The 56371-nt window shown below is 71.7% G+C and carries 44 protein-coding genes and 4 pseudogenes; 22 read left to right on the top strand and 26 right to left on the bottom strand.

The window, feature by feature from the left end:
* The first annotated feature begins 212 nt into the window (after positions 1–212).
* Positions 213–1976 (top strand): FAD-dependent oxidoreductase, encoded by a 1764-nt coding sequence (locus ACFU5F_RS30140; protein WP_383893905.1) that lies wholly within the window; start codon positions 213–215, stop codon positions 1974–1976.
* Positions 1977–2005: 29 nt separating this feature from the next.
* On the opposite strand, the gene ACFU5F_RS30135 is transcribed toward ACFU5F_RS30140, so the two are convergent.
* Both ACFU5F_RS30135 and ACFU5F_RS30130 read right to left on the bottom strand, forming a co-directional pair.
* Positions 2006–2707 carry a response regulator gene (locus tag ACFU5F_RS30135; protein WP_383893902.1) on the bottom strand — a complete coding sequence of 234 codons (702 nt, stop codon included), beginning with the start codon at positions 2705–2707 and terminating at the stop codon, positions 2006–2008.
* Positions 2704–4014 (bottom strand): sensor histidine kinase, encoded by a 1311-nt coding sequence (locus ACFU5F_RS30130; RefSeq protein WP_383893899.1) that lies wholly within the window; start codon positions 4012–4014, stop codon positions 2704–2706. Before ACFU5F_RS30130 ends, ACFU5F_RS30135 begins: the two co-directional genes overlap by 4 nt.
* 213 nt (positions 4015–4227) lie before the next feature.
* On the opposite strand from ACFU5F_RS30130, the gene ACFU5F_RS30125 reads away from it, so the two are divergent.
* Positions 4228–5529, top strand: coding sequence for an alpha/beta hydrolase family protein (locus ACFU5F_RS30125; protein ID WP_383893896.1), 1302 nt, complete (start codon positions 4228–4230; stop codon positions 5527–5529).
* 750 nt (positions 5530–6279) lie between these two features.
* Here the strand turns inward: ACFU5F_RS30125 and ACFU5F_RS30120 are convergent.
* The 5 genes and pseudogenes from ACFU5F_RS30120 to ACFU5F_RS30100 form a co-directional block, all read right to left on the bottom strand.
* The gene (locus tag ACFU5F_RS30120) at positions 6280–6456 is read right to left on the bottom strand and encodes a hypothetical protein (RefSeq protein WP_383893893.1); all 177 of its coding nucleotides are present in this window, start codon (positions 6454–6456) and stop codon (positions 6280–6282) included.
* A gap of 203 nt (positions 6457–6659) precedes the next feature.
* Positions 6660–8093, bottom strand: coding sequence for a family 43 glycosylhydrolase (locus ACFU5F_RS30115; protein ID WP_383893890.1), 1434 nt, complete (start codon positions 8091–8093; stop codon positions 6660–6662).
* Positions 8075–9073 (bottom strand): arabinan endo-1,5-alpha-L-arabinosidase, encoded by a 999-nt coding sequence (locus ACFU5F_RS30110; protein ID WP_383893887.1) that lies wholly within the window; start codon positions 9071–9073, stop codon positions 8075–8077. The genes ACFU5F_RS30115 and ACFU5F_RS30110 overlap by 19 nt, the downstream gene beginning before the upstream one ends.
* Positions 9074–9577: 504 nt before the next feature.
* Positions 9578–10032 (bottom strand): annotated as a pseudogene (locus ACFU5F_RS30105) (carbohydrate ABC transporter permease); the annotation flags it as partial.
* Between the two features lie 330 nt (positions 10033–10362).
* Positions 10363–10785, bottom strand: a complete 423-nt coding sequence (locus tag ACFU5F_RS30100; RefSeq protein ID WP_383893883.1) for a secondary thiamine-phosphate synthase enzyme YjbQ — start codon at positions 10783–10785, stop codon at positions 10363–10365.
* A 122-nt stretch (positions 10786–10907) separates the two neighbouring features.
* Between ACFU5F_RS30100 and ACFU5F_RS30095 the strand changes: the two are divergent.
* Positions 10908–11986, top strand: a pseudogene (locus tag ACFU5F_RS30095) (NAD(P)-binding domain-containing protein).
* Positions 11987–12010: 24 nt separating this feature from the next.
* Here the strand turns inward: ACFU5F_RS30095 and mltG are convergent.
* Together mltG and ACFU5F_RS30085 are read right to left on the bottom strand one after the other, a co-directional pair.
* Positions 12011–12892, bottom strand: coding sequence for an endolytic transglycosylase MltG (mltG, locus tag ACFU5F_RS30090; RefSeq protein ID WP_383893880.1), 882 nt, complete (start codon positions 12890–12892; stop codon positions 12011–12013).
* Between the two features lie 53 nt (positions 12893–12945).
* Positions 12946–14952: an ABC transporter ATP-binding protein gene (locus ACFU5F_RS30085; protein ID WP_383893877.1), complete on the bottom strand. Its 2007-nt coding sequence runs from the start codon at positions 14950–14952 to the stop codon at positions 12946–12948.
* Between the two features lie 112 nt (positions 14953–15064).
* Here ACFU5F_RS30085 and ACFU5F_RS30080 point away from each other — a divergent pair, with 112 nt between their 5' ends.
* The gene (locus ACFU5F_RS30080; protein ID WP_383893874.1) at positions 15065–15520 is read left to right on the top strand and encodes a MarR family winged helix-turn-helix transcriptional regulator; all 456 of its coding nucleotides are present in this window, start codon (positions 15065–15067) and stop codon (positions 15518–15520) included.
* Positions 15521–15674: 154 nt separating this feature from the next.
* Here the strand turns inward: ACFU5F_RS30080 and ACFU5F_RS30075 are convergent, their stop codons facing one another.
* The 3 genes and pseudogenes from ACFU5F_RS30075 to ACFU5F_RS30065 form a co-directional block, all read right to left on the bottom strand.
* Positions 15675–17156, bottom strand: a complete 1482-nt coding sequence (locus ACFU5F_RS30075; RefSeq protein WP_383893872.1) for a cation:dicarboxylate symporter family transporter — start codon at positions 17154–17156, stop codon at positions 15675–15677.
* A gap of 144 nt (positions 17157–17300) precedes the next feature.
* Positions 17301–17612 (bottom strand): annotated as a pseudogene (locus ACFU5F_RS30070) (peptide-N4-asparagine amidase); the annotation flags it as partial.
* 259 nt (positions 17613–17871) lie between these two features.
* Positions 17872–18564 carry a hypothetical protein gene (locus ACFU5F_RS30065; protein WP_383893911.1) on the bottom strand — a complete coding sequence of 231 codons (693 nt, stop codon included), beginning with the start codon at positions 18562–18564 and terminating at the stop codon, positions 17872–17874.
* A 445-nt stretch (positions 18565–19009) separates the two neighbouring features.
* On the opposite strand from ACFU5F_RS30065, the gene ACFU5F_RS30060 reads away from it, so the two are divergent.
* The 3 genes from ACFU5F_RS30060 to ACFU5F_RS30050 all read left to right on the top strand — a co-directional run bounded on the left by ACFU5F_RS30060 (position 19010) and on the right by ACFU5F_RS30050 (position 23499).
* Positions 19010–20878 (top strand): ABC transporter transmembrane domain-containing protein, encoded by a 1869-nt coding sequence (locus ACFU5F_RS30060; protein ID WP_383893869.1) that lies wholly within the window; start codon positions 19010–19012, stop codon positions 20876–20878.
* Positions 20875–22656: an ABC transporter ATP-binding protein gene (locus ACFU5F_RS30055; RefSeq protein WP_383893866.1), complete on the top strand. Its 1782-nt coding sequence runs from the start codon at positions 20875–20877 to the stop codon at positions 22654–22656. Before ACFU5F_RS30060 ends, ACFU5F_RS30055 begins: the two co-directional genes overlap by 4 nt.
* A gap of 372 nt (positions 22657–23028) precedes the next feature.
* Positions 23029–23499, top strand: coding sequence for a DUF5709 domain-containing protein (locus tag ACFU5F_RS30050; protein ID WP_383893863.1), 471 nt, complete (start codon positions 23029–23031; stop codon positions 23497–23499).
* A 38-nt stretch (positions 23500–23537) separates the two neighbouring features.
* On the opposite strand, the gene ACFU5F_RS30045 is transcribed toward ACFU5F_RS30050, so the two are convergent.
* Complete coding sequence (locus ACFU5F_RS30045) at positions 23538–24332, bottom strand: metal-dependent hydrolase (protein WP_383893860.1); 795 nt, start codon at positions 24330–24332, stop codon at positions 23538–23540.
* A gap of 166 nt (positions 24333–24498) precedes the next feature.
* Here ACFU5F_RS30045 and ACFU5F_RS30040 point away from each other — a divergent pair, with 166 nt between their 5' ends.
* Both ACFU5F_RS30040 and ACFU5F_RS30035 read left to right on the top strand, forming a co-directional pair.
* On the top strand, positions 24499–27012 hold the full coding sequence (locus ACFU5F_RS30040) for a DEAD/DEAH box helicase (protein ID WP_383893857.1): 2514 nt from the start codon (positions 24499–24501) through the stop codon (positions 27010–27012).
* A 19-nt stretch (positions 27013–27031) separates the two neighbouring features.
* On the top strand, positions 27032–27907 hold the full coding sequence (locus ACFU5F_RS30035; protein WP_383893854.1) for an acyl-CoA thioesterase: 876 nt from the start codon (positions 27032–27034) through the stop codon (positions 27905–27907).
* Here the strand turns inward: ACFU5F_RS30035 and ACFU5F_RS30030 are convergent.
* The 7 genes from ACFU5F_RS30030 to ACFU5F_RS30000 all read right to left on the bottom strand — a co-directional run bounded on the left by ACFU5F_RS30030 (position 27838) and on the right by ACFU5F_RS30000 (position 34737).
* Positions 27838–28923 carry a DUF6397 family protein gene (locus tag ACFU5F_RS30030; protein WP_383893851.1) on the bottom strand — a complete coding sequence of 362 codons (1086 nt, stop codon included), beginning with the start codon at positions 28921–28923 and terminating at the stop codon, positions 27838–27840. The genes ACFU5F_RS30035 and ACFU5F_RS30030 overlap by 70 nt on opposite strands.
* A 130-nt stretch (positions 28924–29053) precedes the next feature.
* Complete coding sequence (locus ACFU5F_RS30025) at positions 29054–29467, bottom strand: roadblock/LC7 domain-containing protein (RefSeq protein WP_383893847.1); 414 nt, start codon at positions 29465–29467, stop codon at positions 29054–29056.
* Between the two features lie 225 nt (positions 29468–29692).
* On the bottom strand, positions 29693–30298 hold the full coding sequence (locus ACFU5F_RS30020; protein WP_383893844.1) for an ATP/GTP-binding protein: 606 nt from the start codon (positions 30296–30298) through the stop codon (positions 29693–29695).
* A gap of 187 nt (positions 30299–30485) precedes the next feature.
* A complete protein-coding gene (locus ACFU5F_RS30015; RefSeq protein WP_383893908.1) occupies positions 30486–30899 on the bottom strand; it encodes a DUF742 domain-containing protein in 414 nt (137 codons plus the stop codon).
* A gap of 20 nt (positions 30900–30919) precedes the next feature.
* Complete coding sequence (locus ACFU5F_RS30010) at positions 30920–31357, bottom strand: roadblock/LC7 domain-containing protein (protein ID WP_383893841.1); 438 nt, start codon at positions 31355–31357, stop codon at positions 30920–30922.
* The gene (locus ACFU5F_RS30005) at positions 31354–33906 is read right to left on the bottom strand and encodes a nitrate- and nitrite sensing domain-containing protein (protein WP_383893838.1); all 2553 of its coding nucleotides are present in this window, start codon (positions 33904–33906) and stop codon (positions 31354–31356) included. The genes ACFU5F_RS30010 and ACFU5F_RS30005 overlap by 4 nt, the downstream gene beginning before the upstream one ends.
* A gap of 54 nt (positions 33907–33960) precedes the next feature.
* A complete protein-coding gene (locus tag ACFU5F_RS30000) occupies positions 33961–34737 on the bottom strand; it encodes an MHYT domain-containing protein (RefSeq protein WP_383893835.1) in 777 nt (258 codons plus the stop codon).
* 152 nt (positions 34738–34889) lie between these two features.
* Between ACFU5F_RS30000 and ACFU5F_RS29995 the strand changes: the two genes are divergently transcribed.
* The 3 genes from ACFU5F_RS29995 to ACFU5F_RS29985 all read left to right on the top strand — a co-directional run bounded on the left by ACFU5F_RS29995 (position 34890) and on the right by ACFU5F_RS29985 (position 37064).
* Positions 34890–35489: a class I SAM-dependent methyltransferase gene (locus tag ACFU5F_RS29995; RefSeq protein WP_383893833.1), complete on the top strand. Its 600-nt coding sequence runs from the start codon at positions 34890–34892 to the stop codon at positions 35487–35489.
* Between the two features lie 269 nt (positions 35490–35758).
* Positions 35759–36055 carry a hypothetical protein gene (locus ACFU5F_RS29990; protein ID WP_383893831.1) on the top strand — a complete coding sequence of 99 codons (297 nt, stop codon included), beginning with the start codon at positions 35759–35761 and terminating at the stop codon, positions 36053–36055.
* 136 nt (positions 36056–36191) lie between these two features.
* Complete coding sequence (locus tag ACFU5F_RS29985; RefSeq protein ID WP_383893829.1) at positions 36192–37064, top strand: hypothetical protein; 873 nt, start codon at positions 36192–36194, stop codon at positions 37062–37064.
* A 51-nt stretch (positions 37065–37115) separates the two neighbouring features.
* On the opposite strand, the gene ACFU5F_RS29980 is transcribed toward ACFU5F_RS29985, so the two are convergent.
* Positions 37116–37304 carry a hypothetical protein gene (locus ACFU5F_RS29980; RefSeq protein WP_037705135.1) on the bottom strand — a complete coding sequence of 63 codons (189 nt, stop codon included), beginning with the start codon at positions 37302–37304 and terminating at the stop codon, positions 37116–37118.
* Between the two features lie 245 nt (positions 37305–37549).
* On the opposite strand from ACFU5F_RS29980, the gene ACFU5F_RS29975 reads away from it, so the two are divergent.
* Positions 37550–40411 (top strand): DEAD/DEAH box helicase, encoded by a 2862-nt coding sequence (locus ACFU5F_RS29975; RefSeq protein WP_383893826.1) that lies wholly within the window; start codon positions 37550–37552, stop codon positions 40409–40411.
* Positions 40408–41709, top strand: a complete 1302-nt coding sequence (locus tag ACFU5F_RS29970) for an SWF or SNF family helicase (protein WP_383893823.1) — start codon at positions 40408–40410, stop codon at positions 41707–41709. The genes ACFU5F_RS29975 and ACFU5F_RS29970 overlap by 4 nt, the downstream gene beginning before the upstream one ends.
* A gap of 111 nt (positions 41710–41820) precedes the next feature.
* Here the strand turns inward: ACFU5F_RS29970 and ACFU5F_RS29965 are convergent, their stop codons facing one another.
* Complete coding sequence (locus ACFU5F_RS29965) at positions 41821–42108, bottom strand: hypothetical protein (RefSeq protein ID WP_383893820.1); 288 nt, start codon at positions 42106–42108, stop codon at positions 41821–41823.
* Positions 42109–42595: 487 nt separating this feature from the next.
* Complete coding sequence (xylA, locus tag ACFU5F_RS29960) at positions 42596–43762, bottom strand: xylose isomerase (RefSeq protein WP_383893817.1); 1167 nt, start codon at positions 43760–43762, stop codon at positions 42596–42598.
* Between the two features lie 146 nt (positions 43763–43908).
* Between xylA and xylB the strand changes: the two genes are divergently transcribed.
* The 6 genes and pseudogenes from xylB to ACFU5F_RS29930 all read left to right on the top strand — a co-directional run.
* Positions 43909–45354 carry a xylulokinase gene (gene xylB, locus ACFU5F_RS29955; protein ID WP_383893814.1) on the top strand — a complete coding sequence of 482 codons (1446 nt, stop codon included), beginning with the start codon at positions 43909–43911 and terminating at the stop codon, positions 45352–45354.
* A gap of 91 nt (positions 45355–45445) precedes the next feature.
* A complete protein-coding gene (locus ACFU5F_RS29950) occupies positions 45446–46654 on the top strand; it encodes an ROK family protein (protein ID WP_383893811.1) in 1209 nt (402 codons plus the stop codon).
* Between the two features lie 221 nt (positions 46655–46875).
* Positions 46876–47475, top strand: coding sequence for an N-acetylmuramoyl-L-alanine amidase (locus ACFU5F_RS29945; RefSeq protein ID WP_383893808.1), 600 nt, complete (start codon positions 46876–46878; stop codon positions 47473–47475).
* Between the two features lie 120 nt (positions 47476–47595).
* Entirely contained in the window at positions 47596–48873 is a 1278-nt protein-coding gene (locus ACFU5F_RS29940) for a GAF domain-containing protein (protein ID WP_383893805.1), read from the top strand.
* 152 nt (positions 48874–49025) lie between these two features.
* Positions 49026–50549, top strand: coding sequence for an aldehyde dehydrogenase family protein (locus ACFU5F_RS29935; protein ID WP_383893802.1), 1524 nt, complete (start codon positions 49026–49028; stop codon positions 50547–50549).
* 1 nt (position 50550) lies between these two features.
* Positions 50551–51175 (top strand): annotated as a pseudogene (locus ACFU5F_RS29930) (integrase core domain-containing protein); the annotation flags it as partial.
* Positions 51176–52159: 984 nt separating this feature from the next.
* Here ACFU5F_RS29930 and ACFU5F_RS29925 read toward each other — a convergent pair.
* The 3 genes from ACFU5F_RS29925 to ACFU5F_RS29915 all read right to left on the bottom strand — a co-directional run bounded on the left by ACFU5F_RS29925 (position 52160) and on the right by ACFU5F_RS29915 (position 54407).
* Positions 52160–52765 carry a methyltransferase domain-containing protein gene (locus ACFU5F_RS29925; protein WP_383893799.1) on the bottom strand — a complete coding sequence of 202 codons (606 nt, stop codon included), beginning with the start codon at positions 52763–52765 and terminating at the stop codon, positions 52160–52162.
* 257 nt (positions 52766–53022) lie between these two features.
* The gene (locus ACFU5F_RS29920; RefSeq protein WP_383893796.1) at positions 53023–53679 is read right to left on the bottom strand and encodes a DUF2064 domain-containing protein; all 657 of its coding nucleotides are present in this window, start codon (positions 53677–53679) and stop codon (positions 53023–53025) included.
* On the bottom strand, positions 53676–54407 hold the full coding sequence (locus ACFU5F_RS29915) for a glycosyltransferase family 2 protein (RefSeq protein ID WP_383893793.1): 732 nt from the start codon (positions 54405–54407) through the stop codon (positions 53676–53678). Before ACFU5F_RS29915 ends, ACFU5F_RS29920 begins: the two co-directional genes overlap by 4 nt.
* A 113-nt stretch (positions 54408–54520) precedes the next feature.
* Between ACFU5F_RS29915 and ACFU5F_RS29910 the strand changes: the two genes are divergently transcribed.
* The gene (locus ACFU5F_RS29910) at positions 54521–55240 is read left to right on the top strand and encodes a response regulator transcription factor (RefSeq protein WP_383893790.1); all 720 of its coding nucleotides are present in this window, start codon (positions 54521–54523) and stop codon (positions 55238–55240) included.
* On the top strand, positions 55230–56342 hold the full coding sequence (locus tag ACFU5F_RS29905) for a sensor histidine kinase (protein WP_383893787.1): 1113 nt from the start codon (positions 55230–55232) through the stop codon (positions 56340–56342). Before ACFU5F_RS29910 ends, ACFU5F_RS29905 begins: the two co-directional genes overlap by 11 nt.
* The last annotated feature ends 29 nt before the right edge of the window (positions 56343–56371 follow it).

Raw genomic sequence — 56371 nt, 5'->3', positions numbered from 1 at the left:
CGTCTCACCGTGCACGGTGAGACGGGCACGGTGATCCGCGGGGGCTGAGAGGGGTGAGCCGGGCGGGCTGGCCCCACCCGGCGGGTGCGGGTCGCGTGATGCCGCATCAAGCCAAAGTGGTCCCGGCCGCGTCGGGCGCCTTCCGGGATCGGTGTGCCGCTCCTATCCTCGTGCGCCAACAGTTACCGACGGTAATAAGGGGTGGGGTAGCGATGGGCGGCACCACACGCAGAGGGTTCCTGGGTACGGCCGCGGCCGCCGGCGGAGGGGTCAGCCTCGGTGCTCCCGGGCGGGCCGCGGCCCAGGACGGCTCCGCCGCGCGGACCGTGGCCGTACTGGGCGGGGGCGTCGCCGGGCTCACCGCCGCGCACGAACTCGCCGAACGGGGCTTCCGGGTCACGGTCTACGAACGCAAGGCGCTCGGCGGCAAGGCCCGCAGCATGGACGTGCCCGACAGCGGCAAGGGCGGCCGCGATCCCCTGCCCGGGGAGCACGGCTTCCGCTTCATCCCCGGCATCTACCACAACCTGCCCGACACCATGCGGCGCATCCCTTTCCCCGGCAACGCCAACGGCGTCCACGACAACCTCGTCGCCCCCAAGGAGATGCTGTTCGCCCGCTCCGGCGGCCGGGAGGACATCCGGATCCCCCTCCCCTGGCCCGGCAACACCCCTGCCGAACTCACCCCCGACGACATCCGCCGCGCCCTCACCTCGTTCCTGGACACCGTCCTCCACCTGCCCCTGCACGAGGCCCTCTACTTCGCCAACCGCCTGCTGGTCTTCCTCACCAGCTGCGACGAGCGCCGCGACGACACCTGGGAGCGGACGCCCTGGTGGGATTTCGTGCGGGCCGGACGCATGTCGTACGACTACCAGCGGATCCTCGCCGTCGGCATCACCCGGAACATCGTGGCCACCAAGGCGGAGGAGGCCAGCACCCGTACGGTCGGCACCCTGTTGGAGGCCTTCGCGTTCAACCTCCTCGGGCGGGGCGCGGACGGCCCCCTGGACCGGATCCTCAACGCGCCCACCAACGAGGCCTGGATCGACCCCTGGGTGACGTATCTGCGGTCGCTCGGAGTCGAGTTCCGCATCGGCTGGACCGTACAGGACCTGACGTTGGACTCGGGCCGTGTGGCCGGCGCCGTCGTACAGGACCCCGGCGGCGTCCGCCGGACCGTCACCGCCGACCACTACATCTCGGCCATGCCGGTCGAGCACGCCCGCCGCACCTGGAACGCCGCCGTGCGCGCCGCCGACCCCCAACTGGCCACGTGTGACCGGCTGGAGACGGACTGGATGACCGGCATCCAGTTCTATCTGACGGAACGCACGCCGATCCTGCACGGCCACCTCGACCTCATCGACTCCCCGTGGTCACTGACCGCGATCGCTCAGGCTCAGCACTGGCCGGGCCACGACTTCCCCTCGGACTTCGGCGACGGCACGGTCGCGGACTGCCTGTCCGTGGACGTCTCCGAATGGGACCGGCCGGGCATCCTGTACGGGAAGACGGCCAAGCAGTGCACGCGCGCCGAGGTCGCCCGCGAGGTGTGGGCCCAGCTGAAGGCGGCCCTCAACGACAGCGGCCGCACGGTCCTGAAGGACTCCGTGCTGCACTCCTGGTTCCTGGACCCGGCCGTGGACGGACTCGGCACCCCGAGCCCGGTCAACGAGGAACAGCTGCTCATCCACCCGGTGGGGACCTTCCATCTGCGCCCGCGGTCCGCCACGAGGATCCCCAACCTGTTCCTCTCCGGCGACTACGTGTCCGTGCCCATCGACCTGGCCACCATGGAGGGCGCCAACACCTCGGCCCGCCAGGCCGTCAACGCCCTGCTGGACAGCGTCGGTTCGGCCGCCGAGCGATGCACGGTCACCCCGCTGTACCGGGCACCGGAGTTCGAGCCGCTCAAACGGCACGACCGCACCCGGTACCTGCTCCGGCTGCCGAACCTCTTCGACGTCGGCTGACGACCGCCCGCCCGAACTCTGGGCGGGACTCAGCGCAGTACGCCTGCGGCCGGCGAGGGGGTGTCGTCTCCGGTCGGGCTGACGAGCCCCGTCCGGAAGGCGGCGATGACCGCCTGGACGCGGTCACGGAGTCCGAGTTTGGCGAGAATACGGGCGACATGGGTCTTCACCGTGGCCTCCGACAGGCTGAGGTGGTCGGCGAGTTCGGCGTTGTTCAACCCCTGGGCCAGCAGCCGCAGGACTTCGCGTTCCCGGGGAGTCAGTGCGTCCAGATCGCGGTGGCTCGCGGTGGTGGGGAAGTCGTGCCGCGCGAATCGTTCGACGAGACGGCGGGTGATGGCCGGGGCCAGCAGCGCGTCACCGGATCGGACCATGCGGACGGCGGCGACGAGGTGTTCGGGTGTCGTGTCCTTGAGGAGGAACCCGGCGGCCCCCGCGGACAGGGCGGCGTAGACGTACCGGTCGAGGTCGAACGTGGTCAGAATGATCACCTGTGGTGCCGGGTCCGTTCCGGTCAGGATGCGGCGGGTGGCTTCCAGGCCGTCCAGTTCAGGCATGCGGATGTCCATCAGGACCACATCGGGTCGGGTGCGGCGGACCGCGTCGACGGCTTCGTTTCCGTCGGCCGCCTCGGCGACCACGTCGATGCCGTCGGCCGTGAGGATCATCCGGAAGCCGGTGCGGACCAGTGCCATGTCATCGGCGATCACTACACGCGGCGCGCTGGTCACGAGGCCTCCAAGGGGATCAGTGCGGTGACGCGGTAGCCGTCGGCGCGATGTGGTCCGGTGCGCAGGGTTCCCCCGTAGACGGCGAGCCGCTCGCGCAGGCCGATCAGCCCACGGCCGGCTCCGGTGGAGCCGGCCGTGGCGCTGCCGGGGGTCCGGGACGTACCCGGTGTGCCGCCCGTGTCGGTGATTTCCACCAGGAGTCGGGTGGCCGCGTAGTCGACGGTGACCGCCGCGCTCGCGCCTGCCGCATGCTTGACCGCGTTCGTCAGCGCCTCCTGCACCACCCGGTAGGCGGCGAGTTCGATCCCGGACGGCAACGGACGTCGGTGCCCCGTCACCGTCAACTCGACCGGCATCCCCGTCCTGCCCACCCGTGCGACCAACGCCGGAAGTTGCCCCAGCCCGGGCTGTGGCGCCAGATCCACCCCGCCGGCCGGGTCCGGGCCGTCGGGACCGACAGGGACATCCGTGGTGAGCAGCCCCATGACGTGCCGCAGTTCGGTCATCGCCGCCCGGCCCCCGGCCTCGACCGCGAGCAGGGCCTCGCGGGCCTGGTCGGGGTGGGCGTCCATGACGGTGCGGGCGGCACCGGCCTGGATCACCATCACGCTGACGTGGTGCGTCACCACGTCGTGCAGTTCGCGGGCGATCCTGGCCCGTTCGTGGGCGACCGCGCGGCGCAGCGCCTCGGCCTGCTCCCGTTCCAGCGCGGACAGGCGCCTGTGGCCCTCCGCCGTTCTGAGCTTCCAGGTGCGCAGGCCGTCGGCCGCCACGACGATCGGGATCATGATCAGGTACGGGGCGTACCGGTCGGGGACCGTGGGCAACGCCGAGTCCGTCCCGACCAGCAGCACCGCCACCCCCACGCTCACCAGGGCGGGAACCCGGTGGGGGCTGTAGGCGGCGGCGCTGTAGGCGGCGACGACGCAGGCGTAGAAGGTGAGCCGGGGCGCCTCATGGGGCGTCACCACGACCGCGGCCAGCACGATCCACAGCACGGCGAGCGGATACCGGCGACGCAGCGTCAGGGGTGCCGAGGCGATGACGGCCACGATCACCGGACCGATCCACGCGCCGGGGACGGGTGCGGGACGGTCCCCTCGGTCGACGATGCCGGTCATGTTGTCGAGTACGTAGAGGACGGAGGCGACGCCGACGGCCAGCGCCGTCGCCGCGTCGAAGGCCCGGCCACGCCGGGTGGGCCGCGGCGGCGGACCTGTCGGGCGGATCAGCCGTGCGCACCACTCCCCCGGTCGCTCCGGTCTGACCCGCTCCAGTAGGCGGTCGGCCTTGGGCACCGTCGTCACCGGCTCATTCTCGCCGACGCCCCTGGCGGCGCCATCCGTCGTGGTGAGCACCGCGATCATCCGGGATACACCGCTCGACTACATCGCGAGGATGACGCCGTACGGCCTCGTCCCGGCGAGGTACCGAAGACCGCCCCGGCGGCCGACGTGCCCGGCTCCGCCCCGCTCCTAGCCTCCAGGGAACCGAAGTCGGCGACCGAGGAAGAGACGACCATGACCGTGCCCCTGACCCGACCGACCGTTCATGACCGCGACGACGACGCCCGAACCCCGGGCAGCCCCCCGGCGGCGTCCCGGAACAGGATGCTGCGCCGCGGACTGGCCACCCTCGCAGGGCTTCTCACGGTGGGCACGTGCGTGCCCGCCTCCGCCTCGGACGCGCCCACCGCGGCCGGCCACGCGCGACCCCCGGCCGTGGTGAACAGCACGCCGCGTCTGCCCGAGCCCACCGGCCCGCACCCGGTGGGCAGAACCTCCCTGTATCTGAAGGACGCCTCCCGTCCCGACCCGTGGGCCCCCGGCGTGAACGCGAGGGAGCTCATGATCTCCCTGTGGTACCCGGCACGGCCCTCGGGCGGGCGACCGGCCCCGTACATGACGCCGAAGGAGTCGGAGCTCCTCCTCCAGGACGGCGGCATCACCGATCTGCCGCCCGAGGTGCTGAGCACGACGCGAACCCACGCGATCAGCGACGCCGAACCGGCAGGACGCCGAAACGGCCTGCCCCTGATCGTCCTCTCGCCCGGCTTCACCAAACCCCGTGCCACGCTCAGCTCGCTGGCCGAGGACCTGGCGAGCCGCGGCTATGTGGTGGCAGGAATCGATCACACCTACGAGAACGTCGCGACCACCTTCCCCGACGGCCGGGTCGCCACCTGCGCCGCCTGCGAGGTCGACCATGACCAGGCTTTCTGGGACAAGCTGGTGACGGGCCGGGCAGCCGATGTCTCCTTCCTGCTCGACGAACTGACCGGGCCACGGCCGCGGTGGAAGGGCGCTCGGCTGATCGACCCGCACCGGATCGCGATGGCCGGCCACTCCGTCGGAGGCGCGAGCACCAGCGCCGCCATGCTCGCCGACCCCCGGATCCGCGCCGGGATCGACATCGACGGCACCACCCAGGTCCCGATCCCCGACAGCGGCCTGGCCCGGCCGTTCCTGTTCCTGGGCAGGCAGTCCACGTACACGCCGGGAGGCGGAGGCCCGGCCGTCACCTGGGAGCGCGACTGGAAGCACCTCACCGGGTGGAAGCGATGGCTCGTGGTCGCCGGCGCGCAACACGCCTCCTTCACCGACGTCGGACTCCTCGCGGAACAGCTCGGCCTCGACATCGGTGCCACCCTGCCCGCCGCGCGCACCTCGCAGATCACGCGCCGCTACACACGGGCGTTCTTCGACCTGCACCTCCACAACACGCCACAGCCCCTGCTGGACCGGCCGTCACCCCGGCACCCCGAAGTGGGCTTCTGTTCCGTGGCCACCGAACCCACCACGGAACAGTGCCCCGCCGGCTAACCGAGGGAGCTCAACCGGACCTGACGGTTCGGGTTGTCCCGGTTCGTGCCCACCAACTCCGTTAGGGCAACTGCCAGGCCAGCTCACGCCGCTGGATGATCGCCGGTGTCGGTCACGGCCCGTACAGGAGCTGACCGGCGTTCCCCACCGGTCCCGACGGCCCCCGGCGGGCCCTCCTCTCCAGGCACATCGTCGAGGCTGAGGTGGGATGTGGAAACGTCGTGCGAAGGGCTCACGGTAACCATGTGACGTGCGGACTCCATCGGCGTACCGACAGGGCCCGGCTCAAGCCCGGGTACGGCTGCCGTCGATACGTCTTGCAGTAGCAGGCAGAACGGTCCGACCGCCGGTGGTGACCGTCATGACTGGGAGCCGGGCACGCCGACACCGCGGCCGTAGGGTTCGCATGGGGCCGCAGTGCTTCGGACTCGAGTGTCGGAACGCGCAACTACGGAGTGACGGTCAGGAGGGTGGCGCCGACGATCTTGGTTCCGTCGCCGTAGCCGCCAGGCCGAGATGGGTGTGGTCCAGCACCGCCGCTCGTTCCTGTCCGTGTTGATATGCATCCGTGGTCGGGAGCGGCCGTGGCCCGGTCGTGGCGGCGGTAGCCGACGGTACATTCGCCCCGTTGCTGCGCCGCCGCGACGACCGTGGCAAAGGACGCCTCACAGTCGGGCAGGACGTATGACGCCGCCGGTCGCAGGTGGACCTCACTGCCGGTGGGAGAGAACAGTTCCTCGAACACGGCGGTTAGGTGCTGGCTTGGGGGATCTGAGCCAGCAGCAAGCCGGAGAGTTCTCCACTGATGATCACGTCGGCTCCGGGGCTGATGGGCCTGCTCGATGACGGTGAGCGGCCCCCGCGCAGTGCGGTGAGCCGCTCGGTGAGTCCGGTGGTGATCAGGCCGACGAGGGTGGAGACGTACACCAAATCTGCGCCGAACGCCCTGCCCGGGCAGTGGCATCGAACTGGGAATCAGCACACTTCGCGTCCAGTCTTTCTGACCAGCCCAGGCCTCGCCTTCCCGCGACGAGGCCTGGGCCTGCCGGGAAAACCGGGCCACGTCGCAGAGGACTTCTGCCGGCGCGTCTCGTATCCTCCCGGTCGCGGCTTACGCCGTGGGGGCTCGCTCAGGCGGGCTTGAGCTGCCATTGCTGGCAGTTGTTGTTCTGCCACGACCACTGTCGTACGTCGGCTCCATCGGCCGTGGAGCAGTCGGCGACATCGGCGACCTTGCTGGTGGCCTGATTGACGATCCGTACATATCCGCCACTCGTGGCGAGGAACCGGAACCGCTGGCAGGTGTTGTTCAGCCAGGACCACTGGCGCAGGTCCGCGCCGTCGGCCGAGGAGCAGTTCTCCGTGTCCAGCACCTTGCCGCTGGCGACGTTGACCAGGCGATGGGTGTCATCGCCCAGGTCCTCGAGGCGCCAGCGCTGGTTGTTGCCGCCGCCACACGTCCACTGCCGCACATTGGCCCCGTCGGCGCTCGAACTCCCGGCCACGTCAAGGCACTTGCCGCTGCCCCGGTTGACGACCGTGTACGTCGTCGAGGCGGACGACGGCTCCCCCGAGGGCCCGGCCGACGAGGCGCCGAGCCGCACCGGCGTACCGAGGTTCGGCGTACCGTCCGAGTTCCAGGTGAACTTCTGTGCCCGCGCGGTGCGGCCGTTGTCACAGCCGTCGCTCGCACTGTCGTTGGCGTGATAGACGATCCAGCTCTCGGTGCCGTCGGGCGAGTTGAAGAAGCCGTGGTGGCCCGGCCCGTAGACACCGTTCGCGTCGTTGCGCTGGAAGACCGGCGTGGACTTCTTCGTCCAGGAGGAGGAGGCCAGGGGGTTGGAGCCGGTCAACTCCAGCTGGCCGAGCTTGTAGTCGGGCGTCCAGCAACCGCTCGCCGAGTAGACGAGGAAGGTCCGGCCGCCCCGCTGGAGTATCTCCGGGCCCTCGTTGACCGTGCCTCCCGAGCGCTCCCAGGCGTGCGTGGGCGTGGAGATCGTCGAGAAGGAGCCGCTGACCGTGTACGGGTTGGACATCCGCGCGGCCACGAGGTTCTGTGTGCCACCGTTCGTGCTGCCGAACAGGTACAGGCTTCCGTTGATGGTCGCCACGCTCGGGTCGAGCATCCACGCACTGTTGAGCTGGTTCTTGTAGGTGTACGGGCCCATCGGATCCGAGCCGGCGCTCTCCAGGACGTGGGAGCGCTGGGTGGGGTTGTAGTCGGAGACGTTCTGGCCCGCGACGTAGTACAGGTACCAGCGTCCGTTCAGGAAGTGCAGTTCCGGAGCCCAGATGTTGCAGCAGCGCGAGGCCGCGTCACCCGTCCACACCTGGACGCTCGGCGCGGTCGAGAGGCCGGCGAGTGTCGGCGCCTTGCGGATGGTGATGGCGTCGGTCCAACTCGTCGTCACCAGGTAGTAGTTGCCGTTGTGGTAGGAGATCCAGGGGTCGGCGCCCTTCTGGGCCTTGACCGGGTTGGCGAAGGAGGCGGCGCTCGCCGAGGGCTGGCCCAAGGAAAGCGCGAGCAGGAGGGCCGCCAGCAGGGTCAGTAGGCGACGGGCCATCCGCTGCTCCAGTTCAGGAGGTTGATGCCGAGCTTCGGAGTGCCGTTGGCCTGGCCGTCGTAGTAGTGGTAGACGATCAGATCACTGTCCCCGTCCTTCATGATCGACTGTCCGCCGGGGCCGATGTACCGGCCGTGCGACTCCAGTACGGGCGTACCACCGTTGTTCATCATGGCGACGCCGTTCTTGTCGCGGTACGGGCCGGTGATGCTGGTGGCCCGGCCGACCTTGACCTTGTACGTGGAGTTGACGCCGGCGCAACAGGTGTCGTACGAGGCGAACAGGTAGTAGTAGCCGTTGCGTTTCACGATGTACGGGGCCTCGACGGCCCCGGTGCTGGTGGGGCCGGAGGCGAGCGAGTAGCGGGTGACGTTGGACGAGAGCTGCTTCCCGGTCGACGGGTTGATCTGGATCATCTTGATCCCGGTCCAGAAACTGCCGAAGGACAGCCACCACTTGCCGTCGTCGTCCACGAAGAGGTTCGGGTCGATGGCGTTGTAGTCGTTCGACGACCTCGACGTGTAGACGATGCCCTGGTCGGTCCAACTGCCCGGCCGGCCGGTCGTCGACGTCGCCAGCCCGATGGCCGAGTTCTGTGACCGGAAGGTCGAGACGGAGTAGTACATCAGGTACTTGCCGCCGTGGAACGAGATGTCGGGCGCCCAGGCCTCCGGCACGGAGGAGTAGGTGCGCCACCAGCCCGGCCTGCTGGAGAAGGCGTCCGCGCCGCCGCTGAACGCGATGCGGTCGGCGGACGCGCGGTTGCTGATGCCGCCGCCGGTGGCGTACAGCAGGTACTGACCCGACGATGTGCGGATCATCGTCGGGTCGTGGACCACTGTCGCGCCGGTGACGGTGCCCGGGTTCGGGTACGCGGACGCCGAGCTCGGGACGAGTGCGAGCAGGATCGCCGCGGGGACGGCCAGGAGAGCGGTTCTGCGGGTGGTTCTGCGAGTGCCTGTGCGGGAGGTGAGGCTCACGCGGATCCTCCTTGCGTGGGGGGAGAGAAACGGCCCGTAGGACGGTTCGGCATGCTCTGAGCGCTGAGTGCACTCGGCCTGCATGTTCGACAGGGTGAACAACGGTCACACCTTCGAACCGGAAGGTAGAATCGAACCCCTTGCGCGTCAAGCGTTCGCGCAGCAACTCCCCTCCCACGGTCATCGAATCGCGTGCGACAACTCACCCCGTCGCGCGGGTCACTCGACACCTCCCGGGTGAAGCCGCTCCTCCCAGGCACCGACCTGCTCTCGCAGCCGGGCGGCGCAGCGGCCCCACGGCCCTCCGCCGCACCGGGAGGATGACACCTGCACCCCGTGCACGACCTCGCCGTCCGGCACGTACCCCCAGTGCCCCGGCAAGCCCGTTCAGGTCCCGGCCCGTTCGGCGGGGCACGTCGCTCCGCCTCACTGCTCCACCGTGCGTCACGTGAACGCCTCCGGAGTTCCGATCACCGGGCACATCACGCTCCAGCAGACCGCCCCTCACTGCCCTGCCAGCCCCGTATGCGCCACCCCCTTCACAATCTGCCGCTGGAACAGCGCGAAGACGATCAGAAGTGGCAGGCCGGCCATGACGACCGACGCCATCATCTGCTCGTAGCGGAGGCCATAGGACGTCTGGACGTTGACCAGACCCACAGGAAGCGTCATGCCGCCCGGATCCGTGGTCACGAGGAACGGCCAGAGGAAGTTGTTCCAGGTCGAGATGAACGTGAAGATGCCAACCGCCGCCAGGACCGGACGGGACAGGGGCATCACGATCGTCCAGAAGACGCGCCAGCGGCCGGCGCCGTCGACGAAGGCCGCTTCCCCAGTTCGCGGGAGACACCGTCGAAATACTTGACCAAAATGAACACCACGGCCGGGACGGCTACTTGGGGCAGGATCACACCCCAGTAGGTGTCGACCAGCCCCAGTTGCACCATCTCCGCGAACAGGTCGACGGTTCACGCAGACATCCACACAGCGGGCCGGTGGCGGCCGTCCGCCCGGGTGGCCGAAAATCGCAGCATCCCAGAACTGGGGGACGCCGCCACCGGCCGACCAGTGGCGGTCGCCCCTCGCGGGCCGACGATGCCAGCGACCTGGAGGCCATGTATGAGTATCCGCGTGAGATGGCGTGGCGGGCGGGTCCGGCGGTGGCCCAGCGTTCATGAGCCGTGACCTGCCCCGGCACGCCGGGTCAAAAACGAACGGTATCCCGCCCTCGCTCCTCGCCCCACCGGCGCGGCCGGACTTCGCCTCCACAGGCTCGGCAGAGCGGCCACCTAGCCGAGGAAACTCAAGCGGACCTGACGGTCGGGATTGTCCCTGTTCGTGTCCACCAGGCACACCGACTGCCATGTCCCCAGTTCCAGCCTCCCGGCGATGACCGGCAGGGTGGCGTGGGGTGGCACGAAGGCGGGGAGGACGTGGTCGCGGCCGTGGCCGGGGCTGCCGTGGCGGTGCTGCCAGCGGTCGTCGGCGGGGAGGAGTGTGCGGAGGGCGGCGAGGAGGTCGTCGTCGCTGCCGGCGCCCGTCTCGATGACGGCGATGCCGGCCGTGGCGTGCGGGACGAAGACGTTGAGCAGACCGTCCCGCCCGGCCGCCGCCTCGCGGAGGAAGGCCTCGCAGTCGCGGGTCAGGTCGACGACCCGCTCGCGCGATCCGGAGGCGACGTTCAGGACTCGGGTGGTGAAGGCGTCGGACATGCCTCCATCGTCGCGCACCCGTGGGCGCGGCGCGGAAACGACCGGTCCGCCCCGGCGCCCGAGGTGCCCGAGCACACTCCGTCGCGGGGAAGATCCGCGCCCCGGCCACTGTTCGTAGAAACGTGAACAACACGCGCGAGGTCGAGGTCGTCGTCATCGGCGCCGGCCAGGCAGGTCTGGCCGGCGCCTATCACCTGCGCCGGACCGGCTTCGAGCCGGAGCGCGACTTCGTGGTGCTGGACCACGCCCCGGTCCGGGCGGCGCCTGGCAGTTCCGCTGGCCTTCACTGACGTACGGCAAGGTGCACGGGATGCACGCGCTGCCCGGCATGGAACTGACGGGAGCCGACCCGGCGCGGCCGTCCGCCGAGGTCGTCAGCGCGTACTTCGACTCGTACGAGCGCGCGTTCGACCTGCGGGTACGGCGTCCCGTGGACGTGCGCGCCGTGCGGGAGGGCGAGGGTGGGCGGCTGTTGGTGGAGACCTCGGCCGGTACGTGGTCGACCCGGGCGCTGATCAACGCGACGGGCACCTGGGACCGGCCGTTCTGGCCGCGCTACCCCGGTCAGGAGACCTTCCGGGGGCGGCAGTTGCACACCGCCCAGTACCCGGGCCCCGAGCGGTTCGCGGGGCTGCGGGTGGTCGTGGTGGGCGGGGGCGCGTCAGGCACGCAGCACCTGATGGAGATCGCCCCGTACGCCGCCTCGACGACATGGGTGACGCGGCGCCCGCCCGTCTTCCGCGAGGGTCCGTTCGACGAGGGCGCGGGACGGGCGGCCGTGGCCATGGTGGAGGAGCGGGTGCGGCGGGGCCTGCCGCCGAAGAGCGTGGTGTCGGTGACGGGTCTGCCGCTCAACGACGCCGTCCGGCAGGGCCTCGCGGACGGCGTCCTGGACCGGCTGCCGATGTTCGACCGGATCACGCCCGACGGCGTGGAGTGGGACGACGGCCGCCGTGTGGACGCCGATGTCATCCTCTGGGCGACCGGCTTCCGCGCCGCCGTCGACCATCTGGCGCCGTTGCGGCTGCGCGAGCCCGGTGGCGGCATCCGCGTCGACGGCACCCGCGCGATCGCCGACCCCCGCGTCCACCTGGTCGGTTACGGCCCCTCGGCCAGTACCATCGGCGCCAACCGTGCGGGCCGGGCCGCGGTACGGGACATCAGGCGACTCCTGGCGGGCGAGCCGGTCGCCGCCGTCTGACACCCCGAGCCGGCGCGTCGGGACTCAGCCGGCCGCCTGCGAGGCGGGCGGAGTGCTCGCCGCGACGGACGGCGACGGCTTCCTCCGGTTCTGGTTGAACTCGGCGACATTGCGCAGGTGTTCCTGGTAGTTCGCCGTGAACCGCGTGTCGCCCGGCTTGACCGTGACGAAGTACAGCCAGTCGCCCGACGTCGGGTTGACCGCCGCGCGCATCGCGGCCACGCCCGGGTTGGCGATCGGCGTGGGCGGCAGGCCCATGCGCCGGTAGGAGTTGTACGGGCTGTCGATCTTCGTGTCGTTCACGCTGGTGTCCAGCGTGGAGCGGTTCAGTGCGTAGTTGATGGTGGAGTCCATCTGCAGCGGCATCCCGCGCTCCAGCCGGTTGAAGACGACCCGGGCCACCCGGCCCATGTCCTCCTCGGTGGCCGCCTCGGCCTGGATGATGCTCGCGATCGTGACCGCCTGGTAGACGTTCATCGCGTTGCGCTGGGCCCCGGCCGTGACCTGCCCCCCGTTGAACCTCTTGTTCGCGGTCTCGACCATGGATGCCAGCAGGGACTCGGGAGTCGCCTTCTCCGGCACGGGGTACGTCGCCGGGAACAGATAGCCCTCCGGATTGCCCTCGGCGTCGGCCGGAAGCGTCAGCTTGGCCTTGGCCAGGGACTTCTTGGTCGATCCCGCGGGCAGGGCGAGGGCCTTGTCGACGGCTTCGTAGACCTGGCCGGAGCGCCAGCCCTCCGGGATCACCAGTGACGCGGGGCGCTCGGCCGCGCCGCCACCGCTCTCCACGCTCAGCAGCGGCACCGCCACGGCGGTGGCCGCCACGACGGCCCCGGCCGCGATGAGGGCGGCCCGGCCCCGACGCGTCAGTCGAATCGTGCTCCGTGGCGGAGTGTTCATCTGCATGCGGGCACGGTAACCCGCATATCACCGCAAACCTGGCATAACCCGGCATATCTTCATCTTGTCGGCTCCAGTTTCGGGACCTCGACCACCTCACGGCCCGGCGTACGCCGCGCGTCGCGCCGGACGAGCGCCGCGTACCGCCCGCCCCTCTCCATCAGCTCCTCGTGGGTTCCGCGCTCCACCGCACGGCCGGCGTCCAGTACGACGATCTGGTCGGCATCCCTGACCGTGGAGAGGCGGTGGGCGATGGTGACGGTGGTGCGATGGGCGGAGAGCGCGTCGATGGCCTGCTGCACCGCGTGTTCGGTGCGGGTGTCGAGGGCACTGGTCGCCTCGTCGAGAATGAGGACCGGCGGGTCGCGCAGGATGGTGCGGGCGATGGCGAGGCGCTGCTTCTCACCGCCGGAGAAGCGGTGTCCGCGTTCTCCGACGACCGTGTCGTAGCCGTTGGGCAGTGCCGCGATGTGGTCGTGGATCTGGGCAGCCCGCGCCGCCGCGTGCAGTTCCTCGTCGGTGGCGTCCGGCTTGGCGAAGCGCAGGTTGTCGGCGACCGAGGCGTGGAAGAGGTACGTCTCCTGGGAGACGACTCCGATGCCACGGGCCAACGTGTCGAAGTCGAGGTCCCGCACGTCGACCCCGTCCAGGGTGACCCGACCGCCCGTGACGTCGTAGAGCCTCGGCACCAGAGCGCCGAGTGTGGACTTGCCGGCACCGGTCGGCCCCACGACGGCGAGGCTGCCGCCGGCCGGGACGGTGAGGTCGATGCCGTCGAGGATCGGGCGCCGACGGGCTTCGCCGACGCGCTCGCCGTCGCTGCCGCGCGGGCCGTCGTCGCCGATCTCGCCCCTGCCACCCCGCTTGCCGTCGTCGCCGATCTCGCCCTTGCCACCCCGCTTGCCGTCGTCGCGACGGCCGCGCCTGGCACGCCTGGCGTCGTCGCCGTCATCGCCATGGTCGGCGTCGTAGCGGAACTCGACGTTCTCGAAACGGACCTCTCCCTTGACCCGGTCGAGGTGGACGGGGTTCTCGGGCTCGGTGATGTCGATGGGCAGGTCGAGGTACTCGAAGATGCGCTGGAAGAGGGCGAGCGAGGCCTGGATCTGGACGCCGGTGGACAGCAGGCTCACCGTCGGCCGGAACAGGTTCTGCTGGAGCGAGACGAAGGCCACGAGCGTGCCGACCGAGACGGACGGGCCACCCAGTTGCAGGGCCACACCGGCACTCCAGTAGATGACGGCGGGCATCGCGGACATGACGACGGTGATGACGGCCATCCGCCAGCGCCCGGCCATGTTGGACCTGACCTCCAGGTCGACGAGCCCTTCGGACTCCTCGGCGAAGGACTTGGTGAGCGAGTCGGCGCGGCCCATGGTGCGTCCGAGCAGGATGCCGCTGACGGACAGCGACTCGGTGACCGTCGCGGCCATGGCGGCCATCTGGTTCTGGCGCTGGGTGGTGATCTTCTTGCGTTCGTTGCCGACCCGGCGGCTTATCCACACGAACAGCGGCAGCAGGAGCAGGGTGACCACGGTGAGCCGCCAGTCCAGAGCGACCATCGCCACGACGGTGGCGACCACGCTGGTGGTGTTGGAGACCAGGGAGGTGGCGGTGGAGGTGACGGTCGCCTGCATGCCGCCGATGTCGTTGGCGATGCGGGACTGGACCTCGCCGGTGCGGGTCCGGGTGAAGAAGGCGAGCGACATGCGCTGCAGCCGGCCGTAGACGGCCGTGCGCAGATCGTGCATCACGCGCTGGCCGACGGTCGTGGAGATCAGCGTCTGCAGGACGCCGAAGATGCTGGTGAGGACCGCGCTCAGAATCATGCCCAGCGCGAGCAGGCTCAACAGACCGGTGCGGCCCTCGGGGATCGCTGTGTCGAGTATCTCCTTGAGGAGAAAGGGCGTGGCGACCGACGCGAGCGAGGCGGCCCCGACGAGCAGGCCGACGATCGCGAGCCGGCCACGGTAGGGGCGGAAGAGTTTCAGGATGCGGCGTACCTGGCGTGGCTGTTCCGGCGCGGGGCCGGACAGCACCCAGGTGGGTTCATGGTCGGGACGCATGAGCTCCTACGGGAGGTGAGACGGCGGGACGAGTGAGCCGTGGACCGGTTCACGGAGCCTAACTCATTGTTACCTATACTCACAATGAACATGGTCCTGATATTGTTCCCGTATGACCACCCCCGACGCCGACGGGCCGCTCGCCGAGCAGTTGCTGCGGCTCACCCGCCGTGTGCACCGCATCCAGAAGCGCCACCTCCAGCAGAGCGGGTTGGAGATCACCCCGGCACAGTCCCGGCTGCTGCGCACTCTGGCGCACTACGACACGCCACCGCGCATGGCCGATCTGGCCGAGCGACTGGAGGTCGTTCCCCGGGCCGTGACGACCCTGGTCGACGCGCTGGAGGAGAGCGGCCGGGTGCGCCGGGTACCGGATCCCACCAACCGGAGGGTGATCCGGATAGAGGTCACGGACGACGGCCGCACGGTGCTGCGGGAACTGCACCACGCACGGCGGTCGGCGGCGGCGGAGATCCTGGCCCCGCTGTCCGACGATCAGCGGGGGGTACTCGGCGGGCTGCTCGACACACTGATCGACGGGGCGCCGGTGGCGGAGCGGCGCTGCTGAGTTGCGGGGGCGCGGAAAGACGAGTCGCGGGCACGCGAAAAGGCCCGGAGCGGAGTGCCGCGCCGGGCCTTTCGTATGCGCGAACCCTTCGCACGGGTCGTGGGGGCGGGTGGCGAGGGCGGGTGCGGTGCGCGCGAGGTCGCAGGACGGGCGGTCAGCTCACCTCGGGCGCGGGCTCCCTCGCCTCGGTCTTGGAGAGCGCGGGTGCCCCTGTCCTCGCGGGGGCCTCGGCTCCGTCGGTGGAGGTGGTGGAGGCGGCGGAGGTCTCGGCGGCTTCGGACAGGGGCCGGGTCGGCGAGCTCGCGGTCGCGTCCGTGGCGGGCTCGTCGTCCTCCTCCACGAACTTGATCTCCCCATCGAGCATCTTCTTCGCCCGGTCGGTGTCCAGTGCCCCCTCCCACTTCGACACCGCGAAGACGGCGACGCAGTTGCCGAGGAGGTTGGTGACGACACGCATGGAGTCCATGATGCGGTCGACACCGAGCAGGAGCGCGACGGCTCCGGCAGGGATGGCGCCGAGCGAGGAGGCCGTGGCCGACAGGGCGAGGAAGGCTGAACCGGGGATGCCGGCCATGCCCTTGCTCGTCAGCATCAGCACCAGGATGACGGTGATCTGCTGGCTCAGACTGAGGTCCACGCCCACGGCCTGCGCGATGAACAGCGTGCCGATGGAGAGATAGATGGAGGCGCCGTCGAGGTTGAAGGAGTACCCGGTGGGCAGTACCAGACCCACGGCATCGTCGCGGGCGCCGGCCTGCCGCAGCTTCTGCATCATGCGCGGCATGACGCTCTCGCTGGAGGCGGTGCCCAGCGCCAGCAGCATCTCCGCCCGCGTGTAGCGGACGAACTTCCACAGGCTCAACCCGGTCATCAGCTTCAGCGCGACGCCCAGCAGCACGAGGAAGACGAGCGCGACGGCGTAGCACAGGACGATCAGCTTGGCGTAGGTCTTCATCACGCCGAGGCCGTACTCGCCGACGAGGTGGACCATCGCGCCGAACACGGCGAGGGGGGCCAGCTTCATGACGAAGCCGACGATCGCGAAGATGACCTCCTGGGCCTGTTCGACGGCGGGCAGGATCTTGGGCACCTTGGTGTGGCCGAGGTGCAACAGCGCGGCGCCGACGAGGCAGGCGAGCACGAGCACCTGGAGCAGCGAGTTCTCGGCGAACGCGCCGATCGCGCTCTGCGGCAGCGCGTTCAGGATGAACTCGCCCGTCGTCGGCAGGTCACCGCCGGCGGTCTTCGCGTCGACCGCCGAGGCGTCGAGTTTCGAGGGGTCGACGTTCATGCCCGAACCGGGGCCCACCACGTTGGCGGCGATCAGGCCGATGAGGAGTGCGGCCGTCGAGGCCACCTCGAACCAGATCAGGGCCTTCAGCCCGATCCGCCCGAAGGCCCTGAGGTTGCCGGCCTTGGCGATACCGACGACGACCACACAGAACACCAGCGGCGAGATGACCGTCTTGATGAGGCGGATGAAACCGTCGCCGAGCGGCTGAAAGGTGGAGGCCGTGTCCGGCCACAGCCTTCCGACGACGATTCCGAGCACAAGCGCCACTCCGACTTGGGCGAAGAGCGAGGTACGCAGCATGCGTGCGACGCGACGCGGCTGGGACGGTACGGGCTGCGGCACGGGCACTCCTCCGAAGGAACTTTCTGTGATGCGGAAAAGCACTTCCGCGTCGATCACTATCGGGGAATCGTCGCTCGCGAGGAAGACCCTCGTGTTTCGCCTCTGTAAATCATCGAACAGACGTCACATCGCACGCATTCGGCGTCAACAGCCCATCCGGTGCTCCGTCAGCACTCCCTGTACGGGGACCAGCGACCGGTCGTGGTGGCCGTCCCATCCGTAGGTCCGATAGCGCTCGCTCGTCGTGCCGACCGCCTGCCGCTGGTCGCGCGGCACGTTCGCCGTGTCCGTGGCATTCCCCGTGCAGGTGTCGTCGAGCCGGGACCGCTCCGTGCGCCGGCCGGATCACCGCTCGGTGATCGTCGCCAGGTCGCCGAGCGTGAGCACGGTCCGCAGCCGGTCGCCCGTGCCGGGCGTCGTCGTTCCGTCCATCGTGTACGACCGTCGGACAGGCCCCGCCCGTCAGCGTGGCCGCGCACGGCCGGTCGTGCGAGATGACGGTCGCCGAAGCCCGGAGAACGCAGATGGCCGAGGCGTTCGACCCGACGGCCCCTCACCTTGCCGTCCAGCCGCAGGACGACCTTGCTCCACCGCTTTCCGCAGGGGTCGCTCCGGCGGACATGGACACGAAGATCCGGCTTCTCATGGCAGGCGTTTCACGGCGAGCGGGGGTTCCGCCACAACGCCCTCTCCGGCCACGAGGGCGCGGCTGGTCTCACGCCTTCAGCGCCGCCCTGTCCCCCATGACGATCACCGGGTGCCGTGCGGGATCGAGTGTGCGCAACAGGTACTCCATCCCCGACTTGGACAGGCTGACGCAGGCCGAGGTACCGCTGCCGTGGTCCATGTGCAGCCAGATGCCGCCGCCCTTCGACTGGCCCTCAGGACGTGTCGGGTCGATCGGCGAGGTGCCCTTGACGCGGTTGTAGTCGATGGCGATCACATAGTCGAAGTCGTGCCAGTGCGACTTGGCCCAGTAGTGCGGTGCCTGGAACGACGCCGACCGGCTGTACGGGAGTTTCGCGCCGGGATCGGCGAGTACGCCACCCGCGTCGCTGAGCGTGAACACACCGACGGGGCTGCGCTTGTCGCCCTCCCGGTGGTCGGGGGTCCACCCCTTCTTACCGTTGTGGCCCTCCCAGCTGCGGGTCTTCTTCCAGACCGAGCCGCTCTTGGTGTACAGCACGACCGTCGCGTCGGCGTCGTCCACGCCCTTCCCGTACACCGCCACGACCTGGCGGGACTCGGCGGGGATCTGCTTCTGCAGGCGGTCGCCGACGTCCGGGATCCGCGTGGGATCCTCGGTCCGCTCCTCGGAGCGGTCGGTCCCGCCGGACTTCTCGGCGCCCGCGTCCGAGGTGGTCGCGTGCTGCGTGCCGTCCGAACCGCCGCATGCCGCCAGCGACATCACCAGGGCGCCACAGACCACGACCGCGAGCCGGACACGACCCGCGCCCCTCGTCACACCCGCGTCGTACGCCCGGCGCGCGTCCCCGTTGTACGCCCGGTGCGCGTCCGCTCCGTGCGCCCGGTGCGCTCGCCGCGCGTCCGCGTCACCCGCCCCGCCGGTTCGTCCCCGCATCGTCCCGCCTATTCGCATGCTGTCCATCGTCGCACCGCTCACCGGACGGAAGCCCGCACCGACCCGCGCGCCGGGCCTCGCCCGGGCGGTCCAGGCCGAAACTTTGCCCGGGACCGGAAAACCGTTTGCTTCCGACCGTGCCGCGACGCGAACCTTTCACGGCCGGTCGTCGGACTCACGGCCCCGTTGACGGCCGGTCGTCGGACCCACGGGTCCTTCTCCCCACTTCGCCTCACCCCTCCCCCACCCTGACACGAGCCTCTGGGACGTCATGCAGATTCAAGACCTTCCGTACGCAGACCCGGGCGTGCCGGACGCACGCTCGGGTCCACGATTCTTGTGGTGGCTCGGACGGAATCAACTCGGCGGTCAGTTCAAAGCGCTGGCATGGGGGTTACTGCACTTCACCTCCGTGGCCGCGCTGCCGTTCTGCGTCGGCTTCGCCATCCAGGCCGTGGTCGACCGCTCCGGCGCCCGGCTCACCCTCGCGGGCGTGGCACTGGTGCTGTGCGGGTTCACCATCGCACTGGGCGACACCTTCCTGCACCGCTCCGCCGTCACGAACTGGATCACCGCGGCAGCGCGCGTCCAGCAGTTGCTGGCCCGCAAGACGGCCCGGCTCGGCTCGGCGCTGACACGGCGGGTGGCCGCCGGTGAGATCGTCGCCGTCTCGACCGGTGACGTCGAGAAGATCGGCTGGTTCGTCGAGGCCGTCTCCCGGTTCACGGCCGCGGCCCTCACCGTGGTGCTCGTCTGTGTCGGCCTGGTGGTCTACCAGCCCGCGCTCGGCATCGTCGTCGCCGTCGGCGTCCCCGTCCTCGCTCTGTCCGTACTGCCGTTGCTGCCCCGCGCGACCCGGCGGGCCGACTTCCAGCGCGAGAAGGCGGGCCGCGCCACCGAGTTGGCCTCCGACACGGTGGCGGGCCTGCGCGTCCTGCGTGGCATCGGCGGTGAGGACCTCTTCCTCGACCGCTACCGCCGGGCCTCCCAGGAGGTCCGCCACGCCGCCGTGCGCAGCGCCCGTATGTGGGCCCTCATCTCCGGCCTGCAGGTACTGCTGCCCGGGCTGCTGATGATCGCCGTCGTCTGGCACGGCGTGGGTCTCGCCCGCGACGGCCGGATCACGATCGGCGAACTGGTCACCGTGTACAGCGCGGTCATGCTGCTCGCGTATCCGCTCCGGCACTTCGAGGAGATCGCAATGGCGTACTCCTTCTCCCGTCCGTCCGCCAAGAGGGCCGCCGGAGTGCTGTCGCTGGACCGGGCCACGGACACCGACGGGGTTCGCGGGGCCGCGGTCTCCACCGGTGACCTGTACGACCCGTCGACCGGGCTGCTCGCGCCCGCCGGCTGTCTCACCGCGGTGGTGTGCGGCGACCCGGACGCGGCCGGGCGGCTGGCGGAACGGCTGGGCGGCCACGCCGCCGAGGAAGGCACCTCCGTGTTGCTCGACGGCGTACCGCTCGACGAACTGCCCCTCGACTCCGCCCGTACCGCCGTTCTCGTCCAGGACAAGGACCCGGTGCTGCTCTCCGGCACGCTGCGCGAACTCCTCGACGTCCCCGCCTCCGGTGAGGTCACCGCCGAGGAGGCGCTTGCCGCCGCCCAGTGCGGTGACGTGCTGGAGGCCCTGATCCAGGGGTCGCTCGACGCCGAGGACGCGATGGACGCGCGGATCACCGAGCGTGGCCGGTCCCTGTCCGGCGGCCAGCGCCAGCGCCTCGCACTGGCCCGGTCCCTGATCACGGACCCGGGCGTGCTGGTCCTGGACGAACCGACCTCCGCCGTCGACTCGCACACCGAGGCCCGGGTCGCCGACGGCATCCGCTCGCTGCGGGCGGGGAGCACGACGGTCGTGTTCACCTCCTCGCCCCTTCTCCTCGACCTCGCCGAACGTGTCGTCCTCGTGCACGAGGGCAAGGTCGCGGCGGTCGGCCGGCACCGCGACCTCGTGCGCGACGAACCCCGGTACCGGGTCGTCGTCACGCGCGAGACCGACGAGGAGACCGCCTCGGCCGGCAGACCCGAGGAGAAGACCGTGCGCGCCGCCGGAGCCGCCTTCGCGGGTCGGTCGGCGGACCGCAGGACCGCCCTCAGCGACGTACTGGACGAACTGGAAGAAATCGAGGAGACCGCATGATCGGCGTGGCGCCCCCGGCCTACGACCCGGCCGCCCCGACGACGGCGAGCACCCTGCCCGTCGGCGCCCCCGCGACCGTACGCGCCTACGTGGCCGAGCTGTTCCGCAGGCACCGCCGGGCCTTCGTCGTGCTCATCACCGTCAACACGATCGCCGTGGTCGCCTCGATGGCGGGCCCCTATCTGCTCGGCGCCCTCGTGGAACGCGTCTCCGACGGGGCCCGCGAACTCCACCTGGAACTCACCGCGACCATCTTCGTCGTCGCCCTCCTCGTCCAGGCCGCCTTCGTACGGGAGGTCCGGCTGCGCGGGGCCATGCTCGGCGAGCGGATGCTGGCCGACCTCCGCGAGGACTTCCTCGTCCGGTCGGTCGGACTGCCGCCGGGCGTCCTGGAACGCGCCGGCACGGGCGACCTGCTCTCCCGCATCACCACCGACATCGACCGGCTCGCCAACGCCATGCGCGAGGCCGTGCCCCAGCTGGCGATCGGCGTCGTGTGGGTGGCCCTCCTCCTCGGCGGGCTCGCCGTGACCGCGCCCCCGCTGGCGCTCACCGTGCTGCTGGCCCTGCCGCTGCTGGTGCTCGGCTGCCGCTGGTACTTCAAGCGTGCCCCCTCCGCCTACCGCTCGGAGTCCGCCGGGTACGCCGCCGTCGCCGCCGTGCTCGCGGAGACCGTGGACGCCGGCCGCACGGTCGAGGCCCACCGCCTCGGCACTCGTCGCATCGAGCTGTCGAACCAGCGCATCCGGGAGTGGACCGCCTGGGAGCGGTACACCTTGTGGCTGCGGTCGGTGCTCTTCCCGGTCATCAATCTCACGCACACCACCGTTCTCGGTTCGGTGCTGATCGTCGGCGGGGTGTTCGTCCTGCAGGGCTGGATCGGCCTCGGCCAGCTGACCACCGGCGCGCTCATCGCCCAGATGCTCGTGGACCCCCTCAACCTGATCCTCCGCTGGTACGACGAGCTGCAGGTCGCCGAGGTGTCGCTGGCCCGCCTGGTCGGTGTGCGGGACATCGAGCCGGACGCGGGTGACCCGGCCGTGACCCCCGACGGACGCCATGTCCACGCCGACCAAGTGCGCTTCGGGTACCGCGAAGGCGTCGACGTCCTGCGCAAGGTGTCCCTGGAGGTCGCGCCGGGCACCCGGCTCGCCCTCGTCGGCCCGTCCGGCGCGGGCAAGTCGACCCTGGGCAGGCTCCTCGCCGGGATCTACGCCCCCCGCGACGGCCGCGTCACCCTGGGGGGCGCCGAGCTGTCCCGGATGCCCGCCGAGGACGTCCGCTCCCATGTGGCACTGGTCAACCAGGAGCACCACGTGTTCGTCGGCTCGCTGCGCGACAACCTGCTCCTCGCCCGCACGGGCGCTCAGGATGCCGAGCTGTGGGCGGCGCTGGGTGCCGTCGACGCCGACACCTGGGCACGGGCGCTGGAGGAGGGGCTGGACACCGAGGTCGGCTCCGGCGGGTTCGCGCTCACCCCCGCGCAGGCCCAGCAGATCGCGCTTGCCCGGCTGGTCCTCGCCGACCCGCACACGCTGGTCCTGGACGAGGCGACCTCGCTCCTCGACCCGCGCGCGGCCCGCCATCTGGAACGGTCCCTGGCCCGTGTCCTCGACGGCCGCACCGTCGTCGCCATCGCCCACCGCCTGCACACCGCCCACGACGCCGACGTCATCGCCGTCGTCGAGAACGGCCGTGTGAGCGAACTGGGCAGCCACGACCAGCTGGTCGCGGCGGACGGCGCGTACGCCGCCCTGTGGAGGTCGTGGCACGGCTGACGGTCGCGGGGGCGTGCCCGGCACGGCTGACGGTCGCGCCGGCCTGCCCGGCGCGGGTGCGGTGCCCACGGCCGGGAAGGGCCCCCGGCCCGGGCCCGCACCGTGGGCGGTCGCGGAGCCGTGGGCACCGCGGCACCCGCGCCGGGCCCTGGAGAAAAGGGGCGGGATGGGGCCGCGGCCCCATGGTCCGGCGGCTGCCGGCCCCCTGCCGTTGCGCTTTGCCGAACGCGAGTGGAAGGCTGGTGGTGGGCACTGATTCGGGGGACGCCCGTGAACCGCCCGGTTCGCGGGGTCCGGGCCGTCGCCCAGCGGTCCGCGCGCCCACCGCCGCCGAGCGGTGGCACCGGGCCCGTCCCACCACTGGAGGTACCCGTGGACAGAGTCGGCGGTTGGGGAGACGACGTCTACCAGCCAGACGGATCCGAGGTCCAGGACGACGCGGGGCTGCTGGACGCCGAGGACACCCTGCTCGCCGACGGTGTGCCCGACCCGCTCGACCGGGGCTGGTCCCCACCGGAGCGGCCGTGGGCGGTGGAGCACACCGGTGTGACGGCGGCGGAGCGGCTGCGCGGCGAGACCCTGGAACAGCGCCTCGCCGAGGAGCTCCCGGACATCTCCTACCCCGACGGTGACGGTATCGGCGACTCCCAGGACACCGACGGCGAGCCCCTGGACAACGAGGTGGGCGCGCTGCGCTCCGGTCGTCTCGTCGCTCCCGACGAGGGCGCGCACGAGGACGAGGAGAGCGGACTGATCGCCAGCGACGTGGGCATCGATGGGGCAGCCGCCTCCGCCGAGGAAGCGGCGATGCACATCGTGGACGAGGACTCCCTGTCCGGCTGACCGGGCCCGCGACGGCTCGGCCCGGGCCGGTCGGCGCCTCAGATCACGTTCAGTGCCGCCGCCGCGCCCACGCCGCCGAGCACCATGAACACCGGCATCAGCACCCGCAGCTCCACCCAGCTGCCGGCCCGGAACCGCATGGCCTTCGGCGGGCCCAGGGGGTACCAGCGCTTGCGCCCGATCGGTATGGGCCACAGGACCGGGCAGCCCGACACGGTCAGCGAGTCCCCGATGTCGTGTACCAGCGCGCCGAGCACGATCGGCAGCCCGAGCCACAGATACTCCTGACCCGGCTGGGTGAACAGCCAGTCCGCCCCGTTGCCCGGCTTGTCCAGGACGCCCGCGATGATCCAGGCACTGGTCGCGGCCAGCAGCCACACCAGGACATCGCTGCTCGAACCCCGCGCCGCCCGCCACAGCAGGCCCTCGATGGCCAGCACCATGTGCACGAACAGGATGGCCAGCACCGCCCAGCGTCCGCCCGTGATGGCGAGGCCGGAGGCGCCGGCTCCGAGAAGGACGGCCCACAGCCAGGTGTGCGTGAGCGTGCGGTGCCCGCCGGAGCGGCGCGGGTCGCCCTGCTTCCTCGTCGCCTTGTAGACGGCGTAGGAGAGCTTGTCGACGATCTCGCACACCCAGCGGGACAGCGGGCCGAAGGAGCGGGAGATCGTGGCCGCCTTGTGGTCCAGGTCCGGGGCGAGTGCGGCACCCGCGCAGATCAGCGCACCGGCCAGGAGAACCGGCCAGGGCATGGTGTGCCCGGTGGCGGCCGCCGCGGCCCCGACGCCGAGCCAGGCCGCGGCTCCCGACAGTGAGTGTGCTGGTCCCATCATGGCCGTGCCCCGTCCCATTCCGTTCGTGCCGCTGTCCAGGCGCGTTGTGCCGCTGTCCAGTTGTCCAGGTGCGCTGATGTTCCGTCGGCGCCACAGCGTAGCGTTCACGATCTTCGGTCCGGCATCCGATTCCCCCATCCGCCGTGCGGGCAGGCAAGATGGGGTCGTGACCCTCATCGATCAGCTGCCGCGGACCGCCGACCCCGACGCCCTCTACGAAGCCTTCGAGGCGTGGGCCCTGGAACGCGGTCTCACCCTCTACCCGCATCAGGAGGAGGCGCTCATCGAGGTGGTCTCCGGCGCGAACGTGATCGTGTCGACGCCCACCGGCTCGGGCAAGAGCATGATCGCGGCGGGCGCGCACTTCGCGGCCCTCGCCCGGGACGAGGTCACCTTCTACACGGCCCCGATCAAGGCTCTCGTCTCGGAGAAGTTCTTCGAGCTGTGCAAGATCTTCGGCACCGAGAACGTCGGCATGCTCACCGGCGACGCCTCCGTGAACGCCGACGCCCCCGTCATCTGCTGTACCGCCGAGGTGCTCGCGTCCATCGCCCTGCGCGACGGCAAGCACGCCGACGTCGGTCAGGTCGTGATGGACGAGTTCCACTTCTACGCGGAGGCCGACCGCGGCTGGGCGTGGCAGATCCCGATCCTGGAGCTGCCGCAGGCCCAGTTCATCCTGATGTCGGCGACGCTCGGCGACGTCTCGATGTTCGAGAAGGACCTGACCCGGCGCACCGGCCGCCCCACCTCGGTGGTCCGCTCGGCGACCCGTCCGGTACCCCTGTCCTACGAGTACGTCCTGACACCGCTGACGGAGACGCTCACGGAGCTGCTCGCCACCAAGCAGGCTCCCGTCTACATCGTGCACTTCACCCAGGCACAGGCCGTGGAGCGCGCACAGGCGCTGATGAGCATCAACATGTGCACGCGAGAGGAGAAGGACCGAATCGCCGAACTGATCGGCAGCTTCCGCTTCACCACCAAGTTCGGCCGCAACCTCTCCCGTTACGTGCGGCACGGAATCGGCGTGCACCACGCCGGCATGCTGCCCAAGTACCGGCGGCTGGTGGAGAAGCTGGCACAGGCCGGTCTGCTGAAGGTCATCTGCGGTACGGACACACTCGGCGTCGGTGTCAACGTGCCCATTCGCACCGTGCTGTTCACCGCGCTCACCAAGTACGACGGCAACCGGGTGCGGACGCTGCGGGCCCGGGAGTTCCACCAGATCGCGGGCCGCGCCGGGCGGGCCGGCTTCGACACGGCGGGCTACGTGGTGGGGCAGGCACCCGAGCACGTCATCGAGAACGAGAAGGCGCTCGCCAAGGCCGGCGACGACCCGAAGAAGCGCCGCAAGGTGGTCCGCAAGAAGGCTCCCGAGGGCTTCGTCGCCTGGTCGGACAGCACCTTCGAGAAGCTCATCGCCTCGGACCCGGAACCGCTCACCTCCCGCTTCCGGGTCACCCACACCATGCTGCTGTCGGTGATCGCCCGGCCGGGCAACGCCTTCGACGCGATGCGGCATCTGCTGGAGGACAACCACGAGCCGCGCAAGCAGCAGCTGCGGCACATCCGCCGCGCGATCGCGATCTACCGCTCGCTCCTGGACGGCGGCATCGTCGAGAAGCTCGACGAGCCGGACGCCGAGGGCCGCATCGTCCGGCTGACGGTCGATCTCCAGCAGGACTTCGCGCTCAACCAGCCGCTGTCCACCTTCGCGCTGGCCGCGTTCGAGCTGCTGGACCCGGAATCGCCGTCGTACGCCCTCGACATGGTCTCCGTCGTGGAGTCGACGCTGGACGACCCCCGGCAGATCCTCGCCGCCCAGCAGAACAAGGCACGCGGTGAGGCCGTGGCCGCGATGAAGGCGGACGGGGTCGAGTACGAGGAGCGCATGGAGCGGCTCCAGGACGTCAGCTACCCCAAGCCGCTGGAGGAGCTGCTCTTCCACGCGTACAACACCTACCGCAAGAGCCACCCCTGGGTCGGCGATCATCCGCTGTCGCCCAAGTCGGTGATCCGGGACATGTACGAACGCGCCATGTCCTTCACGGAGTTGGTGTCCCACTACGAGCTGGCCCGCACCGAGGGCATCGTGCTGCGCTACCTCGCCGGCGCCTACAAGGCCCTCGACCACACCGTCCCCGACGATCTGAAGTCGGACGACCTGGAGGACCTGATCGCCTGGCTCGGTGAGATGGTGCGTCAGGTCGACTCCAGCCTCCTCGACGAGTGGGAGAAGCTCGCCAACCCCGAGGAGATGACGGCCGAGGAGGCCCAGGAGAAGGCCGACCAGGTCAAGCCGGTCACCGCCAATGCTCGCGCCTTCCGTGTCCTCGTCCGCAACGCGCTGTTCCGTCGTGTCGAACTCGCCGCCCTCGACCAGGTGGGCGAACTGGGCGAGATGGACGCCGAGTCCGGCTGGGACGCCGAGCGGTGGGGCGAGGCGATGGACAGGTACTGGGACGAGTACGAGGAGCTCGGCACAGGTCCCGACGCCCGTGGCCCCCGGTTGTTGATGATCGAGGAGGAGCCGCAGAACGGGCTGTGGCGCGTCCGGCAGACCTTCGCCGACCCGAACGGCGATCATGACTGGGGCATCAGCGCGGAGGTCGACCTCGCGGCCTCCGATGCCGAGGGTCGCGCCGTCGTCAAGGTCACCGACGTCGGTCAGCTGTGAGCACAGGAGAGGCCAGTACATGACGACCAACCCCGCCGAGCGGCTTGTCGACCTGCTCGACCTGGAGCAGATCGAGGTCAACATCTTCCGTGGGCGCAGCCCGCAGGAGTCCCTGCAGAGGGTCTTCGGCGGCCAGGTCGCCGGCCAGGCACTGGTGGCCGCAGGCCGCACCACGGAGGGCGACCGGCCGGTGCATTCGCTGCACGCGTACTTCCTGCGCCCGGGCCGGCCGGGTGTGCCCATCGTGTACCAGGTCGAGCGGGTCCGCGACGGGCGGTCGTTCACCACGCGCCGGGTCACCGCCGTGCAGCAGGGCCGCACGATCTTCAATCTGACCGCCTCCTTCCACAAGCCTGAAGAGGGGAGCTTCGAGCACCAGCTGCCGCCCGCCCGGAAGGTGCCGGACCCCGAGTCGCTGCCGACGGTGACGCAGGAGATCACCGAGCATCTGGGCGCGCTGCCGGAGCAGTTGGAGCGCATGGCCCGGCGTCAGCCCTTCGACATCCGCTATGTCGACCGGCTGCGCTGGACCACCGAGGAGGTCGAGAACGCCGAACCGCGCAGCGCGGTGTGGATGCGGGCCGTGGGGCCGCTGGGGGACGACCCGCTCGTGCACACCTGCGCGCTGACCTACGCCAGCGACATGACTCTCCTGGACGCCGTCCGGATCCCGGTCGAGCCCCTGTGGGGGCCGCGCGGCTTCGACATGGCGTCGCTGGATCACGCCATGTGGTTCCACCGGCCGTTCCGGGCGGACGAGTGGTTCCTGTACGACCAGGAGTCACCGATCGCTGTGGGCGGCCGGGGGCTGGCCCGCGGCCGCATCTACGACCTGGAGGGCCGCCTGTTGGTGTCGGTCGTCCAGGAAGGGTTGTTCCGCAAGCTCGGCGCCTGACCGGCCGGCCGACGGGGCCCGCGCCGGAGCCGGCCCAGCAGGCCCCGTAGTCCCTCGGGCGCCGTGCCCGCCGTCGGCCGCGGATCCCCCGGACGCTGCCCGGCCCTGGACGGACTCGGCCCCGGCCTCGGTGTTCCGCGCCGTGCGGTGGGGGGCGCGGGCTCTTTCCGACGCGACCGCGGCGCGAGGCGATGGGCGCGGGCCTCGGCGAGCGCCTGCAGGAGGTCGGTCCGCAGCCATGCGATCTCGTCGGGATCGTCCGCCGTCATGATCCCCACGACGATCCGCGCGGCGGGCGAGTCGGGCGGGGACTGGTCGGCCCGCGCGGGCCGGTGGCGGTTGAGGTGGGCGCGCTCGTAGGGGTCCTGGACGATCTCCGCGACCTGGATCGGATCGAGCAGGGCGGCCGGGGCCGCGGCGCGCCTCCAGGGGTCGTCGGACTGCCGCAGCAGGAATCCGAGCTGGCGCCCCCGCCAGTTCCGGGGTCGCAGGTCCAGTCCCGCTGCCAGCTGACGCCTCGCGTCCTGCGGCATGCGGCCCGTCAGCCATCGGGCGTTCTTCTCGTCCGCCGCGAACTGCCGCAGTTCGGCCGCCGGATAGAGCCAGACCACGGCCCGGTAGCGGTTGAGGGAGAACGTGACCGGCGTGAGCAGACCCAGCCGGGCGAGGCGTGTGAACCGTGAGACGGGCACGCCCAGGATCTCGGCCGCCGGGAGGGAACTCACGGCGTGGACGCGTTCTCGCAGCGTTTCCGGGAAGCCCTTGTCCGCTCGGAGCCGGTCGATTTCTTCCCGTGCGATCCGGCGGGCTCCGCCCTCGTCCTCGGCGACCGTGCGAAGGCATCCCAGGTGCACGGCGAGATCGAGTTCGCCTCGTTTCAGGCCCAGTTCGCGGGCGGCACGGCTCAGTGCGAGGGTGCGGCCGCTCGCCCGCGCCGGTGCCGGGGTCGCGTCCGGTGAACCGCGCAGGGCGGATGCGGAGTGCGTGGTGGATCGGGTGACGGTGTCTCCGGACATGATGGTTCTCCCCCGTGCGGTACGGTGCTCGCGCCGGTCTCGCGCTCGCCTCGGGAAAAACCGTAGCCCGTTTGCCGAAAGCCGTGACGGGCCTGTGGATAACTCGGCCCGCGTCGACGAGAACAGCAGGTCAGCGGTCCATCGCAGAGGAGCGTTCGGGCCGGCGGGCGTCCACGCGGAGGTGTTCGCCGACGCGGTTCACCAGCAGCGTCATCTCGTAGCCGACCTGGCCGATGTCGGCTTCCGCGGCGCTCAGCACACAGAGACAGCTGCCCGGCCCGGCCGCGATGACGAAGAGCACCGCGTCGTCGAACTCGATCATGGTCTGCCGGACGTCGCCGGCGCCGAAGTGGCGGCCCGAGCCTTTGGCGAGGCTCTGCAGTCCCGCGGAGACCGCCGCCAGGTGCTCGGAGTCCTCCCGCCGCAGCCCGGTGCTGGCCGCGGTGACGAGTCCGTCGTTGGACAGCACCAAGGCGTGCCGTACGGGTTCGACGCGCTCGGTCAGGTCGTCCAGCAGCCAACCGAGTCCCGCGTTCCGCACCATCGTCGCTACTCCCCGTGTCGTCGCTCCCCCCTGGCAAGGAGGATCCGACGATTCAGCCTTCCCCACCGCCGCCGCCGGAGCAAGCAGGACGGGGACATGGCAAGGAAGATGACCGACAAGGCATGCCGGGACTTCCGGGCGAACGGCGACAACGGGTGCTTCCCCACCCGAATCAACGGTGTCAAGGGCCGGAAACCGGCCAGGGCGCGGCGCGTTGCCGCCGGTTCAGCCCACGGAGTCGAGCAGCCGGGCGGTGTGCATCCGACCGGCGTATTCGACGAGCCGTATCAGTACTTCCTTGCCGGAGTCGCGGTCGCGGGCGTCACAGAGGACCACGGGGGTTCCCTCGTCGAGATCGAGGGCGCGCGCGACGTCGGGGACGCCGTACGAGCGGGCTCCCGAGAAGCAGTTGACGGCGACCACGAACGGGATGTGGCGGTGTTCGAAGTAGTCGACGGCCGGAAAGCAGTCCTGGAGCCGTCTGGTGTCCGCGAGGACGACGGCACCCAGCGCCCCTTGCGCCAGTTCGTCCCACAGGAACCAGAACCGGTCCTGGCCCGGTGTGCCGAACAGGTAGAGCGAGAGTCCGGACCTGATGGTGATGCGTCCGAAGTCCATGGCGACGGTGGTGGTGACCTTCTGGTCCACCCCGTCGGTGTCGTCCACCGACTGGCCCACCTCGCTCAGGAGTTCCTCGGTGCGCAGCGGTCTGATCTCGCTGACCGCACCGACCAGGGTGGTCTTGCCCACGCCGAATCCACCGGCGACGAGGATCTTCAGTGCCAGGGCGCCCGTGTCGCCCTCTGTCTCTTCGGAGTGCTCGGAGACCATCGATCACTTCTCTCGGGAGTGTCGGCCGTGGTCGACATCGGTACGGCTGTGAGGAGTCAGCATCATGGCAACAGCCATCCGTCCGTGTGGCGTTGAACCGATTTTTCATTCCACCGACCGCTTTGTGCTTGTTCGAGCCTGGTTCGTGGCGCAAGTCGGTACGGGCGCGACGCTCGTGTCCGTTCGTCTACAGCGCCCTGAGCCCCTCGATCACCTCGCGCAGGATCCGCTCGTCCGGCAGCCGCGCGGGGGGAACGGGACGGCTCACGGTGATCCGGCCCAGCTCCAGGAGGTCGCCGAGGAGGACCCGCACGACGCCGACGGGCAGGTCGGTGCCCGCGGCGAGTTCGGCGACCGACTGGTTCTCCGTGCGGCACAGCTCGACGAGCGCGCGGTGCTCGGGGCCGAGCCGGGAGTCGTCGGCGCCGGGTGCCCCGGCACAGAGCGCGACCAGTGCGATCAGGTCGAAACGGGCGCCGCTCGGGCCGGACTTGGTGCGGCCGCCCGTCATCGCGTACGGCCGGACGAGCGGCCCGGCGTCCTGGTCGTACCACCGGCTGTCCGACGGCTCCCGCGCGGAGCCCGTGCTGCCCTCGGTCATGAGCAGGGCCCGTTCCCGGCTCATCCGGCCGCGGGTGGGCGCGCGCCGGCGCGGGTGGGCGTGCGGAGGTGCTCTCCGACGCGCTTCACCAGCCGCGCCATCTCGTACGCCACCAGTCCGATGTCGGCCGTGACCGCGGTGAGGACGGCGAGACAGGAGCCGTCGCCGGCGGCTGCCACGAAGAGGAAGCCGTCGTCCATCTCCACCATGGTCTGGCGTACGCCGCCGGCGCCGAAGTGGCGGCCCGTGCCCTTGGCCAGGCTGTGGAAGCCGGAGGCGACGGCGGCCAGGTGCTCGGCGTCCGCCCGCTTGAGGTCACCGGAGGCGCCCACGGCGAGGCCGTCGTTGGACAGGACCACGGCGTGCCGCACCTCGTGCACACGCAGTACCAGGTCGTCCAGCAGCCAGTCGAGTTCGCCGGACCGCTCGGTGGCCCTGGCTCTCGGGTCCTGGATCATGCGGGGTCTCCTTCGCTGCTGTCGCTGCCCGTCGCCGGGCCTTGGGTGACGCCGAGGCCGGGTGCCCTGCCGCCGCCACGCACCCAGCCGTCGCGGTAGGCCGTCATACGGTCCCTGACGAGCTCCGGAGTGCGGGCGTCGTCGGGCGGCTCGGTGGCTGTCGGCGTGGGCTGCCCGGCGCGCTGTTCGCGGAGCTGGGGTGCGAGATGCGCCTGGCGTACGCGGCGCGGCAGTTCACCGGTGTCGTCCGGTTCCGACGTGTGGCGGTGGGACCGCAGGGCGGTGACGCCCGGCGGCTGCTCGGGCGGACCGTCCCCCGGGAACGGCCCGGCGGAGGCGACGGGCACCATGAGGGCACGCCGGTCCGCGGCCGGTTCGACGGGTTCTGGGTGCGTGGCGGCCGCCACGCGCGCGTACGCGCGTTGTTCGGACGGTGGCTGTGACTCGGCAGCGGCACGGGGGGAAGGTTCCGGCGCCCCGCTGTGGAGGAGGGTGGTGGGGAGGAGGACCACGGCAGTGGTGCCGCCGTAGGGCGAGGTCCGCAGGTGGACCTTGATGTCGTGGCGGGCGGAGAGGCGGCTCACGACGAACAGGCCGAGCCGGTCGCTGTCGAACAGGTCCAGGGCTTCGGACTGTTCGATGCGGCGATTGGCCTCGACGAGGGTCTCCTTGCCCATGCCGAGACCCCGGTCCTCGATCTCGACGGCGTACCCGTTGCCGACTGGTTCGCCGGTGATCCGCACGCGCGTGTGGGGCGGTGAGAACTGGGCGGCGTTCTCGACGAGTTCCGCCAGGAGATGGGTGAGGTCCGCCACGGCGGTGCCGGCGATCTTCGCTTCGGGGAGGCCTCGTACCTCCACGCGCGCGTAGTCCTCGATCTCGGAGACGGCGGCCCGGACCACGTTGGTCAGGGAGACGGGCAGGCGCCAGGCGCGCCCGGGCGCGGCTCCGGAGAGGATGATCAGGCTTTCCGCGTGGCGTCGCATGCGGGTGGTGAGGTGGTCGAGGCGGAAGAGGTCGCTGAGTTCGTCGGGGTCGTCGGAGCGGCGCTCCATGCTGTCGAGCAGGCTGAGTTGGCGGTGGACGAGGATCTGGCTGCGGCGGGCGAGGTTGACGAAGACACCGGAGATGCCGTCGGCGAGTTCGGCGCGCTCGACGGCGGCGTGCAGGGCAGCCCGGTGCACCGTGCCGAGGGCCTCGGCGACCTGACCGGTCTCGTCCTCCGCGGGCGGTCCGGGCGGAGCCTCGGTGTCGACGTCGATCTCCTCCCCGGCACGCAGCCGGCGCATGGCGTGCGGCAGTTTCCGGCGGGCGATCTCCAGGGCGTCGTTGCGCAGCCTCACCAGTTCGACGACCAGGCCCCGTCCGATGCGTACGGAGATGACGAGGGAGGCGGCGACGGCGGCGAGGCCGAGGAGCACCGCGGCACCCGCTGGGGTGAGCAGGGCGCGGGTGAACGGGCCGGCGGAGTCGGCGGCATCGCGTCCGGCGTCGGACTCGATACCGCGCATGTCGTCCCGCACGCGCGCGTGGGCAGGCTTCCAGGCGGTCTCGGGGGCGGCGTGGAGCGCCCGGGCTCCGGGCCCGCCGGCGAGGACCGCGTCCTCGACGGCACGCAGATCGGCGTAGGCGCCTTCACCGGCGAGTGCCTGCCAGGCGGCACGCTCGGGTCCGCGCAGGTCGGCACCGGCGGCCTCGGTCAGGGTGCGGCGGGTGTCGACGGCCCCGGTGAACAGGCGCAGCCGCTCCCGGTCGAGGGTTCCGGTCAGGTGGGCGCCGGCCAGGACCGTGTCCTCCTGTGCCAGTGCCTCGCCCGCGCGGGAGAACTCCAGCAGAACGCGCGCGTCGGAGCCGCGTTCGGCGTCCTGGATGCCGGTGAGTGCGCCGCCCACGCCGAAGGCGGTGGCGATGGTCGTGGTGTAGCGCTGGTACGTCTCGGTCCAGCCCGTACGGCGGTCGAGCACCGACGTGCGCAGCGCGCTCAGACGGTCGGCACCGGCCACGAACCCGGCCAGTCGTCCGGCCACTGCTGTCGGCAGGTCCGCGCCGTCGGCGACGGTGTGCCGGTCCCCCAGGCGCAGCGCGTCGACCGCCCGGCCGGTGTGCCGCGCCGTCGTGCGCAGTTCGCTCTCCCGCTGGGCGGAGGGCCTGGTCGCGTAGCGCACGGCTGCCACGCGCTCGGCCTGGAGCGCCGCGACGGCGTCGGCGACGGGGCCGCGTACGGAGGCGTCGACGCGCTGCGCCTGCCGGATGCGGGCGATGTCCTGGGCGGTGGTGACGGTGGCGTACGCCCACAGGGCGAGCAGGGAGACGACGGGCACCATGAGCAGGCAGACGATCTTGGCCCGGACGGTGCGGGGGCGTATGTGCCATCGTCCGGCGCGTGGGGGCGGCCCGGTCGTCGGGGCGCCGGTCTCGTCGGGGTCGAAGCGCCCGCCGGGGTCGGGACGCTCGTCGGCGGGAGGTCCGGCGTGGGCGCGGCGGCCTCGTACGGCGGGCCGGGGCGGCGTCTGGTCGCCGGCTGTCGTGGTCCTGCGGGGTGTACGCATGGCCTCCTCGATCGGGGTGGTTCGGGGGCGGGGCTCTACAGCCGCCGCGCGCGGCTAGAGGGCGGCGGCGTTCTCGACCGGCCGTTGGGCCGACGCGGACGCCTCGCGCTCCCCGGCCGTCGGTGACAGCGCGACGAACGCCGAGGTGAGGAAGAGGTAGGACCCGAGGCCGACGGCGAGGGGGAAGATGAACTGCATCGCCGTGGCCCCGGGCAGGGCCGCCCCGGACGGAGTGACCTCCACACGCACCGCCCACATCGCGGTGTAGTGCATGCTGCTCACCGCCGCCCCCATGACCAGGGACGCGACGGTGACCGCGAGGGGCGACTCGATGTTGAGCGCCGCCCAGAGGGCGGCGGTCGCGGCCACCACGGCGATCACGACGGAGAGCGCGACCAGTGGCGGGTCGTAGGTCACGGCGCCGTGCAGGCGGACGGCGGCCATGCCCAGGTAGTGCATGCTCGCGACGCCCAGGCCCGTGGTGAGCCCGCCCAGCAGGAGGGCCCGGCCCCGGTCCCGGCTGTAGCCGACCGCGAAGACTCCGCCGCAGACCACGGTCATCGCGACGAGGAGACTGAGGATGGTCAGCGGCACGTCGTAGCGGATCTCGGTGCCGCCGACGCCGAAGCCGAGCATCGCCACGAAGTGCATGGTCCAGATGCCGGTGCCGATCGCGGACGCCGCGGTGAGGAGCCAGTTGCGACGGGACCTGCCGGTGGTGGCGAGCGCGCGGACCGTGCAGCGCAGGCCGAGCGCGGCGCCGATGGAGGCCATGACATACGAGAGCGCGGGGGTAAGCCAGCCGAAGGTGGCGTGGTCCAGGTGTCCCATGGCTCCGGGACGCTAGTGGGGGCACGGGAGCACCAAGGGGGCGCATTTCGAAAGGTGCTGGAATGTGGCGCATATATGCACTGCAACGATCGCCCGTCGCCCGAACGTGCGCGTCACCTTCCGGGCCGTTCCGGTGGGAGATCATGCGGAGCATGAGTGACGACCACACACATGTACAGGAGTTCTTCTCGGCACGGGCGGCGCACTGGGACACCCGTTTCCCCGACGACGGACCCGCCTACGCGGCCGCGGTCGCCGACCTCGGCCTGCGCGCGGGCGACCGGGTGCTGGACGCGGGCTGCGGCACGGGACGCGCCCTGACACCGTTGCGCGCCGCCGTCGGACCGGACGGAGTGGTACTCGGGGCGGATCTGACGCCCGCCATGCTGGAGGCCGCCGTACGTGCGGGACGGGATCGCGAGGGGCGGTTGCTGCTGGCCGACGTGGCCGGGCTGCCACTGCGCACCGAGTCGCTGGACGCGGTGTTCGCCGCCGGTCTCGTCGCACACCTGCCCGACCCGGCCGAGAACCTGCGGGAGCTGGCGAGGGTGGTCCGGCCGGGCGGCACCCTGGCCCTCTTCCATCCCATCGGCCGGGCGGCGCTCGCGGCGCGCCAGGGGCGGCGGCTCACCCCTGAGGACCTGCGCGCCGAGGGGAACCTGCGACCGCTGCTGGCCGCCGCGGGCTGGCGCCTGACGTCGTACGCCGACGAGGACACCCGCTTCCTCGCGCTCGCCACCCGCGACGGATGAGTCACGGCTCGGGTCGCAGGAGCCCGCAGGGGCCAAAGGACGCCGGAAGGGGTCGCGAGAACCCGGCGGCCGGAGGGTGCCGACAGGGGCCGGCAGGTCCGGGAGAGCCCGTGAGGGGCCTTCCGGGGGCATCCGCGAGCCGGAACGCCCGCGTCCTGAATGCGCCGCTCGCGCGGGCGCCAACCCGTACTCCCTCTTCTGCGGCGCCGACTCCGACTCTACGTTGATGAGGACGGCTGTGAACCCGACGCGGGGGGTAGGTAGTCCGTATGTTCGAGAGTGCTCGCAAGTCCATCGGAAGATTCTTCGCCTCGTCGCGCACGGAGAACACCGCGCGGGAGTCGAAGCGCACACACAACCTGTTCGAGGCAGCCGCCGTCTACATCTCCGCTTGCGCCGACGACGACCAGGATCAGGTCGACGAGGCCGTGACCTGGGTCTCGCCCGAGGCCCTGTCGTTCGGGGTCAGCGAGCTGGCGTGCCGGGCGGTCATCGCGCTCGCGAGGGAGCGGGACGAGTCTCCGCAGACGGTCGCACGGTCGCTTCTGGGGCTGCCCGCCGCCTGACCGCGTGCGGGTCTCGGTCGATTCCGCCCTGTCCGCCCGGACACCTGCGGCTCCGTAGCTGCTCCGGCTCGTGACAAGGGCCCGCCGCGCGCATTAAGGTGCGCCGACGGACGAGCGAGAGCAATGGGAGGCCGGCATGGCCGGGACGGACGAGGACGCCGTCACCGCCGCGGACGACGACGCACTGTATGTGCTGACGGCGGTACTGCTCACGCCCGCGAACTTCCCGAGCGTGCTGGGGGACGACTATCCGGAGGCGTGCGCGGCCCTCGGTCTTGCACCGCTCGCCGACGGGTACGGGATCGTCCTGGGCCAGGACGGCGAAGGTGCCCGGTGGACGGTCGCCGTGGACGATGTGTCGCTGGTCGCCGTGGCCATCGCGTCCTGGGACTGCGGCATGGAGTACGACCTGTCACCCGACGAGCACTCGGTCGTGGCCGCGCTGCCGGGCTGGCCCCTGGCGGTGGCGGTGGCGGCCCCGGGCGTGCCGGCCCCCCACGACCCCGACCCGGAGGTCTCGGGTCTTCCGCCGCTGAGCCCGCCGGACACCGGCACATGGGGCCCCGCCCAGCGACGCCTGGGAGCCGACGAGATCGCTCTGCAGTGGTCCACGTGGCGGGAGCAGATCGACGACTCCGCGTTCACCGGGCAGGACGGCATCGCCCCGGCGGCGACGGACGGCACGGCGGAGAAGGAGGCGGAGACCGCGGCCTCCGGCCCCGGCACGGACCAGGGAATCCCTCGTACGGGCATCCGCCGCGTCCTCGCGGAGGCACGCGCGTACGTGGATTCGCCACCGCCCCTCGGGCGCGTCCGTTCCTCCTTCGCGCCGGGCGACGCCCGCACGCTCCGGGCCGACGGTCCCGGCTGGTCGATGGTGGCCAGGACCGACGACATCGCCTTCGTCCTCCTGGACGAGGAGCCCGGCGAAGTCCTGCCCGTGGGCCGGGGACCGGAACTGCCCGGTCTCCTGGAGTCCCTCGACAAGATCGCCGTACGCCCGAACTGACCGCGGAGTCCCGCCGGCCGGCGCGCCCACGCGCACCGGGCCGGCGGCGCCTCAGCGGCCGAGCTCCTTGCGGCCGACCCGTCGCAGCCTGCGCCGCTGCGAGGGGTCCAGCGCGAGGTACGCGGCCGTGGGGATCCCCAGGACTATCAGGAGATTGGCCCAGAAGGGGAAGGGCAGAAGGATCAGCAGGACGATCCCGATTGCCGCACCCCCTGCGACGATCTTCGTACTCTTCGACATCTGCGTCGCCTCCTTCGCGGCCACTGCCGCTCTCTGTCCTGAAAACGGAAACGGAGCGCCCGCGGTTCCGGACCACGACCCTGACACGTCCCTGAGTCGAACCCCCGTACATCCCTGAGATGCCCCCACCACCGTGCGGGAAAAGTGACCCACGTCACCCCTTCGCCCGGCCATCCGAGGGTCGAGGTGATGTATGATCGGCGATTCTGCCTAAGGTAGTCAAATTTGAGGAGTGCAGTATCCCTGTGCCGACGAACCTCGTGGCGCCCCCCTCCGTGATCTCCGTCCCGGCCCGCTGTCACACGGTCTTCGAGACGGCGGACCCTCCCCGCGCCGGACGGGTGTCCTTCTGGCGGGCGGACGGCTCGGCGCCGCCCCCGCTGCCGCACGGCTCCCCCGGCGAGCTGACGGTCGTCCGGCCCGGCGACGACGGCATCGAACAGGTCACGGTGCCCGCCGTGTCACTGCCGGTGCGTGCCGCGCTCCCCGTGCTCACCCGCGCGCGTGCCGCGGCGGCCGCCGGCCGGGCGACGGCGTTCTGGGGTGCGGCCTCCCTGCTGGCGCTCCAGTTCGCCGCGCGCGGACTGCTGTTGCCCGGTGTGACCGAGAGCGGCCATGACGCCTGGCGGGCGGGACCTCTGCGGGCGGAGGACCTGGACCGGGTGAGGGAACTGGCCGCCGCCATGCCACCCGAGGCACACGCGGTGCCCGTCGGCCGGGCCGAGCCACGGCGGCTGCCCGATCCGGAGCGGCTGCTGCGCGCCTTCCTCGACGCCGTCGTCGACACTCTCCCCCGCTCCCCCGCAGCCGCCATCGCGGCGGGCGGCCCCGCCTTCGCCGCGCGGGAGGCCCGGTACATCCCCGAGCAACGCGCCTGGGCCTCGGACGTCGCCGCCGGACACGACGCGGGCGTCCGTGTCTCGCTGCGCGTCGAGGTCTCCGGTCTCACCTCTGCCGAGTCCGACGATCCGGGCGATGCCGCGCCGGTGTTCCGCGCCGTCCCGCAGGTGCACAGCGTGAGCGACCCGGCGCTCGTCGCCGACGCCCGCGCCGTATGGGCCGCCGCCGGGCCCTTCGGGCCGCGCGCGCGGACGGACGCCCTGCTGGCACTGCGCCGCGCGGCCCGCGCCTGGGCGCCGCTCGCCCCGCTGCTGGCGGCAGCGGTGCCGGACGCCGTGGAACTCGTCGACGAGGAGGTCACCGAGCTGCTCGGCGAGGGCGCCCGGCTGCTGGCGGCGGCCGGCGTCGACGTGCACTGGCCGAAGCACCTGGGGCGCGACCTGACCACGCGGGCGGTCATCGGCCCACCGGACGAGGAGCGGGGCTCCGCTCGCACCGCGTCGGCCACACCGGCGTACCTGTCCTCCGACGCGCTGCTCGCCTTCGACTGGTGGTTCGCCCTCGGCGACCAGCGGCTCACCCGGCAGGAGCTGGACCTGCTCGCGGAGGCGAACCGGCCCCTGGTGCGGCTGCGCGACCAGTGGGTTCTGGTGGATCCGGAGGAGATCCGCCGCGCGCGTGCCCAGCGGGACCGCAAGGTGTCGCCCCTCGACGCGCTCGGCGCGGCACTGACGGGCTCCACGGAGGTCGACGGCCGGATGGTCGAAGCGCGGCCCACGGGGTGGCTGGCGACGCTCGGGGAACGGCTGTCGGACCCCGAGGGGCACGAGCCGGTCGGGCAGCCGTCCGGTCTGGCGGCCACACTGCGGGACTACCAGCTGCGCGGTCTCTCCTGGCTGGCCCGGACGACCTCCCTGGGCCTCGGTGGCTGTCTCGCCGACGACATGGGTCTCGGCAAGACGATCACCCTGATCGCCCTGCATCTGCACCGGCAGGCGGACCCCTCGTCGGCGGGACCCACCCTCGTGGTCTGTCCGGCCTCACTGATGGGCAACTGGCGGCGCGAGATCGAGAAGTTCGCGCCCGGTGTGCCGGTGCGCCGCTTCCACGGGTCCTCGCGCAGCCTGGACGGGCTCGGCGACGGAGAGTTCGTCCTGACCACGTACGGCACGATGCGGCTCGACGCTCCGCACCTGGCCGGCGTGCCCTGGGGCATGGTCGTGGCGGATGAGGCCCAGCACGTGAAGAACCCCGGCTCGGCCACGGCGAAGGCACTGCGCACGATCGGGGCACGCGCACGTGTGGCGCTCACCGGCACGCCGGTGGAGAACAACCTGTCCGAACTGTGGGCGATCCTCGACTGGACCACTCCGGGCCTCCTCGGCACGCTCGGCGACTTCCGCTCCCGGTACGCGGATGCCGTGGAGGGCGGCCGCGATCCCGTCGCCGCCGAGCGGCTCACCCGTCTCGTACGGCCGTTCCTGCTCCGCCGCCGCAAGTCGGACCCGGGCATCGCGCCGGAGCTCCCGCCGAAGACCGAGACGGACCTGGCCGTGTCGCTCACCAGGGAACAGGCGGGGCTGTACGAGGCGTTGGTCCGCGAGACCATGGCGGCGATCGCCCACGCCGACGGCATGGAACGTCGCGGGCTGATCATGAAGCTGCTGACCGGGCTGAAGCAGATCTGCAATCATCCCGCCCAGTACCTCAAGGAGGACAGGCCGCGCGTCCCGGGCAGATCCGGGAAGACGGAGCTGCTGGACGAACTGCTGGACACCATCCTCTCGGAGGGCACCGGGGTCCTGGTCTTCACGCAGTACGTGCGCATGGCGCGCCTTCTGGAACGTCATCTGGCGGCACGCGGCGTGCCCACGCTGTTCCTGCACGGCGGGACACCGGTCACCGTGCGCGAGTCGATGGTCGAACGGTTCCAGGCGGGCGAAGTGCCGGTCTTCCTGCTGTCGTTGAAGGCCGCGGGCACGGGTCTGAACCTGACCCGTGCAGAACACGTCGTGCACTACGACCGCTGGTGGAACCCGGCCGTCGAGGCGCAGGCCACGGACCGGGCGTACCGCATCGGCCAGACACGTCCGGTGCAGGTGCACCGGCTGATCACGGAGGGGACGATCGAGGACCGCATCGCGGACATGCTGCGGAGCAAGCGGGAGCTGGCCGACGCGGTGCTCGGCGGCGGCGACACGGCGCTCACCGAATTGTCCGACGCCGAACTGGCCGACCTGGTGGAGCTTCGAGGGGACGCACGATGACGCGATGCCGGGAACACGACGACGAGCGCACGTTCACCTTGCCCGCCCCCGCTCCCGGACGGGCTCTCGCACGGACATGGTGGGGCCGGGCCTGGTCGAAGGCGCTCGAGGACGCCGCGCTGGACGGGGCGCAGGTGAAGGCGGGGCGCAGGCTCACGCGCGCGGGGGCCGTGGGCGCGGTGTCGGTGCGTCCCGGACGGGTCACCGCCGTCGTCCGGGACCTCGACGGCACCGCTCACCGTGCCGACGTGCTGCTGCAGGAGCTGTCCGGCGATCAATGGGACCGCTTCGTGGGCATGGCGGTGGAGCGGGCCGGGCACGTCGCCGCCCTCCTCGACCGCGAGATGCCGCCGCACCTGGTCGAGGACGCCGCGACCGCCGGGGTCGAACTGCTGCCCGGCCTCGGCGATCTGGAGGCGGAGTGTGCCTGCGGTGCCTGGGACCACTGCGGTCACACCGCTGCCCTCTGCTACCAGGTGGCCCGGCTGCTGGACCGGGACCCGTTCGTCCTGCTGCTGATGCGGGGGCGCGCCGAGCGCACGCTCCTGGACGAGCTGCGGGTGCGAGGCGCCTCCCCGGTGGCGGACGGGCAGGTGACCGGGGAAGACCTTCGGGGAGGCCTGCGGGACGGGCCGGACGCCGCCGAGGCGTTCGCGGCGGGCGCGATCCTTCCGCCGTTGCCGGAGCCGCCGGCGCTGCCGGTCGGGCCGGGCCTGCCGGCCTCCCTCGACACCGAGGTCCCGCCCGCGGCCGGGGTGGACCCGGCCGCGCTGGAGTTCCTGGCGGCGCAGACGGCCCGGGAGGCCCACAGGTTGCTGGCCGAGGCCCTCCGGCCCGGTCACGAGCGGCAGCCCGCGGAGGACGAGTCGACCGTCCTTCAGGACGTGGTGCGGCTGGCCTCCGGTGATCCGGGTCCGGGTGTCACCGTGCGGCTCGTTCGGGATTCCGGGCGCAGCCGGGACGGGCTGGAACTCGCGGTGCGTGCCTGGCGGTACGGCGGCGCGGCCGGACTCGCCGTCCTGGACGAGGAATGGCACCTACCGGTGGAAGCACTCGCACGCGCGCGTGCCGCTCTGCTGGCGGCCTGGGACGACGACGAGCGCCCCGCGCTGCGGTCCGCGCACAACCGCTGGACGGTGGTCGGCGGCTCGGCCCAGCTGCGGCTCGGCCGGGACGGCCGCTGGTGGCCCTACGGCAAGGAGCGGGGGCGGTGGGCGCCCGTGGGACCGGCGGCCCACGATCCGGCGACGGCGCTGGCAGCCGTACGCGCATCCGGCGCTGTCGGGACCGACGGCTGAGGGTCCCGGGGCGGGTCGAGCGGCCCGGACGTCGTCCGCGCGCGTGCCCCGCTGTCGGCGCGCGTGCCCACGCCCGCCCTCGATCCGGCCTTGGCGGCCGGCGGGCGCCCCTCACTCGCCGTCCCCGGCCGGGTCGGGAAGGAGCGAGTCGAGGTCGCCGGGAAGCTCGCTCGGGAATCCGCTGGGCAGGCCACTCGGAAACTCGCTCGGCAGGCCCGAGGGAAGGGTCGGGAGGTCGCTGGGCAGCCGGGTGGGAAGGCTCAGCGACGGGGTGGGGCTGGGCGAAGGGGCCGTAGTCCCGACGGTTCCGCCCGGCCGCCGATCGTCCGGCGATCCCTCGCCCCCGGTGACCACCGACATGACGGCTGTGACGGCGCCCAGCACGACGATCACGGCCACCACGACGAGTGCGACAGTGCGGCGCCGATCAGGGGGAGGCCCGCCGGACGGGTCGGATGGCTGCCAGCCCCCGCCCTGACTCGGGGGCTGCCAGCCACCACCCTGCCCCGATGGAGGCAGGGCACCGCCCTGTGGATACGGCCCGAAGGCCCCGGGCGGTGGTGTGTGTCCCCCGGGCGAATCCCCCGGCGGCGGTCCGAAGCCACCTGTCGGCGGCCCGGACCCGGCACCGTGGGGCGGGGGTGTGCCCTCCGGCGGCTGGGACGGTGTCGGCGGCGTGCCCATAGGGACCAGGGTCGCGGTCGGGCGGCCAAGTCGCGACCCCTCCAGCGGAGTTGACAACGACTCGTGCCGCGAAGTGCGCTGCGCCGAAGAGTTCCGTGCGGAAATCGACAGAACAAGGCACGGAGGGACACCGCCCCGGATCCCGTCCGGAGCAGCGGGAGGCCGCTGCCGCGTCGGCGGACAGGGCCTCCCGCGCGCGTGATCAGCCGCGGGCACCCAGCAGGTGGTCCATGGCCAGCTGGTCGAGCTGCTCGAAGGCCATGCCGCGCGCGGCGGCCGCCTCCGCGTCGAACTCCTCGAAGGCCGTACGGTCCGCGAGCAGGGCCTGCAGGCCGTCCGCGGCCGTGGGCTGGGCCAGCTGGTCCAGGCGTGCGGCGCGCAGGGCCTCCTGGACCGCCGGGTCCGCGCGGAACGCGGCCGCACGCTCCCTGAGGATCAGGTAGTTGCGCATGCAGCCCGCGGCCGACGCCCATACGCCGTCGAAGTCCTCGGTACGCGGCGGCTTGAAGTCGAAGTGCTTGGGGCCCGCGTATCCGGCGGTCTCCAGCAGGTCGACCAGCCAGAAGGCGGAGCGCAGGTCGCCCGCGCCGAAGCGGAGGTCCTGGTCGTACTTGATGCCGGACTGGCCGTTGAGGTCGATGTGGAAGAGCTTGCCCGCCCACAGCGCCTGGGCGATGCCGTGCGGGAAGTTGAGGCCGGCCATCTGCTCGTGGCCGACCTCGGGGTTCACGCCGTACAGCTCCGGGCGCTCCAGGCGCTCGATGAAGGCGAGGGCGTGGCCGACCGTGGGGAGCAGGATGTCGCCGCGGGGCTCGTTCGGCTTGGGCTCGATCGCGAACTTCAGGTCGTAGCCCTGGGAGGTCACGTACTCGCCCAGGAGGTCGAAGGCTTCCTTCATCCGGTCGAGCGCGTCCCGCACGTCCTTGGCGGCGCCGGACTCGGCGCCCTCACGGCCGCCCCAGGCGACGTAGGTCTTGGCGCCCAGCTCGACGGCCAGGTCGATGTTGCGGATGGTCTTGCGCAGCGCGTACCGGCGTACGTCGCGGTCGTTGGCGGTGAACGCGCCGTCCTTGAAGACGGGGTGCGTGAACAGGTTGGTGGTCGCCATCGGCACCGTCATGCCGGTGGTGTCCAGGGCCGCGCGGAAGCGCTTGATGTGCTCCTCGCGCACGCTGTCCGAGGACCCGAAGGGGATCAGGTCGTCGTCGTGGAAGGTCACTCCGTAGGCGCCGAGCTCGGCCAAGCGCTGCACCGTCTCGACCGGGTCGAGGGCGCGCCGGGTGGCGTCGCCGAACGGGTCCCTTCCCTGCCAGCCGACGGTCCACAGGCCGAAGGTGAACCTGTCGTCGGGGGTGGGCTGGTAGTTCATGCCGCGGCTCCTTGCGCTCCGACTATTTCGTCATGGCGATTTACAAATTAGTATGCGGACGCGTCTCCGGGAAGGCAAGATGTCGCCCGGCAGAGGCGTCGGCCGCGTCAGCGGCCCATCACGAGCCGTGTGAGAGGGAGAGCCCGATGTCAGCAGCCGAGGGTCCGCTCGTCGTCGGTGTGGACTCGTCCACGCAGTCCACCAAGGCCCTGGTCGTCGACGCGTCGACGGGACGCGTGGTGGCGAGCGGGCAGGCGCCGCACACCGTGTCCTCCGGCGCGGGCCGGGAGAGCGATCCCCGCCAGTGGTGGGAGGCCCTGCACGAGGCGCTGCACCAGTGCGGGGACGCGGCGCGGGAGGCGTCGGCGGTGTCGGTCGGCGGCCAGCAGCACGGCCTCGTCACCCTCGACGCCCGGGGCGAACCGGTCCGTCCGGCGCTCCTGTGGAACGACGTGCGCTCGGCGCCGCAGGCCGCCCGCCTGCTGGAGGAACTGGGCGGCGCGAAGGCCTGGGCGGAACGTGCCGGCAGCGTGCCGGGACCGTCCTTCACCGTCACGAAGTGGGCCTGGCTGGCCGAGAACGAGCCCGAGGCGGTCCGCGCGACCGCCGCCGTGCGCCTGCCGCACGACTACCTCACCGAGCGCCTCACCGGCCAGGGCACGACCGACCGCGGCGACGCCTCCGGCACCGGGTGGTGGGCGTCGGCGACAGAGGCGTACGACACGGAGGTCCTGGACCACGTGGGCCTGGACCCGGCACTGCTGCCCCGCGTGGTCCGGCCCGGCGAGATCGCCGGGACCGTGCGGGACACGCATGATCTGCCGTTCGCCAAGGGCACCCTGGTCGCCGCCGGTACGGGTGACAACGCGGCCGCCGCGCTGGGGCTCGGGCTGCGACCCGGCACCCCGGTGCTGAGCCTCGGCACCTCCGGCACGGTGTACGCCGTCTCCCGGCACCGCCCCGCGGACCCGACCGGCACGGTGGCGGGCTTCGCCGACGCGCACGGCGACTGGCTGCCCCTGGCCTGCACCCTGAACTGCACCCAGGCCGTCGACCGGATCGCCGCCCTGCTGCACCTGGACCGCGAGGCTGTGGAGCCCGGCACGACCGCCACGCTCCTGCCCTACCTGGACGGCGAACGCACCCCGGCCCTGCCGCACGCCTCGGGACTGCTGCACGGACTGCGTCACGACACGACCGGCGGACAGCTGCTGCAGGCCGCCTACGACGGAGCCGTCCACTCCCTGCTCGGCGCCCTCGACCTGGTGCTCGACGCCGACGCGGACACCTCCGTGCCGCTGCTGCTCATCGGCGGCGGTGCGCGGGGCACGGCCTGGCAGCAGACCGTGCGTCGCCTGTCGGGGCGTGCCGTGCAGGTCCCCGAGGCAAGGGAACTGGTCGCTCTGGGCGCCGCCGCGCAGGCCGCCGGGCTGCTCACCGGCGAGGACCCGGCCGCGGTCGCCCGCCGCTGGGACACGGCCAAGGGGCCGGTGCTGGAGGCCGTGGAGCGGGACGGGGAGACGCTCACCAGGATCTCCGGAGTACTGTCCGACGCGGCGCCGCTGCTGGAGCGCGGGACGGGCGGCCGCTGAGCGGAACGGGTATGTCCGACGTGGGAAAATACGATTCCGACATGATCTGCAGAACGCCCACCAGGACACACCGACGGGAGCCGGGGGAGGCATGACCGCACCACTGCACGACACCCACGCGGGCGGCTCCGGGCGCCGCGTGCCCGACAACCAGCAGGGCATGCGCCGCCGCAACCTCGCCCGGGTCCTGCACTCCGTCAATGCCGAGGGACCGCTGTCCCGCGCCGCCGTCGCCTCCCGCATCGGCCTGACCCGGGCCGCCGTGTCCACCCTCGTGGACGAGCTGATCCGCTCGGGCCTCCTGGAGGAGCTCGGTCCGGAGCGCCCCGGCCGGGTCGGACGGCCCGGCTCGGCACTCGCCCTCAGCGGACACGGCCCCGCCGGGATCGGCGCGGAGATCGGGGTCGACCACCTCGCGGTCTGCGCCGTGGACCTGCGCGGCGAGGTGCGGGCCCGGGCGGTACGCCAGGGCACCAACCGCGGCCGGTCGCCCGGGCCGGTCGTCGACGACCTCACCGGGCTGGTCCGGCAGGTCGTCGCCGAGGCGGAGAGCGAGGGCCTGTGGCCGGCCGGGCTCGCGGTCGCCGTGCCCGGGCTGGTGGCGAGCGACGCCCGGACGGTGGTCCGCGCCCCCAACCTCGACTGGCACGACACGGACCTGGGTGCCCTGTTGCCCGACGGTCTGCCGGTGACCGTGGACAACGAGGCGAACTTCGGCGGCCTCGCCGAACTCTGGCTCGGAGACGGCACCCCACAGGACTTCCTGCACGTCTCCGCGGAGATCGGCATCGGCGGAGCGGTCGTCGTGGACGGCCGGCTGCTCCGCGGCACGCGCGGTTTCGCCGGCGAACTGGGTCATGTACCGGTCCGCCCGGAGGGCCCCGACTGCGCCTGCGGCGGACGCGGCTGTCTGGAGCAGTACGCCGGTGAGGAGGCCGTACTGCGCGCGGCCGGCCTGGAACCGGCCCAGCACCGAGTGGAGTTCCTCGCGGAACGGGCCGCGGCCGGTGACAAGGACGTACACCGGGCCCTGCGCGGCGCCGGTACGGCACTCGGTATCGCGCTGACCGGCGCGGTCAATCTGCTGGACCCCGAGACCGTGGTGCTCGGCGGCGCCCTGGCCGCGCTCGCGCCCTGGCTGCTGCCCTCATTGGAGCGGGAGTTGGCACGCCGGACGGCCGGTCCGGCCTGTGCCGTGGCCGTGTCCCGGCTGGGCTCCGACGGTCCGCTGCTGGGCGCGGCCCACTCGGTGGTGCGGGCCGTACTGGACGATCCGGCGACGGTCGGGGTTCGGCCGTAGCACGGGCTGCGCACCGGCGGCTCATGGGCCTGAGCAGGCACCGCACCCGTACGAGTGACGCAGTTGTCCACAATCGGCTGTCCGTCCACCGTTGTCCACACGCCCGGACGACCCGACCCGCGATCGCCGTACCGTGATTCACGTGAGGCGCATCCGTCCGACCCGCGGCAGCGTCCTCGTCTCCGATGTCCCAGCGCGATCCCACCTCGAAAGGCAGACCGATGGAGCGAGCCAGGCCGTTGCCGAGCAGACGCCGGCTCCTGCGGGGCACCGCCCTCGCCGCGATTCCCTACGCCCTGCTCCCGAGCCCACGGGCCGACGCCGAGCCGCCGCCCGTCGACCGCGCACCGGCCCTGTGGGAACCGGCGAGCACGGCCAACTACACCACGGTCGATCCGCCGACCGGCCGGCGGATCGACCTCGTGATCATCCACGTGACGCAGACGACGTACAAGAACACCCTGCCCGTCTTCTGGAACCCGGCGAAGCAGGTCTCCGCGCACTATCTGCTCCGCTCGGGCGACGGGCGGGTCACCCAGTGCGTCCGTGAACGCGACATCGCCTGGCACGCGGGCGACTGGGCCTACAACGCCCGCAGCATAGGCATCGAGCACGAGGGCTGGGTGGACCGGCCCGAGTACTTCACCGGCGCCATGTACGAGCAGTCGGCGAAACTCACCTCGGCGATCTGCGACACCTACGGCATACCGAAGGACCGCGCCCACATCATCGGTCACCACGAGGTGCCGGGCACCGACCACACCGATCCGGGGCCGCACTGGGACTGGGACCGCTACATACGCCTGGTCGGCTCCGCCTGACACCACCACAACCGCGGCGGTCCCCGAAGTCCGGCCCGGCGGCGGGGTCGCGTGGCTTGTCGGGTGTGCGTTCGGCGGTGACGATGGTCCCGGCGGTGTGTGCTCTCCGGGGAGGCCGAGTTGAGCGATCCATGGGTGGCCCTGGAACAGGGTGCCGACCCCGTCGAACGGGTGCGGGTGCTGCGCCGTGCGCACGAGGCGTTCACACAGCAGGGCACGGTGGCACGGCCGGTACGTGCGGTCGTCGCTGATTCCTGGCGCCGGTCGGCGAGAGCCGGCGTCGGGCCGGAAGGCACCGCACGGGTGGAACTGACGGACGGCGACCTCGGCTCCTACCGCGCGGAGCATCCGCTGGCCCGGGTCATGCCGTTGATCCGGGAGCTGTTGGGCACGTTCGCGTCGGACGGGGAGCATCTGCTGGCCGTGTGCGACGCGCAGGGCAGGCTGCTGTGGGTGGAGGGGGACGCCGCGACCAGACGGCGGGCGGATGGGATGAACTTCGTGCCGGGCGCGCGCTGGGCGGAGTCCGTGGTCGGAACGAACGCGCCGGGCACCGCGGTCGCCCTGGACCGGCCGGTGCAGGTGTTCGCGGCCGAGCACTTCATACGGCGGGTGCAGCCGTGGACGTGTGCGGCGGCCCCGGTGCACGATCCACGCACCGGGCGGGTGCTCGGCGCGGTCGACATCACCGGCGGGGACGGCCTGGCGCATCCGCACAGCCTCGGCTTCGTCCAGGCGGTGGCGAGGGCTGCCGAGTCCCAGCTCGCCCTGCTCACCCCTCCCGGCGTCGCGTCGGACGCGCTCGAACTGGCCGCTCTGGGTCGCGACGAGGCCCAACTCGTCGTCGGCGGCAGGAAGATCAGGCTCAGCCGTCGGCACAGCGAGATCCTGGTACTGCTGGCACGGCACCCGGAGGGGCTGTCCGGGGACGAGTTGCTCTGTGCGCTGTACGAGGACGAGTCGGTGACGCCGGTGACGCTGCGGGCCGAACTGGCCCGGCTGCGGCGCCTGCTCGGACCGGGTCTGCTGGGGTCGCGGCCGTACCGGCTCACGGTTCCGGTCGAGTCCGATGTGGCGGTCGTGGAACGGAGGCTGGAGACGGGGGCGGTGACGGGGGCCGTCTCGGCCTACGCTGGCCCGGTGCTGCCGGGTTCGCAGGCTCCGGCCGTCGTGCGACTGCGGAACCGACTCGCCGACGGGCTGCGCAGCGCCCTGACAGCCCGCCGCGATCCCGACCTCCTGGCGGACTGGGCGCACGCTCCCTGGGGCGAGGACGACCTGGAGGTGTGGCGGGCGCTGGCAGTCGTACGACCGACCCCGGCCGTACGGTCCCGGCTGCGCGAGCTGGAGTCGGAGCTGTCGGCACCACCGGGGTGGGGGCGCCTTCGGCGCCCCTGAGGGACACGGGCGGGGCGGGGCGGGGCGGGGCGGGGCGGGGCGGGGCGGGGCGGGGCGGGGCGGGGGCGCAACGTCCCTGCAACATTCCGGTTTCTAGCCTCCTCGCGAGAGCCGCCCAACGGCGGGTGGCGCTTCTCGGGAGGCAGGTACTCATGACCCGTTTCGCAACGCCCGGTACGGACGGCGCGGTCGTCTCCTTCGAGGCGCGTTACGACCATTTCATCGGGGGCGAGTACGTGCCGCCGGCGCGCGGGCAGTACTTCGAGAACCCGAGTCCGGTGAACGGGCTGCCGTTCACGGAGATCGCGCGGGGTACGAGCGAGGACGTGGAGCGCGCGCTGGACGCGGCGCACGCGGCCGCGCCCGGCTGGGGACGGACGTCCGTGACGGAACGTTCGGACGTCCTGCGGAAGATCGCCGACCGGATGGAGGCGAACCTGGAGCTGCTGGCGGTCGCGGAGAGCTGGGAGAACGGCAAGCCGGTGCGCGAGACGCTGGCGGCCGACATCCCTCTCGCGATCGACCACTTCCGGTATTTCGCGGGGGCGATCCGTGCGCAGGAGGGTTCGCTCGCGGAGCTCGACGACGACACGGTGGCGTACCACTTCCATGAGCCGCTGGGTGTGGTCGCCCAGATCATCCCGTGGAACTTCCCGATCCTGATGGCGACCTGGAAGCTGGCTCCCGCGCTGGCGGCGGGCAACGCGGTCGTACTGAAGCCTGCCGAGCAGACCCCGGCGTCCATCCATGTCTGGCTGAGCGTGGTGGCGGACCTGCTGCCGCCGGGTGTGCTGAACATCGTCAACGGGTTCGGGGTCGAGGCGGGCAAGCCGCTGGCGTCGAGTTCCCGGGTGGCGAAGGTCGCGTTCACGGGCGAGACGACGACCGGGCGGCTGATCATGCAGTACGCCTCGGAGAACATCACGCCGGTGACGCTCGAACTCGGCGGCAAGTCGCCGAACATCTTCTTCGACGACGTGTGGTCGGCGAACGACGACTTCCGTGACAAGGCCCTCGAAGGCTTCACGATGTTCGCGCTCAACCAGGGCGAGGTGTGCACCTGTCCGTCGCGGGCGCTGGTGCAGCGCGGCAACTACGCCGAGTTCATGGAGGCGGCCGTGGCCCGCACGGAACAGATCGTGACGGGGCATCCGCTGGACACGGACACCATGATCGGCGCCCAGGCCTCCAACGACCAGCTGGAGAAGATCCTCTCCTACCTGGACATCGGCCGGCAGGAGGGCGCGAAGATCCTCACCGGCGGTGAACGCATCGAACACGACGGCGAGTTGAAGGGCGGGTACTACGTCCAGCCGACGATCTTCGAGGGCCACAACCGTATGCGGATCTTCCAGGAGGAGATCTTCGGGCCGGTCGTCTCCGTGACCCCGTTCGACGACTTCGACGACGCCATCAAGATCGCGAACGACACGCTGTACGGTCTGGGGGCGGGGGTCTGGACGCGGGACACCAACACGGCCTACCGCGCGGGCCGTTCCATCCAGGCGGGCCGTGTCTGGACCAACTGTTATCACGCGTATCCGGCCCACGCCGCCTTCGGTGGCTACAAGGGTTCGGGCATCGGCCGCGAGACGCACAAGATGATGCTGGACCACTACCAGCAGACCAAGAACCTCCTCGTCTCGTACTCGCCGAAGAGGCTGGGCTTCTTCTAGGCGCAGAAGACGGGCGCCTGACCTGGGCAGATGCCCGTCAGGCGCCCTTGGGGGCGTGCGTATGAGCTGTGAAACGACATATCGTTCTGCTCCCGATATGGACGTCAAGAAGCTCGGCAAGATCCCCGCCGGCGGCGGCCATCGCACTCACGGCCGGGGTGAACGGCCCGGATCGCTCCGGGGGCTGGGACACGACTACGTCCACGCGGCCGTCGACGACCACTCGCGCCTCGCCTACGCCGAGATCCTTCCCGGAGAAGGGCGCGACCTGCGCGCGCTTTCTCACCCGCGCGGCCCGGTTCTTCCACGCCCACGGCATCACCCGCATCGAGCGGGTCATGACCGACAACGCCAAGAACTACCGGATCTCGCACGACTTCCAGGCCGCTTGCCAAGCGCTCGGCGCACGGCAGAAGTTCGCCCGCCCGCACTGCCCGTGGACCAACGGAAAGGTCGAACGGTTCAACCGCACCCTGCAGACCGAATGGGCCTACCGAAAGGTCTTCACCAGCAACGTCCAACGCACCCGAGCACTCGCACCCTGGCTCGACTTCTACAACACTGGCCGCCGACACACCGCGCTCGGCGGCCAGCCCTCGATCAGCCGACTGTCACCAACGTCATGACCGAGTACATCTAGGGCAGGTAGGCGGGCGCGACCGCGGCGAGGACGGCTGGGAGCAGCGCGCGAGGCGCTTCGGACTGCGCTGGCCGGACAGGGCGCCGGGCAGGGCCAGAACGAGCAGGGATCTCACGGCGAGGGCTGCGCCGAGGAGCCCGCCACGGCGGGCACCGGCGGTGGCGGTACCGGGGGCGAGGACGGTGAGCAGAACGCCGAGGGTGTCGTGTGGGCGTTGTTGACCGCTTCGAAGGGTACGGCCGGACACCAGGCGCACAGGGCGGCGCGGGCCGGTGCTCGCCGGGTGTCTCCGCGACGGCGCAGCACCGCCGGAAAAGCCAGCGTGGTGCCGAACGCCAGGACTGCGCCACCGACTTGGAGCGGCTTGTGGGGGCTGTCCGGTGGGGAGACGGTGTGAACAGCGAAGGAGCAGCCCTCGGCGAAGGGCGGGTAGATGGTCGGGACGGTGGAGCGGTTGATGCGGACACCCCCTTTCCGTCCGGGTCACCCCCCGGTCCTCGCAGGCGCCTTCGCTTGGGGAGGACCGTTCGTGCGCAGGTGGGCGAGTTCGGCGGGCCGGCGGGTGGGCGCAGGGGGAGATGCCAGCGGCCTGGACGCGGCCGTCCCAGGCGTGGCGGAACAACTCGGTGCTGGTGCGGGGCGGGGTGGCGAGCGCGGCCGACGCGACGGCGGCCGACCCGACCAGTACGAGACCGGTCGCTGCGCGGGCCCGGGATCTTGCGGACCGTCGAGGCCGCTGCGGCGAACAGGTTCCAGGCGACGGCGTATCCGGCCGGCAGGCGGCTGGATGCACCCTGGTTGTCCCCCGCACAGGGGGTGCCGACGACCGTTGCGGTGAGTGCGGCCAGCAGGGCCGCGGTGACAGCGGTGCGGCCATGTGTACGACGGCCGCCGCGGCTCCCCGGCCGGGAGGGGCGCCCTCGCGGGGACTCGGTCGGCAACGGTTGCAGCGAGCCGGGGGCGGTGTCGGTCATGGGTGTGCGGGTTTTCCGGTGGCCGTGGGGTGCGCGTCGACATGCGTCGGCTTCGGGCGGTGGAGTTCGAGGAAGGGACGGCCGGCGGCCGTCCACCGGCCGGTCAGGACCCACCCGGTGGCGTCGGCGGCGTGCAGCAGCGCGGTGGTGCCGATACGTGCCCAGGCGAACGGTCGGCCGTGCCGTCCCTGGCCGTCCTCGACACGGACAGTCAGGCGTTCGTCCACGTCGAGCGGGGCGGCCTCGGCCAGCAGGCACCCGCCGGGAGCGACCAGTTCCCGCAGGCGGGTGAGCAGGGCCAACGGATCGCCGCCGATACCGACGTTACCGTCCATCAGCAGGGCGGTGCCCCAGCCTCCTTCCCCCGGCAGACCGTCGAAGACGGACCGCCTTACGGCGGCACCCCCGTGGCGCCGGGTCCGGGTGACGGCGGCCGGGCTGACGTCCGCACCCAGTGCCGGTACACCGCGGGCGGCCAGGGCGGCCACCAGACGTCCCGGCCCGCAGCCGACGTCCAGGACGGGACCGGTGCAACGGCTCAGCACACTGGCGTCGGCGGCGTCGGGGGGTGCGCACCAGCGCTCGACGTCCAGCGGCAGCATCTCCTCAATGAGGCTGTCCGGGTGATCAGGGGGTGACAGGCGGCGCAGGAACAACGGGCCGCGGCCGGCGTGAAGGGCGTGGGCATAAGGGTCGTCGGTCCACGGTTCGCCCGGCTCTCCGGGTGTGAACAGATCTGTGGGCTGTGTCGGCGTGGAGATTCGCGCCGTGCGCGCCGTCAGGGTCTGCGGCCGCGTTCCCGCTGTGGCCGGCTCTGTCCACTCGGTCACGGCGGTGTCCAGGCCGGTCGCCGTCCCGCTCATCGGGCGACCTCCGCGAGTGAGGCCAGGGCGGTGGTGAATCGGGAGCCTGGCGGACAGCAGGCGGCGACCTGTGCGGCGTCGGCGGCGGTGTCCACGTCGCGCAGCACCGGCAGATCGGCCACTGCCAGTCCCGCCTCGGCCAGGCGCGACCGCTGGATCGCACCGGTGCGGTCCGTGGACATCGGCACCCCCCGGACGACAGACCCCGCTCGCGCCGGATCGGCGAACCCCAGCGCCCAGAAGCCGCCGTCGGCGGCCGGGCCGAACCAGGCGTCGTGACCGTCCCGGCCGACACCGGACAGCAGTTCGGGAGTGAGCTGCGGGGTGTCCATGCCGACCAGCAGGGCCGGTCCGTCCTCGCAGTGGGCGAAGGCGGCCGCGATCCGCTCGTCCAGAGCGCCCTCCGCCTGCGGTACGACGTCGAAGCCGGGTGGCAGCCAGGGGCCGGGAGCACCGTCGAGGACGAGGAGGCGGCGGTGGGCGGGGGCCCGGAGCAGGGTGCGGAGGGTGTCGGCGAGGGCGGCTTCGGCCAATGCGGCGGCTTCCCGGGGCGTGTAGGGCGGCGTGAGCCGGGTCTTGACCCGGCCCGGCACCGGCTCCTTCGCGATGACCAGCAGGGTGGCCGCTTCCCGGCGAGGGTGCCGGGCGCTCATCGTCCGACTCCCTGAACAGTGGTGGCCGTGACCGTCGGCGCCGGGGCGGGCGGCTCACCGAGGACGGCGCGCATGTCGCGTACCGCCTGCCAGGTGCCGCGCCAGGTGCCTGTCACCTTCGAGCGGCCGGTGCGCGGGTGGTACGGCACGTCCGTCTCCGTCACCCGCCAGTCGGCGTCGGCGGCACGGACCACCATCTGCAGCGGGTAGCCGGAGCGCCGGTCGGTCAGCCCCAGGGCCAGCAGCGCTTCGCGGCGGGCGGCGCGCATCGGGCCGAGGTCGTGCAGCCGCAGTCCGGTGCGGCGGCGGATCAGGCGGGCCAGTTCCAGGTTCGCCAGGCGTGCGTGCGCCGGCCAGGCGCCCAGCGTCGTGGGTCGCCGTCGGCCCAGCACAAGGTCGGCGGAGCCGGCGAGGACGGGGCCGGCGACCGCGGGAAGCACTGCAGGGTCCAGGGAACCGTCACAGTCGCTGAAGCAGACGATGTCGGCGGTGGCGGCGGTCAGCCCGGCGTGGCACGCGGCGCCGAAGCCGCGGCGCGGTTCGTGGACGACGTACGCTCCGAGGTCGCCGGCGATGTCCGCGGAGCCGTCGGTCGAACCGTTGTCGACGACGATCGCGCGCCAGCCGGCCGGGATCCGGTCCAGGACCCACGGCAGGGCCCTGGCCTCGTCGAGGCAGGGCAGCACTACGTCGACCAGGGCAGAGGTGGAGGGGGATGTCTCGATCACCCCACTCACCCTACGAACCCGAAAGGGACATAAGGGATTTGGCGATCTTACGGATCGCTGACGTCCGCAGCCGCTCTCGCAGAGGACCGGACACGGGTGCGAGACTCACCAGCGTGAAACGTGTACTCGTCGTGGACGACGATCCCACCGTCTCCGAGGTCGTCGCCGGATATCTGATCCGGGCGGGCTTCGCCGTCGACGTGGCCGCCGACGGCCCCGCCGCCGTGGCCGGGGCAGCCGCGCAGCCGCCGGACCTGGTGGTGCTGGACCTGATGCTGCCCGGCATGGACGGGCTGGAGGTCTGCCGCCGCATCCGGCGGGACGGCCCGCTGCCGGTGATCATGCTGACCGCGCGTGGCGACGAGGAGGACCGCGTCCTCGGCCTGGAGGTCGGGGCGGACGACTACGTCACCAAGCCCTTCAGCCCCCGCGAACTGGTCCTGCGCGTGGAGTCGGTACTGCGCCGCGCCGGGGCGGTGGCGGCCGCGCGGGCCGCACCCGCCGGGGCATGGCTGCGGGCGGGGCCGCTCGCCCTGGAACCCAGGGCCCGCCGAGCCATGCGCCACAGCGATGAACTCGCCCTGACCATCAGGGAGTTCGATCTGCTGGAGTTCTTCCTGCGCAATCCCGGGCGGGCCACGAGCCGGGAGGAACTGATGCGCCAGGTGTGGGGCTGGGAGTTCGGAGACCTGTCGACCGTGACCGTCCACGTGCGGCGGCTGCGCGGGAAGATCGAGGACGATCCGGCGCACCCCCGGCTGATCACCACCGTGTGGGGGGTGGGCTACCGCTTCGACGTCCCCGGTACGAAAGGAGGAGGCGATGCTGCCTGACACCCTCCTGATCGCGTTGTACGCGGCGATCGGCGCCGCCGCCGCCGGACTGCTCGGTGCCGCCGCCCTGCGGTTGCTGCGCCACCGCTCGGTCACGCTGTCGCTGGCCGTGGTCGCCGCCGTCACGGTCGCGGCGATGCTCGCCGGAACGATGCTGGTGGCCTGGGCGATGTTCCTGTCCGACCACGACCTCTGGGTCGTGACGATGGTGTGCTCCATGGCGGCCGTCGTCTCACTCGCCGTCGCCCTCCTCCTCGGCCGCAGCGTCGTCAAGGGCAGCCGGGCCCTGACCAGGGCCACACGCGCCCTCGGCGACGACGGCAGCTTCACTCCGCCCGCCACGGCGCCCACGGCCGAACTCGCCGCTCTCAGCCGCGAGTTGGCCGCCACGAGTGCGAAGCTCGCAGCGTCCCGGGAGCGGGAGCAGGCCCTGGACGCCTCCCGCCGCGAACTGGTCGCCTGGATCTCCCATGACCTGCGTACACCACTCGCCGGACTGCAGGCGATGACCGAGGCGCTGGAGGACGGCATGGTCGCCGACCCGCGCCTCTACCACGCCCGGATCCGCACGGAGGTCGAGCGGATGAGCGACATGGTCGGCGATTTGTTCGAACTCTCCCGCATCCAGGCCGGCGTCCTCGCCCTGAACACCGCCCGTATGTCGGTCTACGACCTGGTCGGTGACGCCATCGCGGGCGCCGACGCCCTCGCCAGGGAGCACGGTGTCTGGCTGGTGGGCGACGGGGTCGAGCCCGTTCCGATCGAGGTCGACGGCCGCGAGATGTCCCGCGTCCTGGCCAACCTGTTGGTCAACGCCATCCGCCGGACTCCCGCCGACGGCACGGTCGCCGTGTCCGCCCGCCGGGAGGCCGACAGCGTCGTCGTCTCCGTGACGGACGGCTGCGGCGGCATCCTGCCCGAGGACCTGCCCCGTGTCTTCGACACCGGCTGGCGCGGTACTCACGCTCGCACCCCGCCCGCCGGGGCCGGACTCGGCCTGGCGATCGTGCGCGGCATCGTCGAGGCCCACAGCGGACGCGCGGCGGTGAGCAACGTACCGGGCGGCTGCCGCTTCGAGGTCCACCTTCCCGCGGCTGTCTGAACGGCCCGTAAGGCGAAGGACCGGCCCCG

The sequence above is a fragment of the Streptomyces sp. NPDC057438 genome (assembly GCF_042802995.1).
GTDB lineage: Bacteria > Actinomycetota > Actinomycetes > Streptomycetales > Streptomycetaceae > Streptomyces.
Note: the sequence above shows the minus strand (reverse complement) of the source record. Positions and strands in the feature narration are given on the sequence as shown.

What these genes read in the sequence shown, in the direction of transcription:
- ACFU5F_RS30140 (WP_383893905.1), top strand. Translation starts at nt 213, where the DNA reads ATGGGCGGCACCACACGCAGAGGGTTCCTGGGTACGGCCGCGGCCGCC.
- ACFU5F_RS30125 (WP_383893896.1), top strand. Translation starts at nt 4,228, where the DNA reads ATGACCGTGCCCCTGACCCGACCGACCGTTCATGACCGCGACGACGAC.
- ACFU5F_RS30115 (WP_383893890.1), bottom strand. Translation starts at nt 8,093, where the DNA reads ATGGCCCGTCGCCTACTGACCCTGCTGGCGGCCCTCCTGCTCGCGCTT.
- ACFU5F_RS30100 (WP_383893883.1), bottom strand. Translation starts at nt 10,785, where the DNA reads ATGTCCGACGCCTTCACCACCCGAGTCCTGAACGTCGCCTCCGGATCG.
- mltG (WP_383893880.1), bottom strand. Translation starts at nt 12,892, where the DNA reads ATGCAGATGAACACTCCGCCACGGAGCACGATTCGACTGACGCGTCGG.
- ACFU5F_RS30085 (WP_383893877.1), bottom strand. Translation starts at nt 14,952, where the DNA reads ATGCGTCCCGACCATGAACCCACCTGGGTGCTGTCCGGCCCCGCGCCG.
- ACFU5F_RS30080 (WP_383893874.1), top strand. Translation starts at nt 15,065, where the DNA reads ATGACCACCCCCGACGCCGACGGGCCGCTCGCCGAGCAGTTGCTGCGG.
- ACFU5F_RS30065 (WP_383893911.1), bottom strand. Translation starts at nt 18,564, where the DNA reads ATGTCGCTGGCGGCATGCGGCGGTTCGGACGGCACGCAGCACGCGACC.
- ACFU5F_RS30060 (WP_383893869.1), top strand. Translation starts at nt 19,010, where the DNA reads ATGCAGATTCAAGACCTTCCGTACGCAGACCCGGGCGTGCCGGACGCA.
- ACFU5F_RS30055 (WP_383893866.1), top strand. Translation starts at nt 20,875, where the DNA reads ATGATCGGCGTGGCGCCCCCGGCCTACGACCCGGCCGCCCCGACGACG.
- ACFU5F_RS30045 (WP_383893860.1), bottom strand. Translation starts at nt 24,332, where the DNA reads ATGATGGGACCAGCACACTCACTGTCGGGAGCCGCGGCCTGGCTCGGC.
- ACFU5F_RS30035 (WP_383893854.1), top strand. Translation starts at nt 27,032, where the DNA reads ATGACGACCAACCCCGCCGAGCGGCTTGTCGACCTGCTCGACCTGGAG.
- ACFU5F_RS30030 (WP_383893851.1), bottom strand. Translation starts at nt 28,923, where the DNA reads ATGTCCGGAGACACCGTCACCCGATCCACCACGCACTCCGCATCCGCC.
- ACFU5F_RS30025 (WP_383893847.1), bottom strand. Translation starts at nt 29,467, where the DNA reads ATGGTGCGGAACGCGGGACTCGGTTGGCTGCTGGACGACCTGACCGAG.
- ACFU5F_RS30020 (WP_383893844.1), bottom strand. Translation starts at nt 30,298, where the DNA reads ATGGTCTCCGAGCACTCCGAAGAGACAGAGGGCGACACGGGCGCCCTG.
- ACFU5F_RS30015 (WP_383893908.1), bottom strand. Translation starts at nt 30,899, where the DNA reads ATGACCGAGGGCAGCACGGGCTCCGCGCGGGAGCCGTCGGACAGCCGG.
- ACFU5F_RS30010 (WP_383893841.1), bottom strand. Translation starts at nt 31,357, where the DNA reads ATGATCCAGGACCCGAGAGCCAGGGCCACCGAGCGGTCCGGCGAACTC.
- ACFU5F_RS30005 (WP_383893838.1), bottom strand. Translation starts at nt 33,906, where the DNA reads ATGCGTACACCCCGCAGGACCACGACAGCCGGCGACCAGACGCCGCCC.
- ACFU5F_RS30000 (WP_383893835.1), bottom strand. Translation starts at nt 34,737, where the DNA reads ATGGGACACCTGGACCACGCCACCTTCGGCTGGCTTACCCCCGCGCTC.
- ACFU5F_RS29995 (WP_383893833.1), top strand. Translation starts at nt 34,890, where the DNA reads ATGAGTGACGACCACACACATGTACAGGAGTTCTTCTCGGCACGGGCG.
- ACFU5F_RS29990 (WP_383893831.1), top strand. Translation starts at nt 35,759, where the DNA reads ATGTTCGAGAGTGCTCGCAAGTCCATCGGAAGATTCTTCGCCTCGTCG.
- ACFU5F_RS29985 (WP_383893829.1), top strand. Translation starts at nt 36,192, where the DNA reads ATGGCCGGGACGGACGAGGACGCCGTCACCGCCGCGGACGACGACGCA.
- ACFU5F_RS29980 (WP_037705135.1), bottom strand. Translation starts at nt 37,304, where the DNA reads ATGTCGAAGAGTACGAAGATCGTCGCAGGGGGTGCGGCAATCGGGATC.
- ACFU5F_RS29970 (WP_383893823.1), top strand. Translation starts at nt 40,408, where the DNA reads ATGACGCGATGCCGGGAACACGACGACGAGCGCACGTTCACCTTGCCC.
- xylA (WP_383893817.1), bottom strand. Translation starts at nt 43,762, where the DNA reads ATGAACTACCAGCCCACCCCCGACGACAGGTTCACCTTCGGCCTGTGG.
- xylB (WP_383893814.1), top strand. Translation starts at nt 43,909, where the DNA reads ATGTCAGCAGCCGAGGGTCCGCTCGTCGTCGGTGTGGACTCGTCCACG.
- ACFU5F_RS29950 (WP_383893811.1), top strand. Translation starts at nt 45,446, where the DNA reads ATGACCGCACCACTGCACGACACCCACGCGGGCGGCTCCGGGCGCCGC.
- ACFU5F_RS29945 (WP_383893808.1), top strand. Translation starts at nt 46,876, where the DNA reads ATGGAGCGAGCCAGGCCGTTGCCGAGCAGACGCCGGCTCCTGCGGGGC.
- ACFU5F_RS29935 (WP_383893802.1), top strand. Translation starts at nt 49,026, where the DNA reads ATGACCCGTTTCGCAACGCCCGGTACGGACGGCGCGGTCGTCTCCTTC.
- ACFU5F_RS29925 (WP_383893799.1), bottom strand. Translation starts at nt 52,765, where the DNA reads ATGCTGCCGCTGGACGTCGAGCGCTGGTGCGCACCCCCCGACGCCGCC.
- ACFU5F_RS29920 (WP_383893796.1), bottom strand. Translation starts at nt 53,679, where the DNA reads ATGAGCGCCCGGCACCCTCGCCGGGAAGCGGCCACCCTGCTGGTCATC.
- ACFU5F_RS29905 (WP_383893787.1), top strand. Translation starts at nt 55,230, where the DNA reads ATGCTGCCTGACACCCTCCTGATCGCGTTGTACGCGGCGATCGGCGCC.